This window comes from Solirubrobacter ginsenosidimutans, from assembly GCF_027587205.1.
In genome coordinates this window covers 1-45,859 of record NZ_JAPDOD010000063.1, presented here as the reverse complement: position 1 = coordinate 45,859, position 45,859 = coordinate 1, and the positions used below count along the sequence as shown (strand labels likewise).

Annotated in this window: 49 protein-coding genes and 1 pseudogene; 32 read left to right on the top strand and 18 right to left on the bottom strand. The window is 70.9% G+C overall.

The features are described from left to right. From OM076_RS39040 to OM076_RS39025, 4 genes and pseudogenes are all read left to right on the top strand, one after another. Window positions 1-195 (top strand): annotated as a pseudogene (locus OM076_RS39040) (hypothetical protein); the annotation flags it as partial. After that, window positions 192-938 carry a DUF2334 domain-containing protein gene (locus OM076_RS39035; protein WP_270045608.1) on the top strand — a complete coding sequence of 249 codons (747 nt, stop codon included), beginning with the start codon at window positions 192-194 and terminating at the stop codon, window positions 936-938. The pseudogene OM076_RS39040 and the gene OM076_RS39035, both read left to right, overlap by 4 nt. Then, window positions 932-2,167 carry an amylo-alpha-1,6-glucosidase gene (locus OM076_RS39030; protein ID WP_270045607.1) on the top strand — a complete coding sequence of 412 codons (1,236 nt, stop codon included), beginning with the start codon at window positions 932-934 and terminating at the stop codon, window positions 2,165-2,167. The genes OM076_RS39035 and OM076_RS39030 overlap by 7 nt, the downstream gene beginning before the upstream one ends. 127 nt (window positions 2,168-2,294) lie before the next feature. Beyond that, on the top strand, window positions 2,295-3,047 hold the full coding sequence (locus OM076_RS39025) for a tocopherol cyclase family protein (RefSeq protein ID WP_270045606.1): 753 nt from the start codon (window positions 2,295-2,297) through the stop codon (window positions 3,045-3,047). A 483-nt stretch (window positions 3,048-3,530) separates the two neighbouring features. On the opposite strand, the gene OM076_RS39020 is transcribed toward OM076_RS39025, so the two are convergent. Then, window positions 3,531-5,879 (bottom strand): SpoIIE family protein phosphatase, encoded by a 2,349-nt coding sequence (locus OM076_RS39020; protein WP_270045605.1) that lies wholly within the window; start codon window positions 5,877-5,879, stop codon window positions 3,531-3,533. Between the two features lie 12 nt (window positions 5,880-5,891). Next, window positions 5,892-6,428 (bottom strand): hypothetical protein, encoded by a 537-nt coding sequence (locus OM076_RS39015; protein WP_270045604.1) that lies wholly within the window; start codon window positions 6,426-6,428, stop codon window positions 5,892-5,894. 20 nt (window positions 6,429-6,448) lie between these two features. Between OM076_RS39015 and OM076_RS39010 the strand changes: the two genes are divergently transcribed. The 4 genes from OM076_RS39010 to OM076_RS38995 all read left to right on the top strand — a co-directional run bounded on the left by OM076_RS39010 (window position 6,449) and on the right by OM076_RS38995 (window position 11,581). Then, window positions 6,449-7,249 carry a methyltransferase domain-containing protein gene (locus OM076_RS39010; protein WP_270045603.1) on the top strand — a complete coding sequence of 267 codons (801 nt, stop codon included), beginning with the start codon at window positions 6,449-6,451 and terminating at the stop codon, window positions 7,247-7,249. Between the two features lie 88 nt (window positions 7,250-7,337). After that, a complete protein-coding gene (locus tag OM076_RS39005; protein WP_270045602.1) occupies window positions 7,338-8,240 on the top strand; it encodes a homogentisate phytyltransferase in 903 nt (300 codons plus the stop codon). Between the two features lie 398 nt (window positions 8,241-8,638). After that, complete coding sequence (gene tal, locus OM076_RS39000) at window positions 8,639-9,739, top strand: transaldolase (protein ID WP_270045601.1); 1,101 nt, start codon at window positions 8,639-8,641, stop codon at window positions 9,737-9,739. A gap of 3 nt (window positions 9,740-9,742) precedes the next feature. Continuing rightward, the gene (locus tag OM076_RS38995; protein ID WP_270045600.1) at window positions 9,743-11,581 is read left to right on the top strand and encodes a transketolase; all 1,839 of its coding nucleotides are present in this window, start codon (window positions 9,743-9,745) and stop codon (window positions 11,579-11,581) included. Here OM076_RS38995 and OM076_RS38990 read toward each other — a convergent pair. Both OM076_RS38990 and OM076_RS38985 read right to left on the bottom strand, forming a co-directional pair. Next, a complete protein-coding gene (locus OM076_RS38990; protein WP_270045599.1) occupies window positions 11,561-12,031 on the bottom strand; it encodes a hypothetical protein in 471 nt (156 codons plus the stop codon). The two genes, OM076_RS38995 and OM076_RS38990, sit on opposite strands and share 21 nt — an antisense overlap. Beyond that, the gene (locus tag OM076_RS38985) at window positions 12,031-12,432 is read right to left on the bottom strand and encodes a hypothetical protein (RefSeq protein WP_270045598.1); all 402 of its coding nucleotides are present in this window, start codon (window positions 12,430-12,432) and stop codon (window positions 12,031-12,033) included. Before OM076_RS38985 ends, OM076_RS38990 begins: the two co-directional genes overlap by 1 nt. A 43-nt stretch (window positions 12,433-12,475) precedes the next feature. Here OM076_RS38985 and OM076_RS38980 point away from each other — a divergent pair, with 43 nt between their 5' ends. After that, window positions 12,476-13,399 (top strand): helix-turn-helix transcriptional regulator, encoded by a 924-nt coding sequence (locus tag OM076_RS38980; protein WP_270045597.1) that lies wholly within the window; start codon window positions 12,476-12,478, stop codon window positions 13,397-13,399. A gap of 139 nt (window positions 13,400-13,538) precedes the next feature. On the opposite strand, the gene OM076_RS38975 is transcribed toward OM076_RS38980, so the two are convergent. After that, window positions 13,539-14,975: a DHA2 family efflux MFS transporter permease subunit gene (locus OM076_RS38975; RefSeq protein WP_270045596.1), complete on the bottom strand. Its 1,437-nt coding sequence runs from the start codon at window positions 14,973-14,975 to the stop codon at window positions 13,539-13,541. Window positions 14,976-15,025: 50 nt separating this feature from the next. Between OM076_RS38975 and OM076_RS38970 the strand changes: the two genes are divergently transcribed. Further along, the gene (locus tag OM076_RS38970; protein WP_270045595.1) at window positions 15,026-15,487 is read left to right on the top strand and encodes a winged helix-turn-helix transcriptional regulator; all 462 of its coding nucleotides are present in this window, start codon (window positions 15,026-15,028) and stop codon (window positions 15,485-15,487) included. On the opposite strand, the gene OM076_RS38965 is transcribed toward OM076_RS38970, so the two are convergent. Continuing rightward, entirely contained in the window at window positions 15,444-16,772 is a 1,329-nt protein-coding gene (locus tag OM076_RS38965; RefSeq protein WP_270045594.1) for an NAD(P)/FAD-dependent oxidoreductase, read from the bottom strand. The two genes, OM076_RS38970 and OM076_RS38965, sit on opposite strands and share 44 nt — an antisense overlap. Next, on the bottom strand, window positions 16,772-17,674 hold the full coding sequence (gene ligD, locus OM076_RS38960) for a non-homologous end-joining DNA ligase (protein ID WP_270045593.1): 903 nt from the start codon (window positions 17,672-17,674) through the stop codon (window positions 16,772-16,774). The genes OM076_RS38965 and ligD (OM076_RS38960) overlap by 1 nt, the downstream gene beginning before the upstream one ends. Window positions 17,675-17,732: 58 nt before the next feature. Here ligD (OM076_RS38960) and OM076_RS38955 point away from each other — a divergent pair, with 58 nt between their 5' ends. Together OM076_RS38955 and OM076_RS38950 are read left to right on the top strand one after the other, a co-directional pair. Continuing rightward, window positions 17,733-18,545, top strand: a complete 813-nt coding sequence (locus tag OM076_RS38955; protein WP_270045592.1) for a chemotaxis protein CheB — start codon at window positions 17,733-17,735, stop codon at window positions 18,543-18,545. Beyond that, window positions 18,542-20,416, top strand: coding sequence for a CheR family methyltransferase (locus OM076_RS38950; RefSeq protein WP_270045591.1), 1,875 nt, complete (start codon window positions 18,542-18,544; stop codon window positions 20,414-20,416). Before OM076_RS38955 ends, OM076_RS38950 begins: the two co-directional genes overlap by 4 nt. On the opposite strand, the gene OM076_RS38945 is transcribed toward OM076_RS38950, so the two are convergent. Next, window positions 20,413-21,435 (bottom strand): Crp/Fnr family transcriptional regulator, encoded by a 1,023-nt coding sequence (locus OM076_RS38945; protein WP_270045590.1) that lies wholly within the window; start codon window positions 21,433-21,435, stop codon window positions 20,413-20,415. The two genes, OM076_RS38950 and OM076_RS38945, sit on opposite strands and share 4 nt — an antisense overlap. Window positions 21,436-21,520: 85 nt before the next feature. Here OM076_RS38945 and OM076_RS38940 point away from each other — a divergent pair, with 85 nt between their 5' ends. From OM076_RS38940 to OM076_RS38920, 5 genes are all read left to right on the top strand, one after another. Further along, a complete protein-coding gene (locus OM076_RS38940; protein WP_270045589.1) occupies window positions 21,521-22,330 on the top strand; it encodes a hypothetical protein in 810 nt (269 codons plus the stop codon). A 234-nt stretch (window positions 22,331-22,564) separates the two neighbouring features. Next, the gene (locus OM076_RS38935; protein ID WP_270045588.1) at window positions 22,565-22,900 is read left to right on the top strand and encodes an STAS domain-containing protein; all 336 of its coding nucleotides are present in this window, start codon (window positions 22,565-22,567) and stop codon (window positions 22,898-22,900) included. Window positions 22,901-22,911: 11 nt separating this feature from the next. Then, the gene (locus OM076_RS38930; RefSeq protein ID WP_270045587.1) at window positions 22,912-23,301 is read left to right on the top strand and encodes a Na-translocating system protein MpsC family protein; all 390 of its coding nucleotides are present in this window, start codon (window positions 22,912-22,914) and stop codon (window positions 23,299-23,301) included. 75 nt (window positions 23,302-23,376) lie between these two features. Next, window positions 23,377-24,189 (top strand): SigB/SigF/SigG family RNA polymerase sigma factor, encoded by an 813-nt coding sequence (locus tag OM076_RS38925; protein WP_270045586.1) that lies wholly within the window; start codon window positions 23,377-23,379, stop codon window positions 24,187-24,189. After that, a complete protein-coding gene (locus OM076_RS38920; RefSeq protein WP_270045585.1) occupies window positions 24,186-24,362 on the top strand; it encodes a hypothetical protein in 177 nt (58 codons plus the stop codon). The genes OM076_RS38925 and OM076_RS38920 overlap by 4 nt, the downstream gene beginning before the upstream one ends. Before the next feature lie 122 nt (window positions 24,363-24,484). On the opposite strand, the gene OM076_RS38915 is transcribed toward OM076_RS38920, so the two are convergent. Then, window positions 24,485-25,531: a DNA topoisomerase IB gene (locus OM076_RS38915; protein WP_270045584.1), complete on the bottom strand. Its 1,047-nt coding sequence runs from the start codon at window positions 25,529-25,531 to the stop codon at window positions 24,485-24,487. A 42-nt stretch (window positions 25,532-25,573) separates the two neighbouring features. Here OM076_RS38915 and OM076_RS38910 point away from each other — a divergent pair, with 42 nt between their 5' ends. Then, window positions 25,574-25,900, top strand: a complete 327-nt coding sequence (locus OM076_RS38910; RefSeq protein WP_270045583.1) for an STAS domain-containing protein — start codon at window positions 25,574-25,576, stop codon at window positions 25,898-25,900. Here the strand turns inward: OM076_RS38910 and OM076_RS38905 are convergent. Further along, window positions 25,897-28,278: an ATP-binding cassette domain-containing protein gene (locus OM076_RS38905; protein ID WP_270045582.1), complete on the bottom strand. Its 2,382-nt coding sequence runs from the start codon at window positions 28,276-28,278 to the stop codon at window positions 25,897-25,899. The genes OM076_RS38910 and OM076_RS38905 overlap by 4 nt on opposite strands. A gap of 57 nt (window positions 28,279-28,335) precedes the next feature. Beyond that, window positions 28,336-29,187, bottom strand: coding sequence for a non-homologous end joining protein Ku (ku, locus tag OM076_RS38900; protein WP_270045581.1), 852 nt, complete (start codon window positions 29,185-29,187; stop codon window positions 28,336-28,338). Window positions 29,188-29,223: 36 nt separating this feature from the next. Between ku and OM076_RS38895 the strand changes: the two genes are divergently transcribed. Next, entirely contained in the window at window positions 29,224-29,670 is a 447-nt protein-coding gene (locus OM076_RS38895) for a hypothetical protein (RefSeq protein WP_270045580.1), read from the top strand. Here the strand turns inward: OM076_RS38895 and ligD (OM076_RS38890) are convergent. Then, complete coding sequence (ligD, locus tag OM076_RS38890) at window positions 29,667-31,094, bottom strand: non-homologous end-joining DNA ligase (protein ID WP_270045579.1); 1,428 nt, start codon at window positions 31,092-31,094, stop codon at window positions 29,667-29,669. The two genes, OM076_RS38895 and ligD (OM076_RS38890), sit on opposite strands and share 4 nt — an antisense overlap. Before the next feature lie 64 nt (window positions 31,095-31,158). On the opposite strand from ligD (OM076_RS38890), the gene OM076_RS38885 reads away from it, so the two are divergent. Both OM076_RS38885 and OM076_RS38880 read left to right on the top strand, forming a co-directional pair. Beyond that, entirely contained in the window at window positions 31,159-31,533 is a 375-nt protein-coding gene (locus OM076_RS38885; protein WP_270045578.1) for an STAS domain-containing protein, read from the top strand. Then, entirely contained in the window at window positions 31,530-32,021 is a 492-nt protein-coding gene (locus tag OM076_RS38880) for an ATP-binding protein (RefSeq protein WP_270045577.1), read from the top strand. Before OM076_RS38885 ends, OM076_RS38880 begins: the two co-directional genes overlap by 4 nt. 320 nt (window positions 32,022-32,341) lie before the next feature. On the opposite strand, the gene OM076_RS38875 is transcribed toward OM076_RS38880, so the two are convergent. Further along, entirely contained in the window at window positions 32,342-33,400 is a 1,059-nt protein-coding gene (locus tag OM076_RS38875) for a sigma-70 family RNA polymerase sigma factor (RefSeq protein WP_270045576.1), read from the bottom strand. Window positions 33,401-33,572: 172 nt separating this feature from the next. Here OM076_RS38875 and OM076_RS38870 point away from each other — a divergent pair, with 172 nt between their 5' ends. From OM076_RS38870 to OM076_RS38860, 3 genes are all read left to right on the top strand, one after another. After that, window positions 33,573-34,451, top strand: coding sequence for a Crp/Fnr family transcriptional regulator (locus tag OM076_RS38870; protein ID WP_270045575.1), 879 nt, complete (start codon window positions 33,573-33,575; stop codon window positions 34,449-34,451). 45 nt (window positions 34,452-34,496) lie between these two features. Next, a complete protein-coding gene (locus tag OM076_RS38865; RefSeq protein WP_270045574.1) occupies window positions 34,497-36,389 on the top strand; it encodes a SpoIIE family protein phosphatase in 1,893 nt (630 codons plus the stop codon). Between the two features lie 146 nt (window positions 36,390-36,535). Further along, window positions 36,536-36,919, top strand: coding sequence for an ATP-binding protein (locus OM076_RS38860; RefSeq protein WP_270045573.1), 384 nt, complete (start codon window positions 36,536-36,538; stop codon window positions 36,917-36,919). A gap of 5 nt (window positions 36,920-36,924) precedes the next feature. Here OM076_RS38860 and OM076_RS38855 read toward each other — a convergent pair whose 3' ends face one another. Then, window positions 36,925-37,707 (bottom strand): SigB/SigF/SigG family RNA polymerase sigma factor, encoded by a 783-nt coding sequence (locus tag OM076_RS38855; protein ID WP_270045572.1) that lies wholly within the window; start codon window positions 37,705-37,707, stop codon window positions 36,925-36,927. A 702-nt stretch (window positions 37,708-38,409) separates the two neighbouring features. Between OM076_RS38855 and OM076_RS38850 the strand changes: the two genes are divergently transcribed. From OM076_RS38850 to OM076_RS38830, 5 genes are read left to right on the top strand one after another with little or no spacing between them, the layout of a single operon-like run. Next, a complete protein-coding gene (locus OM076_RS38850; protein WP_270045571.1) occupies window positions 38,410-38,823 on the top strand; it encodes an ATP-binding protein in 414 nt (137 codons plus the stop codon). Then, window positions 38,823-39,227, top strand: a complete 405-nt coding sequence (locus OM076_RS38845; RefSeq protein ID WP_270045570.1) for a hypothetical protein — start codon at window positions 38,823-38,825, stop codon at window positions 39,225-39,227. The genes OM076_RS38850 and OM076_RS38845 overlap by 1 nt, the downstream gene beginning before the upstream one ends. 54 nt (window positions 39,228-39,281) lie before the next feature. Then, a complete protein-coding gene (locus OM076_RS38840) occupies window positions 39,282-39,635 on the top strand; it encodes an STAS domain-containing protein (protein WP_270045569.1) in 354 nt (117 codons plus the stop codon). Window positions 39,636-39,651: 16 nt separating this feature from the next. Then, a complete protein-coding gene (locus tag OM076_RS38835) occupies window positions 39,652-40,536 on the top strand; it encodes a hypothetical protein (protein ID WP_270045568.1) in 885 nt (294 codons plus the stop codon). A 27-nt stretch (window positions 40,537-40,563) separates the two neighbouring features. After that, a complete protein-coding gene (locus OM076_RS38830) occupies window positions 40,564-40,989 on the top strand; it encodes a BON domain-containing protein (RefSeq protein WP_270045567.1) in 426 nt (141 codons plus the stop codon). A gap of 9 nt (window positions 40,990-40,998) precedes the next feature. On the opposite strand, the gene OM076_RS38825 is transcribed toward OM076_RS38830, so the two are convergent. Beyond that, complete coding sequence (locus OM076_RS38825) at window positions 40,999-41,325, bottom strand: pirin family protein (RefSeq protein ID WP_270045566.1); 327 nt, start codon at window positions 41,323-41,325, stop codon at window positions 40,999-41,001. Window positions 41,326-41,336: 11 nt separating this feature from the next. Further along, complete coding sequence (locus tag OM076_RS38820; RefSeq protein ID WP_270045565.1) at window positions 41,337-42,149, bottom strand: SigB/SigF/SigG family RNA polymerase sigma factor; 813 nt, start codon at window positions 42,147-42,149, stop codon at window positions 41,337-41,339. Between the two features lie 111 nt (window positions 42,150-42,260). Between OM076_RS38820 and OM076_RS38815 the strand changes: the two genes are divergently transcribed. Next, on the top strand, window positions 42,261-42,875 hold the full coding sequence (locus OM076_RS38815; protein WP_270045564.1) for an ANTAR domain-containing response regulator: 615 nt from the start codon (window positions 42,261-42,263) through the stop codon (window positions 42,873-42,875). Here OM076_RS38815 and OM076_RS38810 read toward each other — a convergent pair. After that, the gene (locus tag OM076_RS38810; RefSeq protein WP_270045563.1) at window positions 42,864-43,622 is read right to left on the bottom strand and encodes an inositol monophosphatase family protein; all 759 of its coding nucleotides are present in this window, start codon (window positions 43,620-43,622) and stop codon (window positions 42,864-42,866) included. The genes OM076_RS38815 and OM076_RS38810 overlap by 12 nt on opposite strands. Before the next feature lie 46 nt (window positions 43,623-43,668). Here OM076_RS38810 and OM076_RS38805 point away from each other — a divergent pair, with 46 nt between their 5' ends. After that, window positions 43,669-43,842 (top strand): hypothetical protein, encoded by a 174-nt coding sequence (locus tag OM076_RS38805; RefSeq protein ID WP_270045562.1) that lies wholly within the window; start codon window positions 43,669-43,671, stop codon window positions 43,840-43,842. Continuing rightward, the gene (locus OM076_RS38800) at window positions 43,818-44,786 is read left to right on the top strand and encodes a YihY/virulence factor BrkB family protein (RefSeq protein WP_270045561.1); all 969 of its coding nucleotides are present in this window, start codon (window positions 43,818-43,820) and stop codon (window positions 44,784-44,786) included. The genes OM076_RS38805 and OM076_RS38800 overlap by 25 nt, the downstream gene beginning before the upstream one ends. On the opposite strand, the gene OM076_RS38795 is transcribed toward OM076_RS38800, so the two are convergent. After that, a partial coding sequence (locus tag OM076_RS38795; RefSeq protein WP_270045560.1) for a RecB family exonuclease occupies window positions 44,713-45,859 on the bottom strand: 1,147 nt, incomplete at its 5' end. The genes OM076_RS38800 and OM076_RS38795 overlap by 74 nt on opposite strands.

Below are 45,859 nucleotides of genomic sequence, written 5' to 3'. Positions count from 1 at the left end.
GCGACTCGCCCCGGCGCACCGGCGCCGCGTGACGGCGCGGCTCGCCCCGGCGTCCCCGCTCCGCGCCGCCGCTCGGTGCGCCCCCGCGCGCTCGCGCGCACTTCGCGCGCACTCCCGGGCGGCGCCATCCCATCGCGCCTCTCGGCGCTCGAGCGCGCGATGCGCGCCGCCCGCCGGTTGGAGCAATCGCGGTGACGGCCCTTCACCAGCGCCCTCGCACCAACGAAGTCACCCACCAGCACGGCGCACTCGCCGTCTCGATCCACGACGTCGAACCCGCCAGCTTCGAGCGCTGCGCGCTGATCCGCGACTGGCTCGAGGACCTCGGCGTGGAGCGGGTCACGCTGCTGGTGATCCCCGCGCCGCAGCTGCATCCGTTCCCGGCCCGCTCGCCCCAGCTCGCGAACTGGCTGCTCGATCGCGTCGACGCGGGCGACGCGGTCGCCCAGCACGGGCTCCAGCACCGCCGGACCCGCCCGCCTTCGCGTCTCCAGCGCCCGCTGCGTGGCTGGCAGGGCGGCGTCGCGGCGGAGTACCCCGGGCTCGACGCCGAGGCGACGATCGCGTCCGTCGACGCCGGCCACAACGTCATGACCAGCGCCGGGCTGCAGCCACGCGGGTTCGTCGCTCCCGGGTTCGCGTACACGTCCGCGCTGCGCGAGCACCTGGCCACCCGCTTCGACTGGTGGGCGACGCTCCTGGCGCTGCGCGGGAATGCCCGCGCGACCGGGCCCGCGCTGTGCCTCGGCACGACCACGCCGCTCAAGCGGGCCACGTCGCCGGTGATCGTCCGCGCGGGTGCGGCGCTCTCCGGGAAGGTCCTGCGGCTGGATCTCCATCCCGCCGACTTCGACCATCCCCGGCACGTGCTCGCCGTCGAGCGGGTGCTGCGGCGGGCGAAGGACCGGGTCGCGGTCACGTACGACGACCTGTGCTAGACGACGCGGCGGAGGCTGTCCTGCGCGCCAACTGGCGCGAGGGCACCCGCCGCGACGGCACCCCGTTCGCCTTCACCTGCCCCTCGCCGCGCCGCTACAAGCACCAGTGGTTCTGGGACTCGTGCTTCCACGCGATCGCCTGGACCCACATCGATCGCGAGCGGGCGAAGGAGGAGCTGCGGACGCTCGTTCGCGCCGGCCGGCCGGATGGCTTCATGCCGCACACCGCGTTCTGGCAGGCGTCTCCGCGCTGGCGGCGCGCGCCGTTGTACGCCACCGAGAGCTTCCGCGGCGACACCGGGACGGCGTCGATCCAGACGCCGCTGCTGGCGGTCGCGTGGGAGCGGGTCGCGGAGGGCGACGACGCGTTCCGCGAAGAAGGGCTCGAGCCGCTGGCCGCCTACGCGCGCTGGCTGATCCGCGAGCGCGACCCGGACGGCGACGGCCTGCTGACGATCCTCCTGCCGGACGAATCCGGGCTCGACGACTCCCCGAAGTACGACGCCGTCTACGGCTCGATGGCGCATTGGAAGCCGGGCTACGCGCGGCTCGTCCAGCGTTGCCGGCGGGCGCGCTGGAGCGCCGCGACGCTCGCCCGCACCACCGACGAGCACGTCGAGGACGTGTTGATCAACGTCGCGCACGCGTTGTCGCTGCGGGCGCTGCACCGCATGTCCGGCGGCGCGGAGTGGGCCGAGCACGCGGCGCGCACCGAGGCGGCGCTGGTCGAGCGCTGCTGGGACGAGCGGCGCGGGCTGTTCTTCGATCTCGCGGGGCGTGGGGAGACGCGGGTCGAGCTCTCCACCTGGTCCTCGCTCGCACCGCTCGCACTGCCCGGGATCCCGCGCGACATCCGCGAGCGGGTGGCGAACGAGCACCTGCTCAACCCGCGTCGCTACGGCGCGCGGTTCGGTGTGCCGAGCGTGTCGATGGAAGAGCCGTCCTTCCGCCCGGGCTTCAACGCGTATCGCACGTGGCGCGGGGCGGCGTGGGTGAACACCGCGTGGCTGCTGATCGGCGGGCTGCGCTCGCTGGGCGCCGACGACGAGGCGGACCGGATCGCCCGCGGCGTCGCCGACGCCGCCGAGCGCAGCGGGTTCCGCGAGTACTACCACCCGCGCACCGGCGCCGGCCACGGCGAGCATGGCTTCGGCTGGTCGACGCTGCTGCTCGACCTCCCCGCCGGGTTCTCCCCTACCGTGGGCGTGAATCCGTCGCGCACGTCCTGATCTCTCGCTGAGGCGCACCGGCGCCGACCTGCCCTTCGCGGATCCGCGGCGCGCGCACGGCGTCCCCTTCGAGGGCTATTACTGGCGTTTCGCGGGGGCGGACTGGAGCGTCTGCGCGATCGCGGGCGTGTGCCGCGACGCGCACGGGACGTGGGCGATGGTCACGCTCGCGTCCGAGCCTGACGGGTTCGAGCGCACCGAGATCGTCAACGTCGCATCGATCGGCCGCGATCGGCTGCGCGTGGACGCCGGACCGTGGTTTCAGGCCGACGAGACGTCTCTGCGGGTGGATCTGGGGCGGCGACTGGAGGCGCGGTTCTCGGCGCCGCGCGGGTGGTCGGGCGCCTTCGGGCCGCTCGGCCCGGTGCAGATGGTCCCCTGGCTCGGCCAGTACTGGGCGCCGCATCTGCTCGGTGCCCGCGTGTCGGGCTCGTACGGTTCGCGCTCGTTGGACGGCGTGGACGTCTATGCGGAGAAGAACTGGGGCGCCGCCTTCGCCGACCACTGGTGGTGGGGCCAGGGCCCGGGCGTGGCGTTCGCGGGCGGGCGGATCCACGGGGTTGCGCCGACCGCGGTCGTCGCGTGGACGCCGGACGGCCTCATCTCCCTGGCGCCGCCGTTCGCGCGCACCGTGGCGCGGGCGGGTGGGGGCGAGTGGCACATCCGCGCGAAGTCCGCGCGCTGGCGGGTGGAGATCGAGGGCTCGGCGGGTGAGGGGCTGCGGCTCCCGGTGCCGTTGCCGGCGGAACGGCGGCTCGAGGTGCGGTCGAATCATCACCTCGTCGGGCAGCTCAAGGTGCGGGTTTGGCGGGGGCGGCGCTTGTGGCTCGCATCGGAGGGTTTGGCGGGGCTAGAGGACGGGTCGACGCCACCGGGGTAGGGCGGTCATTGCCTTGGGTGTGCGTGGCGTTGCGGGGATGACGAACGGCAACTCCGGTGAGGGAGGGGGCGGTCTCGGGGCGTCTCGCGTTCCTGGCTCACGTGGGCGGTCGGGTGGCCGGCCTCCTCACCTCGTGGCGCCGTGTAGGTCTCCACGGCCGGATACGGGCCACGGAGACAGAAAGTGCGTTCTCACGCACGCCGATCACCCCGCGGGAGCGGGTTGCGAGGGGGTGATGTACAAACGGGTCCTGTGAGGACTCATTTGTACATCACCCCCACCAACGCGCCAGCTCGAACAGTGCGAACCTGATCGAAACCCGCGGCCGGACCGCCAAACGCGCACAGTCGACCAAGGCGACCGGGACGCGGCGAGCGAGGGGCGACCCGAGGCAACAGAGCCGAGCCGCGCGGCGGACTCACGGCAGGCAGCAACGAAGGGCGCGCCACTCCCCCCTCCCCCACCCGGCGCAGTTGACGTTCGTCAACCCAGCCCGTGCCGCATGACGAGCAGCGCGATGTCGTCCTCGCCCCCGTCCGCCCGCCCCATCGCCTCCAGCACGTGGTCACAGGCCTCGTCGGGCGGAAGCCGCACCCCCTCCAGAGCGCCGCGCAACTGCGCGAGGCCGACGTCGATGGACCGCGTCCGGTCCTCGATCAGGCCGTCGGTGTAGAGCACGAGGGTCGCACCCGCGGGCACGGCGATCGCATGCCGTTCGTACGCGGTCACCCCCGCCCCCAGCGGCGGTCCGGGCGACGCGCCGACGAACGCCGGGAGCCCGTCGAGCGGCGCGACCAGCGGCGGCAGGTGGCCGGCCAAAGCAAAGGTGAACCGCCGCTGCACCGGGTCGTAGATGCCGGCGAGCGCGGTCGCCATCGGCAGGTCGAGCAGCGCCGTCGCCCGCACGCTCACGTGGGCGAGCACGCGGTCCGGCGGGTCGCCGTCGTACGCGTAGGCGGCGAGGACCGCGCGCAGCTGCCCCATGCGCGCGGCGGCCTGCGGGCCGTGGCCCATGACGTCGCCGATCACGAGCAGCAGGCGGCCGTCCTCCAGAGGATGGCCGAGGTAGAAGTCTCCGCCGACGTCCTGCCCGCCCACGCCCGGCAGGTAGCGCGCGGCCAGTCCGATCCCCGGCAGCTCCGGGAGCGCGGTCGGCAGCAGTGAGCGCTGCAGCGTCAGCGCCAGCCGCCGCTCGGACCCAAAGAGCACCGCGTTGTCCAGCGCCACGCCCGCCCGCGCGGCCAGCTCGACCAGCACCCGCCGGTCGAGCGCGCTCTCGACCGCGCCGATCACGACCGCCGCGCCCAGCGTCCGCCCGCGCGAGATCAACGGCAGCGCCACGGCCGCATGTGAGGCCGCCGGATCGTCCGTGAGCGCCGGGATCAGCGAGCCCAAGACGGCTGTGCGCACGCCGAAGCGCTCGACGTCCAGCGGCTCGCCGCGCAACGCGCGCAGGCGCTCCTGCAGCGCGGCATCCTCATGGGCGGCGTACCCCACCCGCAGTGTCGAGCCCGCCTCCAGCGCCACCACGAGCCCCTCGCCGAACCCGTTCAGGACGACGTCGCCGAGGATGCGTAGCAGCTCGTCGACCTCGAGCGTTCCCGCGAGCCGTGCGCTCGCGGCGCTGAGGATCTGCAGGCGCCCGGTCGCGGCGCCCGTCTGCTCCAGCGCCGCCTCGCGCTCCTGCTCCGCCCGCACCCGCGAGGTGATGTCGTGGAAGTAGACGCTGATGCCGTCGTCGTTGGGCGTCACGCGCACGTCGAAGTGGGCGTCCAAGGGCGCGTAGAACTGCTCGAAGCTCGTCGGCTCACCGCTCGCCATCGCGGCGCGATAGTTGTAGTCGCTCTCGGTGCCGTCGAGGTCGTCGTAGACGTCCCAGATGACGTCGCCGACGAGGTCGCGGCGGCCGAGGATCCGCTCCGCTGCGGCGTTGACGTAAGTGAAGCGCCACTCCCGGTCGATCGTGAAGAACGCGGTGCTCATCGTCTCCAGCACCCGCCCGAGGCGTTCGGAGGCGCTGTGGACGTCGGTCGTGTCGTAGGCCGCGCCGAGCATTCGCGCGGGCCGCCCGTCCTCGCCGGCGAGCACCCGCCCGCGCGCCGCCACCCAGCGCACCGCGCCGTCGGGGTGGACGACGCGATAGTCGGCCTCGTAGTCGCCGAGCGACTCGATCGCGCGCTCGATCGCCGCCTGGGTCTTCGCGAGATCGTCCGGGTGCAGCCGGACCGTGAACGAGTCGATGTGCGGGACGTAGGGCTCGTTCGCGTAGCCGAAGAGCTCCATCAGGCGGTCGTCCCAGTGCAGGGCGTTGGTGACGAGGTTCCAGTCGAAGCTGCCGATGTTCGCCGCGGCGAAGCCGAGGTCGAGCCGGACGGTGCTGGACGCGAGCTCGGCGGCGAGCGCGCCGCGTTCGAGCTCGGCGGCGACCGTCCCGGCGAGCTCGCGCAGCGTCTCGGTGTCATGGCGCGTCCACTGGCGCGGCTCGCTGTCGTACACGCTGAGCACGCCCACGCGGGCGCCCGCGATGTCGATCGGGACCCCGAGGTACGCCGAGACGCCCGGGCGGCGGACGTCGGCGAGCATCAGCGGCGCGCCGTGCTGGAACGTGTGGGCGGTCAGCTCCACGAGGCTGTCCTGGCCGGGAGCGGCGGAAGTGAGGATCACCGGCACCTCGGTGATCAGCGCGATCTGGGCGTGCGCAGCACCGAGCAACCGCGCGCTCAGCGCGGCCAGGCGGTCGAGCGCCTCCCCCCGTCTTTCGGCGAGCAGGCGCCGCGCCGCCTCGATCCGTTGCGGGTCATCCAGCCCCGCGCGCACCGAGTCCGACTCCATTCCGCGCGCATTCTAGGTTGCCCCCGTAGCCCGGGAGACCGCCAATTCGAGGGGTTCCGCGCCGACCAGGCGCTCGAACGGGCCGAGCAGCGCCCAGATCGCCTTCAGCCGCAGCCGGGCGGTCGTGTCGACGGCATGGACGCGGGCTTCTGAGCACAGTTCCGAGGTGCCGTCCTCCCGCTCACGGGCCCAGTGGGCGAAGGCGACACGCACGGTCCCACGCTCATCCCAGTCCGCGAACGCGTCCGCGTCGGCAAGCCTCGGGTAATCACGGGCGAGCGTCCAGATCTTCCCGCACAGTCCGGAGACCAACAGGTCGTCTGTCTCCTCCAATACCGTGAAGGGATAGGCACGAAACAGCTCGTGGTAGGTCTGCGACGGATGCACATCGGGAATCCGCCAGCTCACCAGCTTTCCGAGCCGGCGGGTGTCGGCGAGGCGGATCGTCGTCGCGGCGCGCCACAGCGCGGCCTGATCGACGGTCGCCTCACGCCGGTGATACGTGCGGACGCTGTAGTCCGGCACCCAGTGGTCCAACGCCTCGCTCACCCCCGTATCGTGCCCGAGCTATGCGTCTGATCCAGCACAAGCGCGAGGCGTACTGGTTCTACCGCTTCCTCTCGCTCGGATATGACCGGTGGGTCAACCCGCTGTTCTGGACGCCCGCGATGCGCGCGCTGGCGCTCGAGCAGGCGCGCTTGGAGCGCGGGATGAACGTGCTCGACGCGGGCGCGGGCACCGGCTTCACGACCGAGGGGATCGTGGCGCGCGTGGAGGCATCGAGCGTGACGATGCTCGACCAGTCGCCGCACCAGCTCGCCCGCTCGCGGACCAAGCCCGCGCTGGCCGACTGCCCGCGGGTCCTGGGCGATGCGGAGAACCTCCCGTTCGCCGACGACACGTTCGACCGCTACGTCTCCGCCGGCTCGATCGAGTACTGGCCGGACCCGCAGCGCGGCATCGCCGAGGCCTACCGCGTGGTGAGGAGCGGTGCCACCGCCCTGGTCATCGGCCCGGTCCGCCCGGCAAACCGCGTCGCGCGGGCGCTCGCCGAGACCTGGATGCTCTTCCCCGCGGTCGAGGAGTACACGCGCTGGATGGAGGCCGCGGGGTTCACCGACGTTCGCGTGGTCGAGCTCGCGCCCGATTGGTACCGCGACCAGCGCGCCCCCTACGCGCTGGCGATCAGCGGCGTCAAGCCCGCGCCGGGCCCGTCGCCCGCCCCGCCGCCGGCACCGCCTGAGCCGCCGCCGAGCCGCGCGCGGTTCGCGTTCCGGTTCGTGGCCGGATCGGCCGCGGGCGCGCTCTTCATCCCGATCGCGGCCGTGTTGACCGTCCGCGACCGCCTCGCGGCGAGGCGCGCGGGGTGAACCCCGCGGCGATCGGCGCGAGGCGACGCGACGACGCCGCGCGTCCGCGCCACGCCGCGCCGCCCGTCCCCGCCGCGCGAGGCCGCGCATGACCATCGCCGCCGCCGGCTCGCGCACCAATCCCGCCGTGCTCCTGTGGCGCTTCGGCCGGCCGCACACGCTCATCGGCACCGCGCTCTCCGTCGTCGGCCTCTACCTGATCGCGGTCGCCGAGAGCGACGCGCCCGGCGCGGCGGACCTGCTCGCCACGCTCGTGGCCGGCCTCACCGTCAACATCGCGATCACCGGCGTCAATCAGCTGACCGACGTCGAGATCGATCGCGTCAACAAGCCGTTCCTACCGATCGCGGCCGGGGACCTGTCGATGGGCGCGGCGCGGGCGATCGTCATCGCCTGCACCGCGATCCCGCTCGCCATGGCCGTGACGCAGGGCGTGGCGGAGACCGTCGCGGTCGCCGCCGGCCTCGCGGTCGGCGCGCTCTACTCGCTGCCGCCGTTTCGCTTCAAGCGGTTCCCGGTCGCCGCCTCGCTGTGCATCACGGGGGTGCGGAGCATCGTCGTCAACCTCGGCGTGTACTGGCACTTCGCGGGAGACATCTCACCGCCGGTGTGGGCGCTGTGCCTGTTCGTGCTCCCGTTCAGCTTCGCGATCGCGGTGCTCAAGGACGTGCCGGACCTCGAGGGGGATCGGCGGTACTCGATCCGCACCTTCACGGTTCGCCTCGGCGGCGGGCGGGTGTTCGCGATCGGTATGGCGGCGCTCGCGATCGCCTACGGCGGGATGATCTTCGTGGCCCCGTTCCTGCTCGCCGATTACGCGCAGCCGGTGGTCCTGATCGTCGGCCATGTTGCCGCCGCGGCACTGCTGTGGTACTGGTCCAGATCGGCGGAGCCACGCGATCGGGAGGCCTTCACACGCTTCTACATGCGCGTGTGGGCGCTGTTCTTCCTGGAGTACCTCTTGGTGCCGATCGCCTGCCTAGCGAACTGACCCGTAGTTGGACGTCAGGTCGAGAACATCGCCTGACGGTTGGCCCTTACGGCGTGGACAACCTTGCACACGCGAGGTAGGTTTGTCAGCAATGTCGATTGCCTCTTCGAGGGATCAGCAAGTCCGCACGCCCGCTCCTTCGGCGGCCTCGACCAAGCGGTTCTCGAGGCCCACGGAGACGAACACCATCACCGCCTCCCAGGCGCGCGCCGCACGGCGACGGGAGGCGCGGCGAGACGAGCAGGCCGTAGCGGCCTGGCTCCGCGAGATCTCGGCCCGGCCACGTTAAGCAACGGGACGTCGCCGCGCCGCGACGTCCCGTTCACCACCCGTTAGCTCGGGTCCGCTCATGGGGAGTGTCAATGTGTGTGTAGGACTCTCCCTGCGAAAGGACCCATATGACCCCCCTCAAGGATCTCGCCGACCACGACCAGAGCGTGTGGATCGACTTCCTGTCCCGGCGCTTCGTCAAGGACGGTGACCTCAAGGGCCTGGTCGAGCAGGGCATCGTGGGAGTGACGTCCAATCCGACGATCTTCCAGGGGGCGATCGCCGAGGGCGACGCCTACGACGACCAGATCCGGGAGCTGAGCGCCGAGCTCGACGATCCCAAGGAGATCTTCTGGCAGCTCGCCAAGGACGACATCCGTGACGCCTGCGACATCCTGCGCCCCGTCTGGGACGAGGGCCAGGGCAAGGACGGCTGGGTCTCGCTCGAGGTCGACCCGAACCTCGCGCACGACACCGAGAAGACCAAGTCCGAGGCCATCCGGCTGCACAAGCTGGTCGACCGCCCGAACCTCTTCATCAAGATCCCGGCGACGCTCGAGGGCCTGCAGGCGATCGAGGACACGATCGCCGCCGGCATCCCGGTCAACGTGACGCTGATCTTCTCGCTCGAGCGCCACCGCAAGGTTGCCGAGGCCTATATCCGCGGCGTCCAGCGCTTCGTCGACGGCGGCGGCGACCCGAGCGGCAAGCTCGCCTCGGTCGCCTCGTTCTTCGTCTCGCGGGTGGACACGGAGGCCGACCGGCGCCTGGAGGAGATCGGCGGCCACGACGAGCTCCTGGGCAAACTGGCCATCGCGAACGCCAAGCTCGCCTACCAGACCTACGAAGAGGTCTTCTCGTCTCCGGAGTGGAAGGCGCTGGAGGCCAAGGGCGCGACCAAGCAGCGCTGCCTGTGGGCGTCCACCGGCGTCAAGAACAAGGCGTACAAGGACACCGTCTACGTCGAGGAGCTCGTCGGGCCCGACACGGTCAACACGATGCCGCGCGAGCTGGTCGAGGCCGTTGCCGACCACGGCGAGATCCGCGGCGACACGCTGCAGGAGGACGCTGCGGAGGCGAGCCGCATCCTCGACGCGTTCGAGGCCGCCGGCGTCAAGTACGACGACGTCGTGCAGGTGCTCGAGAAGGAGGGCGTGGAGAAGTTCGCCAAGTCCTTCGCCGACCTGATCGAAGGGCTGGAGTCCAAGTTGAAGCTCGTGGCGGCGTAGGTCATGGCACACGACGCCGACTTCCGGCGCGAGCTGGGGCAGCAGCTGCGGGTGGACTCCGTCCGCTCGTCGGCCGCCGCCAACTCGGGCCACCCCACCTCCTCGATGTCCGCCGCCGATCTAATGGCCGTGCTCCTCGACGGTCACCTGCGGCTGGACTACTCCGACCCCAAAGCTCCGGGGAACGATCACCTGATCTTCTCCAAGGGCCACGCCTCACCGCTGTATTACGCGGTGCTGAAGGCCGTGGGGGCGATCGACGACGCGGAGCTGCTGACGTTCCGCAAGCTCGGCTCGCGCCTGCAGGGTCACCCGACGCCGCTGATCCCGCCGACCGACGTCGCCACCGGCTCGCTCGGCCAGGGCCTGCCGATCGGCGTGGGTGTGGCGATGGCGGGCCGCTCGCTCGACAAGCTGCCCTACCGCGTGTGGGTGCTGTGCGGGGACTCCGAGATGGCCGAGGGCTCGATGTGGGAGGCCTTCCAGCACGCCGGCTGGGAGAAGCTCGACAACATCACCGCGATCATCGACGTCAACCGGCTCGGCCAGACGCGCGAGACGATGCTCGGGTGGGACCTCGACGGCTACGTCCGCCGGATCGAGGCCTTCGGCTGGAAGGCGATCGCGATCGACGGGCACGACGTCGAGGCGATCGAGGCGGCCTACACGGAGGCCGAGAACACGGTCGGCCAGCCGGTCGCGATCATCGCGAAGACCAAGAAGGGCAAGGGCGTTGCCGCGGTCGAGGACCAGCCCGGCAAGCACGGCAAGCCGCTGGACGATCCCGAGGCGGCGATCGCGGAGCTCGGCGGCTCGCGGGACCTGTCTGTGGACGTCGCGCGGCCGTCGACCGCCGCGCCCAACGTGTTCGAGGTTCCCGGCGGGTCGATGCCCTCGTACGCGCTCGGCGACGAGGTGGCGACCCGCAAGGCCTACGGCGAGTCGATCGCGGCGCTGGCCGACATCCGCGGCGACGTTGTCGCTTTGGACGGCGAGGTCTCGAACTCCACGCACTCCGAGGACTTCCGGAACGCGCACCCGGACCGCTACTTCGAGATGTTCATCGCCGAGCAGCAGCTCGTGGCGGCGGCGACGGGCATGCAGGTGCGCGGCTACACGCCGTTCGTCTCCACCTTCGCCGCGTTCCTGTCACGCGCCTACGACTTCATCCGCATGGGCGCGATCTCGCAGGCGAAGCTGATTTTGAGCGGCTCGCACGCGGGTGTCTCGATCGGCGAGGACGGCCCGTCGCAGATGGCGCTGGAGGACATGGCCTCGCTGCGCGCGATCCACGGCTCCGTCGTGCTGCACCCGAGCGACGCCAACCAGACCGCGCAACTGGTGGCCGCGGTCGCCGACTACGACGGCATCTCGTTCATCCGCACCCTGCGCGGCAAGACCCCGGTCCGCACCGCGCCGGACGAGGACGTGCGCATCGGCGGGTCGCGGATCGCGCATGAGGGCTCCGACGTCGCGATCATCGCCTGCGGCATCACGTTGGACGAGGCGGTCAAGGCCGCTGAGCGGTTGGCCGAGGACGGCGTCCACGCGCGGGTGCTCGACGCGTACTCGATCAAGCCGATCGACGCGGCGGCGGTCGCCGCGGCGGCGCGCGAGTGCGGCAGCATCGTGACCGTCGAGGACCACGCGCCGGAGGGCGGCCTCGGCGACGCCGTGCTCGCCGCACTGGCCGAGAGCGACGAGCACGCCGCGCACGTCGTCAAGCTCGCCGTGCGTGAGATCCCCGGCTCCGGCACGCCCGAGGAGCTCCTGCACGGCGCGAAGATCGACGCCGACGCGATCGCCGACGCCGCGCAGCGCCTAGTCGGCGCTCCGGCTTAGCCACATCGTCCAGTTGGGCTTCCAGGTCTTCCCGTCGTCGAACGAGAAGGCCTGGTCCCAGCGGGCCGACGCTTCGGTGATCTCCGACCAGTCGAAGCGCATCTTCAGCGGCACGCCGTCGAGGACGTCATCGGTCTCGAACCGCGCGGTCGTCCCGTCGGCGCTGAAGCGGCCCTCGACCGGCGGGTCGAGGCGGCCCGGGCGGCGGGTGGAGGACCACCAGATGCGCCACAGGTCCTCCTCGGGCGAGTACAGGCGCAGCGAGAAGCCCTCGTAGTCGCCGGTGACGAAGTGATCGAGGTTGCCGTAGCCGCCGAGCATCTGCTCGGCGTCCGAGGTCGCCGCGAACTCCTCCCACTCGTCGCAGGCCGGGTCGAGCATGTCGACCAGGCGGCGATTGCGGACGTCCCAGCGGCCGGGGAGGAAGTCGAAGTCGTCCTTGCCGGGCATCAGACGGCCACCGGCTCGAGCGCCCGCGCCAGGTAGGCGTCGAGGTCGTCGCCGATCAGCACGTCCTGGAGCCAGGCGCGACGCTCGAAGTCGATGACCTCGAGCTCCCACACGCAACTCATGCCCTCGCCGGTGTACGGCTCCAGGTTGCCGGGATCGTCGAGCGGCGAGGCGTAGAAGCGCGCGTGGATCTCGTTGTCGTTCGCCCACCAGTAGACGAGGCCCAGGCCGGCGGACGCCGCATCGTGGGCGATCGTGAAGCCGGGGACGCCGGGCTCGGCGAGCCCGCGGAGCGCCTCGGCGAGCGCCGGGTCCGGGAGCGGGCCGCGGGTGGCGATGCCGTAGTGCTTGGTCTGCCCCTCGCGGCCGAGGAAGCTGATCTGTCGGGGTTCATGGGCCATGGGGTTGACCTTACGGGCAAAACAGGGCAGTTTCTGTCCTCTAATGGCGAAGACGGACCGCGTCCTGCAGTTGCTCGAGGCCCTCCAGGACCGCCCGTCCGCCACCGGACCGGAGCTGGCGCGCGCGCTCGGCGTCGATGTGCGCACCGTGCGCCGGGACATCGTCGCGCTGCGCGACCTCGGCATCCCGGTCGAGGGGGAGCGCGGCCGCGGCGGGAGCTACCGCATCAAGCCCGGCTACCGCGTCCCACCGTTGATGTTCACCACCAGCGAGGCCGCCGCCGTCGCGCTCGGGCTCCTCGCGGCCCGCCGGCTCGGCCTGCAGACCGACGCGGCGCTGGCGAAGGTGCGGCGCACGCTCCCGGACCGCGTGCGGCTGAGCGTCGAATCGCTCGAGCACACCCTCGGCTTCACGGGCGAGGTGGAGAACGCGCCGCCCGACGGCGAGACGCTGCTCACGATCGCCGAGGCGATCCGCCGCGCCCGCCGTGTCCAGGCGCGCTACACCGACTCGGCGGGCGTCGAGACCGCGCGCGACCTCAGCCCGTACGGCCTCGTCGCCCACAGCGGCCGCTGGTACGTCGCGGCCTTCGACCACCTCCGCGGCGACCTCCGCTCCCTGCGCGCCGATCGCTTCGCGCGCGTCGAGATCGCCGGCAAGGCGCAACCGCCGCCGCCGGGCTTCGACGCGGTCGCGTCCGTCAGCCGCTCCCTCGCCCGCGTCCCCTGGACCCACGAGATCGAGGTCGTCCTGCACACCGATCTCGCCACCGCCTCCCGCCGCTTCCCACCCACCCTCGCCGAACTCGAGCCCCACGGCGACCACACCATCCTGCGCCTCCGCGCCGACTCCCTCGACTGGGCCGCCGGCCTCCTCGCCGCCGCCGGCTGCGACTTCACCGTCACCCACCCAGACGCCCTCAAAGCGGCCCTCCGCCGCCTCGCCAACCGCCTCGTCTTAACCTAAAGGGGACTGTCCCCTTTAGATAAAGGGACTGTCCCTTTAGGTTAAAGGTCGGACGGGTCTTCGGGGACTTCTTCCATCGCGTGGACGGTGCAGAGGAAGGGGCCGCCCTCTTCGCGGGCGTCCTTGATCTCCTGGGTCGTCAGGGACGCGCCGCAGACGGCGCAGGTTCGGGCGATGGTGTCGTCGAGGGTGTGCTCTTCGAGGTCCATGACGGGACGGTAGCGCTGACGCGGCGCAGGGTCAGCCCGATCGTCGCGGCGGTCAAACCCGTGACCGCCATCAGCGCGTAGGCGCGGTGGAAGTCGGCCAAGGACGGAGCGGCGCCGATGATCGCGATCAGGACGGAGATGCCGAGGACGGCGCCGAGCTGGCGGCAGCAGGCGGAGATCGCCGAGCCGGTGGCGAAGCGGGCGGGTGCGAGGCCGGCGACGGCCGCCGAGCTCCAGCCCGCGAACGACAGTCCCACGCCGATCCCGGTCAGGATCGTCGACGGGAGGAACTCCGTCAGGTAGGCCGGTTCGCCGCCGAGGCCGGTGGCGAAGAGGAGGCAGCCGAGGGCGAACAAGAGGCCGCCGGGGACGGCCGAGACCCGCTGGCCGTAGCGGTCGATCATCCGCCCTGCGAGCGCGCTGGAGGCCGCGGCCATCAACGGGCCCGGCGTGACCGCGAAGCCCGCCCGCAAAATGGAGTAGCCCCACACGGAGGTGAGGAAGAGGATGTTCGCCAGCAGCACGGCGTAGAAGCCGAGCGCGAACACCCCCACGCCCGCGCACGCCGCCGCGAACGAGCGCACGCGGAAGAGCGAAAGCTCCAGCACCGGGTGGGCGTGCGTCGCCGAGCGCCAGCCGAACAGGGCCAGGGCCACCGCGGCACCCGCGAACGCACCGATCGTCCGCGCGCTCCCCCAGCCCCAGTCCGGCGCCTCGACGATCGCCAGCGACAGCAGCCCGACGCCGCCGGCCAGCAGAACGATCCCGAGGGCGTCCGGCACGGCCCCGCGATCCGGGTCGCGCGTCTCGCGCAGCAGCCGCCGCGCGGGCACCAGCGCCAACGCCCCCAGCACGAGGTTCACGAAGAACACCAGCCGCCAGTTCGCCCCCTCGATCAGCAGCCCGCCCAGAGACGGCCCGGTCGCCGCCGCGACGCCGCCCACCGCGCCCCACAGGGCCGTCGCCGTCGCCCGCCGCTCGGGCGGGAACTCGGGCAGCAGCAGCCCCAGCGAGGTCGGGACGAGCAGCGCCGCGCCCGCCGCCTGGATCACCCGCGCCCCGATCAGGAACTCGGCCGAGGGCGCCAGACCGCACAACGCCGACGCAAAGAGGAACAGCCCCATCCCCACGAAGAACATCCGCCGGCGCCCGAGGAGGTCCGCCAGACGCCCCGCCGGCACCAGCAGCGCCGCGAAGACGATGTTGTACGCGTTCAGCACCCATGACAACCCGGCCACAGACGTCTCCGGGAACGCCTTCTCGATCGACGGGAACGCGACGTTGACGATGGTCACGTCGAGGAACGCCATGAACACGGCGACCGCGGTGACGAGCAGGACCTTCCAGCGGCGATCGAGTTGCTTCACGCAACGCACTGTACACGCCACCGTTGCATCACGCTACGCTCTCTTACACGATGCTGGGCCGCACCTACGCAGGGCAGAACTGCTCGATCGCGAAGTCGCTCGAGCTGATCGGCGAACGCTGGACGATGCTGATCGTCCGCGAGGTATTCCTCGGCAACCGCCGCTTCGACGAGATCGCGACCCGCCTGAACATCGCCCGCAACGTCCTCACCGCCCGCCTCACCTGGCTCGTGGACGAAGGCGTCCTGACCAAGGTGCGCTACCAGGAACGCCCCGAGCGCTTCGAATACCGCTTCACCGAGAAGGGCATCGACCTCTGGCCGGTGATCGTCTCGCTGCTGCAGTTCGGCGACCAGTACTACGCGCCGGACGGCCCGCCGGTCGTCCTGCGCCACAAGGGCTGCGGCGGAGCGGTCGACGCGCATCGCACCTGCGCGACGTGTGGGCAGCGCCTGACGGCGCGCGACGTCACGGGCGAGCCTGGTCCAGGCGCTCGGCCCGTCGCCGCCTGAGCTCGAGGATCACCGACCGCGCGGTCGTCTCCGGCACCAGCGAGACGATCGAGATCATCCGCTCACGGCGCGACCCGCCGATCCCCGTGAACGCCCAGCGCCAGACGGCCTCGATCCGGTCCTCCCAGCGCGTCAGGTAGGCGAGGTGGATCACGCCCCAGGCGAAGTACGCGGCCCCGCCGGTGAGCTGGCGGCGCCCCATGTCCACGACCGCGCGCCGGCGCCCGATCGTCGCCATCGAGCCCTTGTCCTTGTAGCGGAACGGCCCCGGCCACGGCGCGCCCGTCAGCCGCGCCGCGATGACGCGCGCGACGTGCTCGCCGCCCTGGATCGCCCCCTGGGCCACGCCCGGCACGCCGGGCACGGCCGCCATGTCGCCGAGCGCGAACACCTCGGGATGCCCTGGGACGGTCAGGTCGGGCTCGACTACCACGCGCCCCGCGCCGTCGACCTCGACGCCGAGTGCCGCGCCCAGCGGCGAGGCCTTCACGCCCGCCGCCCAGATCACCGTCTTGGCCGTGATCCGCGCCGGCTCGCCGGCGATCTTGACGTCCAGCCCCTCGGGATCGATCCCCACCGCCCGCACGCCCAGCCGCACGTCGATCCCGAGGAACTCGAGATCCGCCTTGGCCCGCGCGGAGAGCCGCTCGGGGAAGGTCTTCAACACGCGCGCGTTGGAGTCCAGGAGCACGATCCGGGCCTGCGACGTGTCGACGGACCGGTACTCCGAGGCGAGGATCCGCTGCCCCAGCTCGGCCACCTGGCCGGCCAGCTCGACCCCCGTCGGCCCGGCGCCGACGATCGCGAAGGTCATCCACGCCTGGCGCTCGGCCTCGGTCTCGGCCGCCTCGGCGAGCTCGAACGCGCCGAGGATCATCGAGCGCAGCCGGTGCGCGTCGTCGACGGTCTTCATCCCGGGCGCGAGCACGGCCCAGTCGTCGCGCCCGAAGTAGGAGTGCGTCGCGCCCGCGGCCACGACCAGCGTGTCGTAGGGCAGCTCGTACTCGTGCTCGCCGAACGCCTTCACCACGCGACGCTCGAGGTCGAAGCCGTCGACTTCGCTCAGCAGCACGCGCACGTTGCGCTGGCGCCGGAAGATGCTGCGCAGCGCCGGCGAGATCTGCCCGCCTGACAGCACCCCCGTCGCCACCTGGTAGAGCATCGGCTGAAAGAGGAAGTGGTTCGTGCGATCGACCAGCGTGATCTCCGTGCCCGGCACCTCGGCCAGGCGCCGCACGGTCCGCACCCCGGCGAACCCACCACCTACCACGACGATCCGGTGCATCAGCTCGGCAGCTCCTGTTCCAAAGTCTGAACCGGCGCGAACAGGTCGCCCATCGAGGACACGCGCTCAAGCACCTGATCGGAAGTAAACGCCATCGCGTCCCCGTCCGCGATGTCGGACACCTCGTCCCACGTCAGCGGCGTCGACACCGTCGGCGCATCCATCGCCCGCAGCGAGTAGGCGTTGACCGTCGTCTTGTGCCGGTCGTTCTGGCTCCAGTCCACGAAGATCTTCCCCGCCCGCCGGCTCTTGTTCATGTCGATCAGGATGTTCTCCGGGTCGCGCCGCGCCAGCAGATGCGCCAGGCCCTTGGAGAACTCGCGCGTCGCCTCGTACGTCGACGGCGTGTTCAGCGGCAGATACACCTGCATCCCCTTCGAGCCCGAGGTCTTCGGGAACGCCTCGAGGCTCCAGAACTCGAACGCCCGCCGCAGCTCGAGCGCCACCCGCGCGCACTGCACGACGTTGGCCGGCGGCCCCGGGTCGAGGTCGAACGCGATCATCGTCGGGCTGGTCATCTCCGGCGCGCGCGCCATCGGCGTGTGCAACTCGAGGTCGGCGAGGTTGGCCAGCCACACCAGCGTCGGCAGGTCCTGGCAGAGGCAGTAGTCGAGGTTGCCCTCGTTGCGCCCGGACCAGACGGACGCGGTCTGCACCCACGCCGGCGCGTGCGACGGGCAGCGTTTCTCATAGAAGAACTTGTCCTCCACGCCGTTGGGATAGCGCTTCATCGTGAGCGGACGGTCGCGCAGGTGCGCCAGCAGGACCGGCGCGATGCGCGTGTAGTAGTCGATCACCTGGCCCTTGGTGAACCCAACGCGCGGGTAGAGGACCTTCTCCAGGTTCGACAGCGACAACGTGATGTCGCCGATCGCGACTTCGAGGCGCTTGGCGGGCGGCACGCGTCTGACCGTAGCGGTCCCTTTTGCATCCCACCTCAGGGCGCGTAGATTCTGGTGAGTGCTCCAGCGGCCCAACCGCGTCATCGGCGTCGCCGCGTCCGCGGGCGGGGTGGAAACCCTGCAGCAGCTCGTGCGCCAGCTCCCCGCGGACCTGGACGCGGCGCTGTGCGTCGTGCTGCACATCCCGTCGACCGGGCGCAGCCTCCTCGCCCCCATCCTGAACCGGGTCTGCCAGCTCGACGTCGTCGTCGCCGAGCACGACGCGACGATCCGGTCCGGCGTGGTCTATGTCGCCCCCGCCGACCGGCACCTGCTCGTCCACGCGGACCGGGTCGAGCTGAGCTCCGGCCCGAAGGAGAACGGCGTGCGGCCCGCGGCGGACCCGATGTTCCGCTCGCTCGCGCGGGCCTGGGGCGCCTCCGCGGTTGCGGTCGTGCTGTCCGGCGCGCTGGACGACGGCGCCGCCGGAGCGCTCGCCGTCGCGCAGTCCGGCGGCCACGTGATCGTGCAGGACCCCGAGGAGGCGCTGGTGCCCGGGATGCCGGCGAGCGCGCTCGCGGTGTCCTCCGCGCACGACGTGCTTCCCGTCGGCGCGATGGGCGCCGTCCTGAGCCGGCTGGTGGGGCTTCCGGGCACCGGGGTTCAAGGCGACGCTTTGACGATCGATGCGCAGAGCAGCGCGGTCGAGGCGGCGCTGTGGACCGCGCTGGAGGTGCTCGAGGAACGCGGCGAGCGGTTGCGGCGGATCGCGACGCGCTCGGACGGTCAGCCCCGCACGCAGCGCCGGTTCGTCCAGGGCGCCGACCTCGCCGACGAGCGCTCCGCGGTCATCCGGCGCATCCTGCAGCGTGAGTCGGAGGTGACCGGATGACGGAGTCCGACGACGCCGCCTTCGAGGCGCTGCTGGAGTTCCTCAAGCGCAGCCGCGGGATCGACTTCACGGGCTACAAGCGCCCCAGCCTCCAGCGCCGGTTCCATCGCCGGATGGAGACGGTCGGCTGCGAGTCCTTCGGCGACTACCTGGACTTCCTCGAGGTCCACCCCGACGAGTACGAGCAGCTCTTCGAGATGCTGTTGATCAACGTCACGGAGTTCTTCCGCGACGCCACCGCCTGGGATCACCTGCGGGACGCGGTCCTCCCCGAGCTGCTCGCCGCGAAGGAGCCGGAGGAGACCATCCGGGTCTGGAGCGCCGGCTGCGCCGGCGGGCAGGAGGCCTACACGACGGCGATGGTGTTCGCCGAGCTGCTCGGCCTCGACGGGCTCCGCGAGCGGGTGAAGATCTACGCGACCGACATCGACGAGGACGCCCTCAACCAGGCGCGCCTGGGCGTCTACAACGCCAAGGAGACCGAATCGGTCCCGCCCGCGCTGCGCGAGCGCTACTTCGAGCGCGCCGACCAGCGCCTCGCGTTCCGCAAGGACCTCCGCCGGACGGTGATCTTCGGCCGCAACAACCTCGTCTCCGACGCGCCGATCTCGCGGCTGGACCTGCTCATCTGCCGCAACACGCTGATGTACTTCAACGCCGAGACCCAGGCGAGGATCATCCGGCACTTCCACTTCGCGCTGCGCGACGGCGGCGTCCTGATGCTCGGGAAGTCCGAGATGCTGGTCTCGCATCGCGATCTGTTCGGCGCGGACGATCTCAAGACGCGCGTCTTCATCAAGCAGTCCAAGCCCACGGTGGCGAGCCGCGTCGGCGCGTTCGGCAACGGCGAGGGCGGCGAGCGCCACGGCACCGTCGAAGACGACCGCCTCAGCCGCGACGCCGCGCTCGAGCTCGGCCCGCACGCCCACGTCATCGTCTCGCGCACCGGCCGGCTGACGTTCGCCAACCTCGCCGCCCGCGCGCTGTTTCAGATCTCCCGCGACGACCTGTTCCAGCCGCTCGCCGAGCTCCCGCTGGAGCGCGACCCGGTCGATCTGCGGGCGCCGATCGAGCAGGCGATGCGCGAGCGCCGCCGCGTGCCGGTGGGCGAGGTCGCCTACGCGCCCGACCGCGGCGAGCCGCGGCGTCTCGACGTCACCGTCGCGCCGCTGCTGAGCGCGGACAACGTCGCGATCGGCGCGAGCGTCGCGTTCGAGGACGTCTCTCGCTACACCGCGCTGCAGACCGAGCTCGAGAGCAACCGGCGCGACCTGGAGCTCGCCTACGAGGAGCTGCAGTCGACGATCGACGAGCTCGAGACGACCAATGAGGAGCTGCAGTCGGCCAACGAGGAGCTGCAGACCACCAACGAGGAGCTGCAGTCGACCAACGAAGAGCTCGAGACGATGAACGAGGAGCTGCAGTCGACCAACGAAGAGCTCGAGACGATGAACGACGAGTTGCGCGAGCGCACGGGCGAGCTCAACCAGGTCAACGACTTCCTGGAGACGATCCTCACCTCGCTCGGCTTCGGGGTCGCCGTGCTCGACGCGCAGCAGCGCGTGCAGATCTGGAACCGGCGGGCGGAGGACCTGTGGGGGCTGCGTCAGGACGAGGCGGTCGACCACCACTTCCTCAGCCTCGACATCGGCCTGCCCTCCGAGCAGCTCGCACCGGCGCTGCGCTCGGTGCTCAGCGGCGCCAGCGAGCGCGAGACCAGCCAGCTCGAGGCCGTCAACCGGCGCGGGCGCCCGATCCTCTGCGCGGCGACCGTCCTGCCGCTGATCGGCCCGGTGCCGGGTGACGGCACGCGGGTGCGCGGCGCGATCGTGCTGATGGAGGACCGCCAGGACCCAGCGGGGTCGGACTAGGCCTCGCGGCGCTGGTCGGCCGCGGCGCGCAGCTCGCCCACGTAGTGCTGACGGCGCGAACGCAATTCGACGGTCCGCTCACGCAGTGCCGCGGTCTCGGCCTGGAGCACATCGAGATCGCGCCGGTGTTGCTGTGAGGCCGCCCGCGCCGCCTCCAACGAGGAGCGCAGGACCGCCAGGCGCTCGGACGGCTCGCCGCGCGCCGGGGCGCCGACCGCCTCCGGGACGTCCGGCTCGACGGCGTTGGGCACGAGGCGCCGGCGCTGGCGGATCAGCTCGGTGACGTTGGCGTCGGGCATCGCGAGCGGCTGCCCGGTCAGCAGCCATGTCCCGTCGTCGCGGCGCTCGAGCTGGCCGTCGCGGGCGAGCTCGGCGAGCGCGGTCGACACCGTCGGCCGGCGCGCGCCCACGAGCTCGCCGATCAGCCGGTGCGAGAGCACCAGCGGCACGGCGATGCCGTCGCGCGCGACGCGGCCCCAGCGTTCGGCGAGGTGCCAGAAGAGCGCGAGCAGGCGCCGGTCGACGCGGTTGAGCTGGGAGATGGCCTGCGTGACCGCGAGCCGGTGCGCACGGCCGGACAGCCGATCGATCACGACGGCACCGATCTCCGGGTAACGGCCGAGCAGCGCGGCCGTCCGGCGGTCGATCAGGGCGAGCCGGACGCTCGAGAGCGCGTTCCAGCGGATGGCGACGTTCAGCAGCTCAGGCGGCCCTTCGATGTGCCACGGGCGCAGGACGTCCCCGGGCCCGAGCAGCTCGGTGCTGACGGTGTCGCCGAGCACGACCTCGCGCGCCAGGACGCCGTCGACGAGCAGCAGGCCGAGGTGCATCGGATCGGCGTCGGTCAGCCGGCCGCCGTCCCATTCGCCGACCGGGAAGGTCGAGACGCGGACGCGGAGCTCGTGCTCCGCGGCTTCCCGGCGCTCGGCCGTCAGCAGCTGACCCAACTCCGGATCGAGCTCGAGCAACGGCCGTCCGGCGCCGGCCGCACGCGGAGCGCTGGCGCTCGTGGGCGACATCTCACCGTCATCGTACCCCCGCGTCGGTAGTCGGACCCCTGACTCGCTCCAGGCGCGGCTCACCCGCCGGATTTAGGCTCGGGCGGTGACTGCCGTACCCGAGTTGGCCGAGCGTGCCGCGACCCTCATCGAGGCCGATCCTTCCCTGGGGTCGCTCCTGACGATGCGCGAGATCGCGACGATCGGCCATCACGCGATCCTGCCCGTGCTGACCTTACGTGTTGGTGCGTGGACGCCGCCGGCGCGAGCGCAGCTCGGCGAAGGCACCGTCGCCCTGATGGTTCTGGAGGGCGTCCTGACGGACGCGGCGCAGGTCTTCGGTCCGGGCGACGCCGTCGAGCCGTGGGACGCGGGGGAGTGGACGGCGTGCACGCCCATGCGGCTGGCGATCATCGGCGATGCGTACGCCGTCGCGCTGCACCCATGGCCGGCGGCGAGCGCTCGTCTCCGTCTGCGGTCGAACTGCGGGACCGCCGTCCCGGCTGCCGGCGGAACGGTGCCAGAACGGCTGTTCGAGCTGGTGTGGCGCGTCGCGCTGCGCTACGGCGCGATGACCGCGGCCGGCGTCGCGCTCCCGCAGGCGCTGGACATCCGCGCCCTCGGGCTGATCCTCGGCGTGGGCGAGCTGGAGCTCTCGCTGGCGCTGGCAGAGTTGCAGCAGCGCGCCGCGCTCGACCACGAGCAGCCGGTGTGGGTGCTCGGGACCCGTGCGCGAGCGGACGGCGACGGCGACGGCGACGATCGGCGAGAGCACCTGCTGATGCGGGCCGCGGGCGCGCTGGCCGTCGCGCGGGCGGGGCGCATGGACACCTTCGCCGTCGGCGAGCAGCTGCACCTGGAGCTCAGTCATCGCGCCACGCTGCGCTCGCGTAGGCGCGGCGACGGCGCGGAATGAGTCGCGCCGCCGGCCCGGCGGGTCATTCGTCGGACGGTGAGACGAACCGGCCGGGCGCCGTCCCTATTCGGACGCCCAGTGCGCCGTCTTTCAGACCAGTTAGAGTGCGGCGCCGCAAGCTTGCGCTTCCCGCCGGGGGGCTGCAGGCGGGCGGAACCTCAGGAGGACGATCGGGCTCCCACCGGGGGCAGCGCGCGGGCTCTGTTGCCGTTTGCACATCGACGGGGCTCCGCCATGTCTGATCGCATCCCACCCACACCCTTCCGCTGCGACGTCACCGACGTCGACGGCTCGATCCGCATTCGGCCGGTCGGCGAGCTCGACATGAGCACCGTGCCGACGCTCGAGGACGCCCTCAAGGACGCCCGCGCAGCCGGCCACGAGCTGCTGGTGGTCGATCTCCGCGAGCTCGACTTCATGGACTCGACCGGGCTGACGCTGCTCACCCGCTGGTCGCTCGGCGCCGAGCGCGACGGGTACGCGCTCAAGCTCGTCGCGGGCAGCGACCGGATTCAGCGGCTCTTCGAGCTCACGCGGCTGATCACGCATTTCAAATTCGTCGACGGGTAGGACCCGGTCTTATGACCGGACCTGCACGCGAGCTCATCGACGCCGCCGGTGGCACTCCTCCGGGTTCTGTGCGCGCCGCGCTGGCGAACGCGATGGTCGGGCTCAAGAAGCGCTACTACGGCCGCGGCCCTGAAGCGGCCAAGGCCTACCTCGAGGACGACTACATCTTCGTGGTGCTCGAGGGCGGGATGACCCGCAACGAGGAAACGCTCCTGGCCGCCGGCAAGGAGGACCTCGTCCGGCGCTACCGGCTGACCTTTCAGGAAGTCGTCGGCCCGACCGCGACCGGCGCCGTGGAGGAGTTGACGGGCCGCAAGGTCATCGGTTACCACAGCCAGATCGTGTTCGATCCGTTCCGCGCGTTCGAGATCTTCGTACTCGAACCCGAACCCGAACGCTGAGGCGCTCTGTTAGCAAACGGACGGGATCTCTCGCGCGACGGCTGATTTCCGCGCGCGGGGGTACGGAAATTCCTGATGGCTCATCCTGCGACGGCCGAGCGGCCTCGAGCCGCGACGGCGAACCCGATCGACCGCGCCCGCCGGCAGCGTGAGGACCAGCGCCTGATGCGCAAGGTCCAGACCGGAGACGACCACGCACGTGAGGAGCTGATCGAGCGCTACATGCCGCTCGCCCGGTCGCTCGCGCTGCGCTACCGGCGCGCGAGCGAGCCGCTGGACGACCTGATCCAGGTCGCCTCCGTCGGTCTGGTCAAGGCCGTCGACCGCTGGGACCCGGAGCGCGGGCTGGCGTTCTCGTCCTACGCGGTGCCGACGATCCTCGGCGAGCTGCGCCGCTACTTCCGCGACTCGACCTGGGACGTGCGTCCCGCGCGCGATCTGCAGGAGCTGTGCCTGGCGCTGGAGGAGGCGCGCGAGGCGCTGTGGGGCGAGCTCGGGCGCCAGCCGACGGTCGCCGACCTGGCCGCTCGGCTCGAACGGCAGCCGGAGGAGATCGTCGAGGCGCTGCAGGCGACCGAGGGGCGCTCGATCCGCTCGCTCGACGCGCCGGTGCACGACGAGGAGAACGACTCCGCGTCGGCGGGCGATCTGATCGGTGCCGACGACGAGGAGTTCGAGCGCGTCGAGGCGGGTGTGACGCTCGAGCGCCTGACCGGGATCCTCGACGACCGCGCCCGCGAGATCCTGCGCCTGCGCTTCGCCGAAGACCTGCTGCAGTCCGAGATCGCCGAGGTCGTCGGCTGCTCGCAGATGCACATCTCGCGCATCATCCGCTCGTCGCTGGAGAAGCTCTACGCCTACGGATCGGGAAAGGAAGTGGCCGAATGAGCGCTGTTCTCGAGGTTCCCCAACCGACTGAGCCGGCGACGCCCATCGCTCCGCCGGAGCCGGTCACGCCGGCCGTGCCGCAGGAGCCGGTCGTGCCCGCCGACCCGACGCCCGACCGCGAGACGCCCACGGTCCCCGACGACCCGCCCACGCCCGAGCCCGACGAAACCTAAACCCCACCTAAGGGGCCAGACCCCTTAGGTTCCCTTTAGGTCGCTTTCGGCCACGCAGGCCGGTTCTCGCCGCGGGTCGCCGCCTAAAGGCGAGATAAGGGGCCAGACCCTTTAGGTGGGGTTTAGGCGGCGATTGATTCGACTCGGGGCGAGTCCTCGAGGCCCTCGATGAGGTCCAGCACCGCCCGCTCGATGCGTGGGTGGTGGGTGGGGAGCGAACCCGGCTCGGCGTCGAGCGCGTCCGCGAGCACGTTCGCGTCCAGGACCAGGCCGCCCTCGTAGGCGTCGAACACGCGCGGGTCGATGTAGGACGCGCGGCAGACCGCGGGCGTGTTGCCCAGGTAGTACGCGGTCTCCTTGATCGCGCGGGTGATGGCGCGCTTGCGGGAGGTCGGCGTGCTGTGGGCGGGGCCGGAGACCGCGAGTGCCAGCGCCGCGATCACCGTCGCGCTCCAGGTCCGGAAGTCCTTGGCGGAGAAGTCGTCGCCGGTCTTCTCCTTCAGGTAGTCGTTGATGTCGTCCGAGCGCAGGTCCGACCAGCCGCGGCCCGTCTTGTAGGCGAGCAGTTCCGGCCCGCCGCCGCGACGGCGCTTGAGCGAGCCCACGATGTCCAGCGCGAGCGGGTCCACGACGCCCTGGATGCGCCGCTGGCCGCTCTTGGCCGGGTAGTCGAAGACCATCTGGCCGTCCTCGATCTTCACGTGTTCCTTGCGGATCGTGGCCAGCCCGAAGGACAGCGTGTACTCCTCGGTGCCGATGCGGAAGAAGCCGCGATCCAGCAGCCGCACCGCGCAGGCCAGGACGCGGTCGCGGGTGAGGGCGTCCGTCGCGGCGAGATCGGCCTCGACCTGCTCACGCAGACGCGGCAGCGCCTTCGCGAAGCGGGTCATGTCCTCGAACTTCTCTGCGTCGCGCCGGGCGCGCCAGGCCTCGTGGTAGCGGTACTGCTTGCGGCCTGCGGCGTCGATCCCCGTCGCCTGGAGGTGCCCGTTCGGGTACGGGCAGATCCAGACGTCCTTCCAGGCGGGTGGGATGCCCAGCTCGCGGATGCGCTCGACGACGTCGCGCTCCTCGACCCGCTCGCCCTGATCGTCGAAGTACGCGAACGCGCTGCCCGCCCGCCGGCGGGTGATTCCGGGCCCTGAGCAGTCGGCGCGTCGCAGTCGCATGCTCCACCCTCCCCTGGGCCCGCGCGGTTTAGGCTTGCGCGCGTGACGAGGTTCTCATTCGAGACAGTCGTCCGTGGCGCGTCCGCGGTCGTGCAGCTGCGCGGGGAGCTGGACCTGCTCGCGACCTCCGCGCTGGAGCCGGAGCTGACGCGGCTGGCCGAGGAGCCGGGCGTCGACATCGTCGCGCTGGACCTGCGCTCGCTCGACTTCCTGGACTCGAGCGGCCTGCGCTCGGTCATGGCCGCGGAGCGGATGCTCGAGTCCAACGAGCGCCGGCTGGTGCTCGTGCGCGGGCCGTCGCTCGTTCAGCGCGTCTTCGAGCTGACGCGCATGACCGAGCGACTGGAGTTCGTGGACTCCCTGAGTTAGGAGACGTACTCCGCGAGGTGCTCGCCGGTGACGGTGGAACGCGCGGCGACGAGGTCGGCGGGTGCGCCCTCGAAGACGATCCGGCCGCCGTCGGCGCCGGCACCGGGGCCGAGGTCGATGATCCAGTCGGCGTGCGCCATGACCGCCTGGTGGTGCTCGATGACGATCACCGACTTGCCGGAGTCCACCAGCCGGTCGAGCAGGCCGAGCAGCTGCTCGACGTTCGCGAGATGCAGGCCGGACGTCGGCTCGTCGAGGACGTAGACGCCGCCCTTCTCGCCGAGGTGGGTCGCGAGCTTGAGCCGCTGGCGCTCGCCGCCGGACAGCGTCGGGAGCGGCTGGCCGAGGCTGACGTAGCCGAGCCCGACGTCGACGAGCCGGGCGAGGATCTTGTGCGCGGCCGGCACCTTCGCCTCACCGGCGCTGAAGAACGCCTCGGCCTCGGTCACCGACATCGCGAGCACCTCGCTGATGTCCTTGCCGCCGAACGTGTACTCGAGGACCTCGGCGCCGAAGCGCTTGCCCTCGCACTCCTCGCAGGGGGTGGCGACGCCGGCCATGATCCCCAGGTCCGTGTAGATGACGCCGGCGCCGTTGCAGTTCGGGCAGGCGCCTTCGGAGTTGGCGCTGAACAGGGCCGGCTTGACGCCGTTGGCCTTCGCGAACGCCTTGCGGATCGGATCCAGCAGCCCCGTGTAGGTCGCCGGGTTGCTGCGGCGCGAGCCCTTGATCGCGCCCTGGTCGACCGTCACGACGCCGTCGCGCCCGGACACCGAGCCGCGGATCAGCGAGCTCTTGCCCGAGCCGGCCACGCCGGTGAGCACGCTGAGCACGCCGAGCGGGATGTCGACGTCGACGTCCTGCAGGTTGTTGGTGTCCGCGCCGCGGATCTCGAGCTTGCCGGACGGCGTGCGCACCGAGTCCTTGAGCTTCGCCCGGTCGTCGAGATGGCGGCCGGTGATCGTGTCGGTCTCACGCAGCGCTTCGACCGTGCCTTCGAACGTCACCTCGCCACCTTCGGAGCCGGCGCGGGGCCCGAGGTCGACGACGTGGTCGGCGATCGCGATCACCTCCGGCTTGTGCTCCACCACCAGCACGGTGTTGCCCTTGTCGCGCAGCTGCAGCAGCAGTTCGTTCATCCGCTGGATGTCGTGCGGGTGCAGGCCGATCGTCGGCTCGTCGAAGACGTAGGTGACGTCGGTGAGGCTCGAGCCGAGGTGGCGGATCATCCGCGTCCGCTGCGCCTCGCCGCCGGACAGCGTGCCCGACGGGCGGTTGAGCGAGAGGTAGCCGAGCCCGATCTCCACGAACGAGTCGAGCGTCTCGCGCAGCGCCACGAGCAGCGGGGCGACCGACGGTTCGTCCAGGCTCTGGACCCACTGGGCGAGATCGCGGATCTCCATCGCGGAGACGTCGGCGATCGAGACGCCGTCGATCTTCGACGTCCGGGCCGCCTCGCTGAGCCGGGTGCCATCGCACTCCGGGCAGGTGGTGAAGACCACCGCCCGCTCGACGAAGGCGCGGATGTGCGGCTGCATCGCGTCGACGTCCTTGGCGAGCATCGACTTCTGGATCGACGGGATCAGACCCGAGTACGTCAGGTTGATGCCCTCGACCTTGATCTTCGTCGGCTCCTTGTAGAGCAGGTCGTGGAGCTCGCGCTTGTTGTACTTCTTGATCGGCTTGTCCGGGTCGAAGAAACCGCAGCCGCGGAAGATCCGGCCGTACCAGCCTTCCATGCTGTAGCCGGGGATCGTGAGCGCGCCCTCGTTGAGCGACTTGCTGTCGTCGTAGAGCGCGGAGAGGTCGAAGTCCGAGACGGAGCCACGGCCCTCGCAGCGCGGGCACATGCCACCGACGCGGCTGAAGGCGGCGCTCTTGGTGATGGTCTTGTCGCCGCGCTCGACCGTGATCCCGCCGCTGCCGTGCGCGGAGGCGACGTTGAAGGAGTACGCGCCGGGCGAGCCGATGTGCGGTTTGGCGAGCCGGCTGTAGAGGATCCGCAGCATCGCGTCGGCGTCGGTGACGGTGCCGACGGTCGAGCGCGGGTTGGACCCCATCCGCTCCTGGTCGACGCTGATCGCCGTGGTGATCCCGTCGAGCACGTCGACGTCGGGCCGCGCGAGCGTCGGCATGAAGCCCTGCACGAACGTGCTGTAGGTCTCGTTGATCAGCCGCTGGGACTCCGCGGCGATCGTGCCGAACACGAGCGAGCTCTTGCCCGAGCCTGAGACGCCGGTGAAGACCGTCAGCCGGCGCTTGGGGATCTCGACGCTGACGTTCTTGAGGTTGTTCACCCGCGCGCCGTGCACCCTGATCAAGTCGTGCGTGTCGGCGGCGTGCAGCGCTAGAGACTCCGTGTCCGTGCTCGTGGCCATACCTTCAACCTAGCTGCGGCCGCACGACCGCGCTTCTCGATTTCTGCTCGGTCTCGGCTAGGAGACCTTCTCGCGCTCCGAAGACGACTTGGCGCTCTTGCGCTTGGGCTTGTCGTCGTCATCGGTGCGGACCGCGGCGAGGCTCGCCTCGAGCGCGGCCATGAGGTCGGGCACCTTGGCCGGGGCGGGCGCCTCGGGCGCGGCGGTGATCTCCTCGCCCGCGGCCTTGCGCTCGATCAGCTCGAGCACCTGCTCGCGGTACTGGTCCTTGTACTTCTCGGGCTCGAACTCGCCGCTGAGCGACTCGATCAGCTGCTGCGCCATCGCGACCTCGCGGTCGGAGACCTTCAGCTCATCGGCGGCGGGGAGGCCGTCGAGGTCGTCCTTGGGCACGACCTCGTCGGAGAAGATCATCGTCTCCATCATCAGGACGGAGCCGTCACGGTCCGGCCGGATCGCGACGAGCTGCTCCTTGGAGCGCAGGATCACGCGGGCGATCGCGACGCGGCCCGACTCGCGCATGGCGTTCAGCAGCAGCCCGTAGGCCTTCGCGGCGCCCTTGTCGGGGACGAGGTAGTACGGGTGGTCGTAGTAGACCGGATCGATGTCGGCGAGGTCCACGAAGTCCTCGATGTCGATCGTGCGCGACTTCTCCGGCTCGAGCGTCTCCAGCTCGTCCGGGCTGATCAGGACGTAGTGGTCCTTGGTCAGCTCATAGCCCTTGACGAGGTTCTCGTACGGGACTTCCTCGCCGGTGATCGAGTCCACCCGCTTCTGGGCGATCCGGCTCCCGGTCTCCCCGTTGAGCTGGTGGAACCGCACCGTCTTCTTGGACACCGCGGAGTAGAGCTTGATGGGGACGTTGACGAGTCCGAAGGAGATCGCTCCACTCCACATTGATCGCGCCATCGGTCCATTCTGACGGGTCGAGAGGACGGGTGGCGCATGAAGGCTTGCGGTAGCGGGGACTCGAAAGGAAATATGAACCGGATTTCTGCCTTCATCGTCGTCGTCGCCGTAGCCCTCGTCGCAGCGGGCTGCGGCGGTTCCGATACGGACGAGTTCAACGACGGGGTCAAGAAGGCGCAGCAGCCCATGGACCAGGCCGCGAAGAACGCCGACAACGCCGACCCCGGGCAGATGGATCGGTATGCGCAGGCGATGGACGACACCGTTGCTCGGTTGCGCGAGCTCGATGCGCCCGACGAGGCGCAGGACGAGTACGACGCGTTCATCAAGGAGATCGAAGCCGGCGCGGACGCGGCACGCGACACGAGCTCGGCGGCGAGAAGTGGCGACAAGGAGGCGTTCGCGGAGGCCATCGCGCAATTGGAACAGCACTTCAAAGCGATCAGCGAGAAAGCCGAGGCGGTCGGTACCGCCGTGGGCTAGGGCTCTTCGGGTGCGACGACCTCGGCGGGGTCGATGTCGTCGCGCAGGCCCTTGTAGACAGGGTGACGCAGGGTTCCGGCGTCGGTCATGTCGCCGTAGTCGACGCTGGCGACGAGCGTGGGCTCGATGAAGTGGGTGGCCTTCTCGGGCTGGGTGCCGGTGAACGGGCTCGTCTCGCGCGCGAGCGGGTCCACGATGCCCTGCAGCCGCTTGAGCTCGGCCTCGTTGAAGCCCGTGCCGACCTTGCCCGCGTAGCGCAGCTCGCCGTCGTCGGTGGTGAAGCCGATCACGAGCGCGCCGATCTTGCCCAGGCGGCCCCCGTCGCCGCCCACCCACCCGGCGACGACCACGTCGGTGTTGCGGACGTTCTTGACCTTCACCCAGCCCTGGGAGCGGCGGCCGGGGAGGTACGTGGAGTCGCGGCGCTTGGCGACGAGGCCCTCCAGGCCCTGCGCCTTGGAGGCTTCGAGCAGCGCGGCGCCGTTGCCGACGTGATGCGCCGGCGCCTGCCAGGTCGGCCCGGTCAGCTCGAGCTCGGCGAGGTGCTTGCGCCGCTCGTCGTAGGTCAGCTCCATCAGCGAGTGGCCGTCGAGCCAGAGCAGGTCGAAGATCATGTAGACGACGGGCTCGGACTGGCTCAGGCGCCGGACCATCCCCTCCGAGGTGAGGTGCATGCGCCGCTGCAGGCGCTGGAAGCTCGGGCGGCCATCGGCGTCCAGGGCGACCACCTCGCCGTCGAGGATCGCCTCGTGGGTCCCGAGAGCGCGGCCGAGGGGGCGCAGTTCCGGGTAGCGCGCCGTGATGTTGTTGGCGTTGCGGCTCTCGAGCTTGAGCCGGCCGCCCTCCGCATAGCCGATCGCGCGCACGCCGTCCCACTTGATCTCGTACGCCCAGTTCTCGCCCACGGGCAGCTTGCCGATGCGGGCCAGCATCGGCGCGACCCGCTGCGGCATCGGCTCGGAGTCCGGGTCCTCCGGCGGGTCCATCCGGTGGATCATCCAGTTCTTGCCGCCGGTCTTGAACAGCACGTACTTGCCGCGCACGCGTTCGCCGTGGAAGACGACCATGACCTCGGCGTCGCGCCATTTCTCGACCTCGAACGTGCCGCGATCGAAGATCTTCATCGTGCCCGCGCCGTAGTGGCCGGCGGGGATCTCGCCGTGGAAGTCGAGGTACTCGAGCGGGTGATCCTCGGTCCTCACCGCCAGGTTGTTGCGCTTCGGGTCGGTCGGGATGCCCTTCGGAACCGCCCAGCTGGCCAGCGTTCCCTCGTGCTCGAGGCGCAGGTCCCAGTGCATCGCGCGGGCGGAGTGCTCCTGTACGACGAAGCGCAGCTCGCCCTCGCGCGGGGCCCGCTCTCCCGCCGGTTCGGGGGTCTCATCGAAGTCGCGTTTGGCCCTATAGGCGTCGAGGCCGTCGGCCATCCGTTCACCAATACCCGGTGAGTGACGTTAGTCGACTCGGAAGGTGGGTATCGTGCACGGCCGTATGGATGCCAATCCCATCGTGCTGGACGAGAGCGTCGAAGATGTTGTCGTCGTTGTCGTCGAGGGAGAGCACGACATCTACACCGCGCCGACCCTGCGCGAGCGTCTCGATGAGGCCCTTGGCCGGGGCGGCGGCATCGTCGTCGATCTCACGGCCGCCACCTTCGTCGACTCCTCCGTGCTCGGCGCGCTGCTCGATGCGCGGCGACGCGCGATCGAAGCCGGCCAGGGTTACGTGGTCTGCGTCGGCGACAGCGTGGAGCCGGGGGTCCAGCGGATCCTCGACATCACCGGTCTGGTACCGGTCCTGCCGGTGCTGCAGGGTCGCGAGGAGGCCATCCAGGCCGCCCGCTCCACCAACGGCGCCGGCGAATGACCGTCCCCGCGCCGGAGGTCCTGCTGACCATGCCGGCGCGTCCGGAAGGTGTCGGCGTCGTGCGCCAGGCCCTCGCGGGCATGGCCGACGCCCTGGACTTCGACGCCTCCGTCCTGGCCGACATGAAGATGGCCGTCACCGAGGCGTGCACGAACGTTGTGGTGCATGCTTACGACGAGGACGCGGGCATGCTCGAGGTCGAGATGCTGGCCGACGAGACGGGCCTGACGATCGTGGTCCGCGACCACGGCGCGGGCATCCAGCCGCGCCCGGCGCGCGCCGAACCGCCGGCGCTCGGGCTCGGCCTGCCGCTGATCGCCGCGCTGTCTGACGCGTTCGAGCTCAAGGGCTCGGCGGGGCAGGGCACCGAGGTGCGGATGACCTTCTCTTACGCGCGCACCGGTGACCCGGCGCGGGCGAATCCGGTCACGGGGAACGTCGGCGCCGATGGGCGCTGGGACCCGGACGCGGACGCACCCTCGCCCTAGTCCGCGAGGGACGAACAGGAAGCATTGAGAGAGGGGGCGGTTTCGGTGCGCCCTCCGGGTCTGGCTGCCGCCGTCCGCCCAGTGGCCGATCACCCCGCCCATGGCAACGTGGCGCGTGGGATGGTGAGCGAGCGTCGACTTTCGTGAGCAGAGCGCGAGAAACTCGACGCTCGCGTCGCGAGCGCGAACCGGATCGAGCACACGTTCAGGCCGGTAACCGCGCACGGTCGACCGCGGCGACCGGGCGCCGAGCGGCGGACGACGGCAGGGAGCAACGGAGGGTGCGCCACTCCCCCTCCCTCAATGCATGCTGTTCGTCCCTACGCCGCCTGCCGCAACGCGGCCAACTCGCGCATCCGCCCAAGACGACCCAGCGCCTTGGACTCGATCTGCCGCACCCGCTCAGGCGTGATGCCGAGCTGCCGGCCGATCTCGCGCAGTGGGGTCGGCTCGCCGCCGTCGATGCCGTAGCGCAGCGCCACCACGGTCCGCTCGCGGTCAGGCAATTCCTGGAGCGCCCGCTTGAGCGTCTCCTCACGCAGGGACACGTGGACGACGTCCTCGGGCGCCGGCCCGTCGGACGGCAGGAGGTCGCCGAACGCGGCGTCCTCGCCCTCGCCGAGCGGACGGTCGAGTGAGGTGACGGTGCGCGCGGCGTCGCGCAACGCGGTCAGGTCCTCGACGGTGATCTCGGCCTCTTTGGCGATCTCCTCGTCGGTGGGCGCGCGGTCGAGCTTGAGCGACAGCGCGTTCTCCGCGCGCGCGACCTTGCGTTGCGTGCGCACGAGGTTGATCGGCAGCTTGATCGTGCGGGCCTTGGCGTCCATCCCGCGCTCGACGGCCTGGCGAATCCACCAGGTCGCGTAGGTGGAGAAGCGGTAGCCGCGGCGCCAGTCGAACTTCTCGACCGCGCGGATCAGCCCGAGGATGCCTTCCTGGATCAGATCCAGGAGCGTCAGCTCGGAGCCCTGGTACTTCTTCGCGATCGAGACGACCAGGCGCAGGTTCGCGTTGATCATGCGGTCCTTGGCCCGCAGATCACCGCGTTCGATGCGCTTGGCGAGGTCGATCTCCTCCGCAGGGGTCAGCAGCCGGTGGCGGCCGATCTCGTTGAGGAACAGCTGCAGCGTGTCTGTCGTAACGGTGGCGAATGCGGCATCGTCGATCGGCGACTCCACGGCGTTCTCGCGCGTGCAGTCGTCGCGAAGCTCGATATGGCGGGCATGCAACTGCTCATAGAGGGCGCTGAGTTCCTCGTCCTCGAGCTCCAGGGCCTGAACGAGCTCGTCAACCTCCTTCAGGTCGACGCAGCCGCGTTCCTCCCCTCGGTCGATGAGGGCCGCAAACGGCCCGGTGTACGCGTCACGCTCCTGTGCCATGGCTGCCTTCTTGACTCACCGCTCTAGGGCCTGAATAAACCAGCCAGAAATTGGAGTGCCCTCCGCTTCCCGTTGTTTCCGACCACGTCTGGAATCCGACCTTCACGGGTAGCCCAAGGTCGTGAGAGGAGCTGTGATCCCAATGTCCCGGACGCCTGACATGGTTCGCCTGTTGGACGTAGACCCCGATCTGGGGCTTCTGCTCAACGATTCCAGGCGCGACCAAGCCGAGCGCGAGCTCGTCGTAAGAACCCACAAGCTGCCCGTGGGTCCGTGGGACGTATCCCGCCTCGCGGGAGCGACCGCTGACCACGTGGGGCTTTTGATCATCGACGGCATCCTCTCACGTGAGCTCGTCGTTGCGGACCACGTGAGCGCCGAACTGCTCGGCCCGGGCGATCTCGTTCGCCCGTGGCAGCCCGCCAGCCGGACCGGGCTGCTGCCCGTCGACGCGGTCTGGACCGTGCTCTCGCCGCTGACCGTGGCAGTGCTCGATCGCCGCTTCGCGGCCGAGATGACCCGGTATCCCGAGATCACGGCGTCGCTCTTCGATCGGCTGAGCGAACGCTCGCTGCGGCTGGCGACGACGCAGGCGATCTCCCAGCTCACGCGCGTGGACCGGCGCTTGAAGGCGTTGTTCTGGCACCTCGCCGAGCGCTGGGGCAGGGTCTCCGGCGATGGCGTCATCGTCCCGCTCGCGCTCACCCATCGCATTCTGGGCCAGTTGGTCGGCGCGCGTCGCCCGACCGTCTCGACGGCGTTGTCCGAGCTCGCCGAACGAGAAGAGCTGACCCGCCGGCCCGACGGCTCGTGGTTGTTGCGCGGTGACCCGCCTGACGCCGAATCATTGGCGCGCAGGCCAGGTCCAGCGGGGCAGTCCGCGCGCCCGCAGGACCTGATGCGCCCAGCGCGGAGGTTCGAGCGCGAACAGTCCGAGCCTGAGGTCGTGACGGCGATCGAGCGGTTGCGCGAGGCGTTGGAGCCGGGACAGCTGCGCGAGCTGCTCGATCGGCGTCGCACCGAGCCCGACGGCGACCCGAACGCCGCCTGATCCGCCTCCCGGTGCGGTGCGGTGAGGCGTAGGCTCCATTAACCGGTGAGTTCGGAGCCTGCCCTCTCCGCAGCATTCGACGTCGAGCCGATCCTCGACGTCCTCCCGGTGCCGACGATCCTCGTCGAGCCCGGCACGGCCCGGATCCTCTACGCCAACGCCGCGGCCCACCGCCTCGCCGGCGGGACGCTCAGGCTGGGGGTGCCCGCAGAGGGATATTCACGCGCGTACGGGCTCTTCGACGCCTCCGGACGCCCGCTCGCGGCCGACGAGATGCCGGCCGTCCGCGTGGCCCGGGGCGAGCGCGTCGAGCATGTCCCGGTCGACTGGGAGACGCCCGACGGGCTGCGGACCGTGGTCGTCTCGGGCTCGATCATCGCGTCCGCCGACGGACGCCGGATCGGCGTGGTGACGTTCGAGGACGTAACCGCCCTGGAGGGTGCGCGGCGCCGGTCCTCGCTGCTCGCCGACGAGTTGCGGGTGATGCTCGACAACGTCGCCGACGCGATCACCGTGCAGTCGCCCGCCCACAAGCTGATCTACGCCAACGAGGCGGCGACGCGCTACTACGGCATCCCGCGCGGCCACGCGCTGGACACGTTCGACGCCGCCTCCTACCTGCGGCGCTTCGACGCGACGGACGAGCTCGGGCGACCGCTGGACCTCGCCCGCCTCCCCGGCCGGCTCGCGCTGGCGGGGCTCAAGCCCGAACCGGTCACGATCCGCTCGCGCGAGCTCGCCACGGGCGAGGTCCGCTGGGCACGGATCAAGGCGACCGCGGTCCATGACCCCGACGGTGGCGTGCGGCTGGCGATCAGCGTCATCGAGGACATCACCGAGCTCAAGCGCTCCGAGGAGGCGCAGCGCTTCCTCGCCGAGGCGTCGCGGCGTCTGAGCGGCTCCTCGCTGGACTACGAGCGCACGCTCGCGGCGGTGACCGAGCTCGCGGTGCCGTTCCTGGCCGACCGCGTCGTCGTCGACCTGGTCGACGATGACGAGGGCGGCGCGACGCCCGAGTCCGAGGAGGTCATGCGGACCGGCGCGGCGTGGCTGGAACCGGCGCGGATGATCGTGCCGATGACCGCGGGGCGCGTGATCGGGACGGTCACGCTGTCGGTCGCCGACCGGGTCTATGACTCCGCGGACGTGCTCGTCGCCGAGGACTTCGGTCTGCGCGCGGGTGCGGCGGTGGAGAACGCGCGGCTCTATCGCGCGGCCTCGCAGATCGCGCGGGCGTTGCAGACCTCGCTGCTCCCGCCCCACCTGCCGAGCGTGCCGGGCGGGCAGCTGGCGGCGGCGTTCCATCCCGCCGGCCTGGGTCTCGAGGTCGGCGGCGACTTCTACGACGTCTTCACCACCGGCGAAGGCCAGTGGTACCTCGTCATCGGCGACGTCTCGGGCAAGGGCGCCGAGGCGGCGGCGGTGACCGCGCTGGCCCGGTACACGCTGCGCACCGCGGCCGCGCGCCGGCGCTCACCGGCGGAGATCCTGCGCTGGGTGGGCGAGGCGATGCTCGACCAGGCCGCGGCCGGCGGGCGCTACTGCACGATCGCCTGCGCGCTGGTCGAGCTGGGAACGTCGCCGCCGCGGCTGACCGTGGCCTGCGGCGGCCACCCGCGGCCGGTGCTGCGCCGCGCGGACGGCACCGTCGAGGCCGTGGGCAGCTACGGGACGCTGCTCGGCCTCGTCGCCGACCCGGAACTGCACGACCGCGAGACCGAGCTGCGGCCGGGCGACACGCTGGTGCTCTATACCGACGGGCTCACGGAGGCGGGCGCTCCGCGGGCGACGTGGGGCTTCCCCGAGCTCGAAGCCGCGGTGCGCGCCGCGCCCGTCGACGGACCGGAGAGCCTGGTCACGAGCCTCGTGGCGACCGCGCTCGGAGATCGCGCCAGCCCGCGCGACGATCTCGCGATCCTCGCCCTGAAGCTGCTCTAGTCCGTCGTCGTTGTCGTCCTGACCTCCGCCGTCGGCCACGGCGCCTGTCTGCTGCGGCAATCCCTTCGCAGGCGTATCATCGCGGGTGGGCGGCTGCTCCTCGGGATAACCGATAGGTCAACCACGCCCGTCGGGCGTGATCTCCGATGCAGTTCAGCTTCCAGTTCCCACCCGCCGATGACGCGCCCGCGCAGGCCCGCGCGGCGCTTGAGGTGTTCGATCAGATCCTCTCGCCCGAGGTGCTGGAGGACGTGCAGCTGGTCGTCTCCGAGCTGGTGACCAACTCGGTGAAGTTCGGCCCCAAGCGGCCGATCACGCTGGCGCTGTCGGTCAGCACCGAGGGCATCGTCAGCGGCGAGGTGATCGACCAGGGCGACGGCGAGCGCGCGAAGATCGAGATGACGCCCGAGCCGACCGTCGAGGGCGGCTGGGGGCTGCACCTCGTCGACCAGGTCGCGACGAAGTGGGGCGTGCGCGAGGGCTCGACCCACGTGTGGTTCGAGATCGGCCCCCGCCGCCGGGCGAGATAAGCCGGCTAGCCGGAGTGCTCGGCGACCGTTCGCAGCCGCTCGAGCGCCCGCCGGATCAAGCGGGAGACGTGCATCTGCGAGACACCCACCCGCTCGGCGATCTCCGCCTGCGTCATGTCCTCCACGAAGCGGAGGTGCAGGACGATGCGGTCGCGCGGCGGGAGCGCCTGCAGCGTCGGCGCGATCGTGGCCCCGTACTCGACGAGTTCGAAGCGCTCGTCCTCGACGCCGATCGACTCGGCGTAGGTCTCACCGTCACCCTCGTCGCCGAAGCGGTAGGACTCAAGCGACACGGCGTCGTAGGCCGACGCCGCCTCCATCGCCTCGAGCACCTGCTCGGTCGTGAGGCCCGTGTGCGCGCTCACCTCGGCGGCGGACGGCGAGCGCCCGAGCCGGCGGGAGAGGTCCTTCATCGCGTTGTCGACCTGCATCACGCGCTCCTGCATCCCGCGCGGGACGTGCACCGCCCACCCGTTGTCGCGGAAATAGCGCTTGAGCTCGCCGAGCATCGTCGGCACCGCGTATGACGAGAACGCGGTCTCGCGCGCGGGATCGAAGCGGTCGATGGCCTTGATCAGCCCGAGTGTCGCGACCTGCACGAGGTCGTCGAGCGGCTCGTCCGAGCGCCGGTACCGGCGCGCCATGCGACGCGCGAGCGGAAGGAGCCGCTGGACCAGCTGTTCCCGCGCCGCCTGGTCACCGTGGCGGTGATAGCGGATCAGCAGGCGACGGTCCTCTTCTGACCGACTTGGACCGTCCTCGGGGCGTCCCGCAGGGACGGAGGTCATCGCGACAGCCTTCTCCTCTCGAGCCGCGACGCTTCGACCGGACGGGGGTCCGGAGGCTGCGACCGGCGAGGTAGCTTCGAGAGTATCCATAGCAGCGTCCGGTAGTGGTTTGAGCCGGACGCCTCCCGTGCCGGCCTCGGGGGCTCAGTAACCGTCCCGCGCTGCGTTCAAACCCGCAGAACGGTTTCATCGACGTTGCGGTGCTCTCGCCGCGCGAAACGTCTCCGCTCTGACGTTCTGGACGCTTTCAGGGGATATTGAGTTCGTGTTGGTTTGGAACGCAGAGTTGGCGGAGATATACGTGATGTCGCGCCGAACGGATGCCCTCCACTCTCCGGCTAGCGCGTCAAACCCTCCTCCTCAGTGAACGGGGCGCCTGGACCGGGCGCCCCGTTTGCGTTAAGGCCGCCCGCGGGCGGGTAGCCGAACACCTGATGACCCCAGATCCCCGTCCACCGATGCCAGGCCCCGATCCGCGGCCTCCGGTTCCGACCCCGGACCCGATGCCCTTGCCGCCGGATCCGAATCCGCGGCCCATCTGAGTGGCCGCTCGATGGCACGAGGGACCGCGGTGACGTGTCATGCTTCTTACGGCACCAATCGGGCCCCCGTGACGGTTAGGCTGCACTCCGCGAGGGGTACCAACTCGCCTGAAACCGAATGGGCAGCTACGCACAAACCCAGCTCCGAGCCGTTGCCGACGTGCAGCGGCTAGCCACAGACGTCAAGCTCACGCTCCCGGCCCGTCCGGAGAACGTGTCCGTGATCCGTCACGTGCTGGGGGCGTTCGCCGAGGCGCTGCGGCTCGACGACGAGCTCGTCGAGGACCTGCGCCTCGCGGTGACCGAGGCCTGTACAAATGTCGTACGCCATGCCTATCCAGCTGATCAAGCCGGCCCGGTCGAGATCTCGATCCAGCCGTTGGAGGAACACGTGAGCGTGATCGTGTCCGATCACGGGAGGGGCATCGGGACCAGCTCCGACACGACCGGGCCCGGTCTCGGCCTGCCGCTGATCGCGGCCATCGCCGATGCTGTCGACCTCCAGTCCGTCCCGGGCGGGGGCAGTCGTGTCGCCATGACGTTCTCCCGGCAGCGCCGTGGGGACGTCGCGTGATGGCGCACCCTGAGGGCGTCGACGCGCCGACGACCGTCTCGATCGCCGCCGGCCCGCTCGTGGGGCCGATCCTCCGCCGTGTCGTGGGGATGCTCGCCGCGCGCGCCGATCTCCCGCTCGACCGCCTGGACGACGCCGTCCTGGTCGCGGACCTGATCGCCGCCCGCGCGCCCGCGCACGTGCTGCACGGAACCGTCGACGTCGCGTTCGAGCCGGGTCCGCGCACGCTGTCGCTGCGCGTGGGCCCGCTGCGCCCCGGCGGTGGCGACGCGCTCGTGATCGACGCCGCGGTTCCGGGCGTGGGCAACGTGATCGAGCAGCTCGCCGACGAGCTACGCGTCGCACCAGAAGGTGAGCGCGAGTTCCTCCACGTCCGGCTGGAATACGCCGGTGCGCCGAACTAGACGTTTCGGCTGGATTCAAATTGGCCGTTGCGGGGGATGACCCTCGCGATGGCCATGGCTTTTTCAATTGAGGACCGGGTCGTGGACGATGAGACCCACGTCGTCGCAGTCACCGGGGAGATCGATCTCTTCACCGCCCCGGAGTTCAAACAGCGCGTCTCCGCACCGATCGATGCGGGCCGGACCCACGTGATCGTCGACCTGACGGAGACGTCGTTCATCGACTCCTCGTCGCTCGGGGTGCTGATCGGCGCCCACCGGCGGCTGCGGCGCCTGGAGGGGTCGCTCGTGATCGTCTGCTCCAACGACGCGATCGTCAAGACGTTCCGGATCACCGGGCTCGACAGCGTGTTCACGATCGTCTCCACGCTCGACGAGGCATTCGACGGCAATGCGGTGGGTGCTTAGCTAGCCTCCGGGAGCCGTGAGCACCGGCTCCCCCTCGCAAGACGCTCAGCACGACTTCAGCCGCGCCCGGCGCGCGCGGTTGCTGTCCGACGTCGCCCGGCGCCTGCGCGGCGAGCCCGACGACGTGGCGATGATCCTCCCGTTCGAGGAGGTCGTCGACGCGCTGGGGCGGGTCGGACAGGTCGATCGCGGCCTGCAGGTCGTCCAACTCGACGACATCGTCGGGACGGTCGACCGGGCCGCCGACTTCGACCGCGGCTTCCGCCCCACCACGCAGCGGCTGCGGTCGCGCTGGGAGCGGATCGCGGCCGCCCAGCGTCGCGGCGAGGCGATGCCGCCCGTCTCGCTCTTCAAGGTCGGCGACCTCTACTTCGTGCGCGACGGGCACCACCGCGTCTCGGTGGCCAAGTCCCAGGGCCGCGACGACATCGACGCCTACGTGACCGAGGTCACGACCAAGCTCAAGCTCTCGCACGACCTGCGCGTCTCCGAACTTCCGTTGAAGGACCACGAGCGGCTGTTCCGCGAGCGGGTGCCGCTGACGCCGCAGCAACGCGCGCGGATCTCCCTCTCCGATCCCTGGGATTTCGGCTGGCTGGCCGAGATGGTCGAGGCGTGGGGCTTCCGGATGATGCAGGAGCGCGGCCATTTCGCTGACCGCTACGAGGTCGCCAACCTCTGGTTCGAGCAGGAGTACGCGCCCGTCTCGGACATGCTCTCCGAGGGCGGGCTGACCGAGCCCGAGGAGACCGAGGCCGAGGCGTACATGCGCCTCGCGGGCCAGCGCTACCTGCTGTTGCGCACGCACGAGTGGTCCGACGAGATCGTCAATCGCCTGCGACGCGGCAACGACAAGAAGCGCCGGCGCCTGCCGCGGCGACGCCGGCGTGCGCGTTACTGACCCGCCCGCTTGGGTAGCCGAGTCGGTATGCGAACTGTCTTCTCCTTTGCGCTTGGCGCGGCCGCCGGAGCCGCAGCCGCGCGGCTCCTCACCCCCAGCAACGGCCGCAAGGCCGCGTCGGCGGCCTCCACCGTCGCCTCAGCCGCCTCCACGCAGGCGCACCACTCCGCCAACGCGATGAAGGGCGCCGCCCACGCCGTGACGCCCCATCGCCACGAGTGGATGGACGACATGACGCTCGCCGACCGCGTGCGCTCCGAGATCTTCCGCGACCACGAGGCGCCCAAGGGCGGCGTGTCGGTCGACGTCCAGTCCGGCGTCGCCTACCTGCGCGGCGAGGTGCCGGACGAGCAGTGGGTCGAGCGCTTCGGCAAGGCCGCGCGCAAGGTCACCGGCATCGACGGCGTCAAGAACCTCCTGCACACGCCGGGCACCCCGGCCCCGAGCGCCTAGTTCTTCACCTCACTTCACTTCATCGCGCGCGCCCGGGTGGCCGTTCCCGGGCCATGGCGCGAGCACGATGAGCAGCCGCGCGTCCGAGATCGCCTTGGCCGCGTGGCGCTCGTTGGGATCGAAGACGGCGGCGCTGCCGGCGGCGCCGGTCTGCCCGCCGAGCTCGACCTCCCCGTCGATCACCACGACGTAGGCGCGCTCGTGCACCTGGTGGTCCTGGAGCTCCTCCCCGGCCGGGAGGTTGATCAGGATCGACCGCGCTTCACCGCGCGCGGAGTGCAGGATCTTCGGCTGGTGCGGCTCGACTTCGAGGGTGCGCAGGTCCCAGTGCTCCATGGAGCGGCAGACTACGCCTGTTGGGCCTCTTCGCGGAGTCGCCCGATCGCCTGGCGGATGATCCGCGAGACATGCATCTGGCTGACGCCGATCCGCTCACCGATCTCCGCCTGCGTCAGATCCTCCGAGAACCGCAGCCGCAGCACCTCGCGCTCGCGCTCGGTCAGGACCCGCATCAGGTACGCGACGGTGGCCGCGTCCTCCGCCTCGCTGAAGCCCGTGTCCTCGACGCCGAACGACGCGCCGATCCCGTCACCGCTTTCGTCATCGTCGTCGCGAGGGCGATCGAGCGAGACGGCGCGGTAGGCGCCGGCCGCCTCGCGGGCCTCGAGGACCTGCTCGGTCGTCACGTCGAGGCGCTTGGCGAGCTCCGCCAGCGTCGGCATCCGCCCGAGCTCGCGCGACAGGGCTTCGGTCGTCGGCTCCAGCCGCACCGTGAGCTCCTGGAGGTCGCGCGGGACGCGCACCGACCAGCCCTTGTCGCGGAAGTGGCGCTTGAGCTCGCCGAGGATCGTCGGGACGGCGAAGCTCGAGAACGCGGTCGTGCGGGTCGGGTCGAAGCGATCGATCGCCTTCAGCAGGCCCAGCGACGCCACCTGGGTCAGGTCGTCGAGCGCTTCGCCGCCGCGGTGGTAGCGGCGCGCAAGTTGGCGCGCGAGCGGCAGGAAGCGCTGGACCAGCTGCTCGCGGGCCTGCTGATCCCCCGCGTGGGCACGCGTCAGCAGGTGGCGATCCGCTCGTGTCCGCGCGTCGCGGCCATCTGAGTCGGGAGGATATGCTCGCGGCGCGCTCGCGCCTGACGCAGGGTGTTCCAGATGCTCCAAGTTGTCCGGCTCTCGCGTTCGTCAGAAGGATTCGCGCCAGTGGTCTGGGGCGCGGTTCCATCCGGCGGGGGGCTGGGCCGGGACGGTTTCAGTGTAGAGGAGGTTCAGAAGATGACCAACACACCTGGCACGACGAATCTCCGCATCCTCTTGGCCAACGACGACGAGGACGAGCTGCGTGAACTCGCGCAGGTGCTCGAGTCGCTCGGGCACGAGGTGACCCCGTTCGCGGTCACGGTCAGCGAGGCGATCGAGCTGATCGCCCGCGAGGACCCGGACCTCGCCTTCGTGATCTTCGACGGCGACGACGCGCACGGCCTGGCGCTGATCTCCGAGACGGTCGAGTTCGCGTCGGGACCAGTGCTGGTCACGGTGCGCGAAGCCGAGAGCCAGCGAACCGTCGCCCAGGCCGCGGAGATGGGGATCGCGGGCTACGTGGACTCCTGGGCTCCGGACGACGTCCAGGGCGCCATCAACGTCGCGATGGCGCGTCATCGCGAGGAGCGGCGGCTGCTGGAGAAGGTCGATCAGCTCGAGTCCGCCCTGGAGCGGCGGGCGGTGATCGAGCGCGCCAAGGGAATCTTGATGGAGCGTCACTCGGTCGATGACCGGGCGTCGTTCGAGCTGCTGCGCGACCACGCGCGCGGCGGTGGGCGACGCGTGGTCGACGTGGCGCAGAGCGTGCTCGACGGGCACGCCCTGCTCCCATCGCGCTCAAGTCAGTAGCGCGACCAGCTCGTCAACGAGAGCTGTCGAGCCGGCCACGTGCCAGCGCGTCTCGCGCTGGATCGTGACCGCGGTTCCGCCCGCCTCGGTGACCAGCAGTGCGCCCGGGAGCCAGTCCCAGGGGTCGGTGTCGGGCTGGATCCAGCCGTCGAGCCGGCCGGCCGCGACCCAGGCGAGCTCGAGCGACCCGGGGCCGGCGTGGCGGATCAGGCCGGTGCGGTCCAGCAGCCGGTGGCCGACCGCGCGGACACCAGGTTTGACCAGTCGATCCTGGCGCAGGAACAGTGCGACGTGGGCGTGTTGCAGGGTGGGTGCCGCGCGGAGGCTGGAGCGCTCGCCATTGACGAACGCGCCCTCGCCGCGCGAGGCGGTGTGGAGTTCGGTGCCGTCGTAGACCGCGGTCGCCTTCGGACCCTGCTCGTCCTCGATGACGACGGCGCTGCACCAGGTGGCGATCCGCGAGGCGAACGCGACGGTGCCGTCGATGCCGTCGACGTACCAGCGTCGCGCCGTCGCGCCGGTGTGGTCGGAACCCTCTTCGCCGATCACGGCGTCGTCGGGACGGTGGGTCTGCAGGACGGCGACCGCGGCCGCTTCGGCGCGGCCGTCGGCGTCGGTGACGAGGTCGGCGCTGACGCTCTTCGCCCGCGCGCGCAGCGGGCCGTCGCGGGCGGCGCTGGCCGCGGCGAACGCCGCCTTGGCCGCAGCAACCGCGATTGACAGGTCGGATTGATCGCTCGGGGTCATGGGAAGCATGGGAGTACGGTTCGTCGTTCTAGAGAAGGGGCTGGACGTGATCGGAATTCTGATTGCTGTTCTACTTGCGGCACTCGTGTATGCACTCTGCGTTGCCCTTGGCCTTCCGGCGATCGTGGCCATCATCGCCGCGATCCTGGTCCTGCTCGCCGGCATCCCCAGCGGCGGGTACGGCCTCGGTAACCGGTGGGGTGGAAGGCGCGGCGTCTGACACGCTTCTCCGGTAAGGCGGCGGCCGTCACGGACGGCCGCCAAGCCGGGCCGTTTCTCGAGCTCGCTGATTTCAAGCGGGCTTTTTCGCGTTTTCGGGAGGACCAGATCACCGACAACGCGGCTGCACTGACGTACTACTCGCTGTTGTCGTTGTTCCCGGCGCTCCTGTTCTGCGCCGCGCTGCTGGGCACCTTCGGCCAGCAGGGGCTGATCGACCACGCGACGTCGTACCTGCGCGACGCGGGTGCGCCGCAGGACACGGTCGACGCGGTCAAGGGCGCCTTGTCCTCCGCGCAGGACCAGCGTGGCAAGGCCGTCGTCGCCCTGATCATCGGCCTCGTGATCTCTTTGAACGGCGCCTCGGGCGCGTTCGGCGCCGCGGGGCGCGCGCTGAACGTCATCTTCCGCGTCGAAGAGGGTCGCGGCTTCGTCCGGCGCAAGGCGACGGATCTCGCCTGGACCTTGTGCGTGATGGTGCTCGCGCTGATCACCATGGTGCTGATCTTCCTCGGCGGCGGGTTGGCGGCGGACGTGCTCGGCAAGATCGGGCTCGGCGACACCGGGGCGACGATCTGGCTCTACGTGCGCTGGCCCGCGGCGCTGGCCGTGACGATGACGATCTACGCGATCGTCTACTACGCCGCGCCGAACGTCGAAGTGCGGCATTTCCGCTGGATCTCGGCGGGTGCGGTTGTGGGCGTGGTCCTCTGGATCCTGGCGTCGGCGCTCTTCTTCGTCTACGTGTCGAACTTCTCGTCGTACTCGGCGACCTACGGGGCGTTCGCGGGTGCGGTGATCCTGATCGTGTGGCTGTGGGTCACGAACCTCGCGCTGCTCTTCGGGGCGGAGCTGAACGCCGTGATCGACCTCAGGCGGTCCCCGCACCTGTCGGAGACGTATGACGGGCCGGTGCTCCCGGCCAAGGAGCCGGCGGAGGCCTGAGCGTGACGCTCTGCGGGTGGCTGCAGAGCGCGTGGCGGCCGGGGCAGGAGCCGCACAGCTCGCGGTGCGGGGTCTGCGTGACCTCGTAGTGGTGGGTGAGGACGCCGTGGGCGAGGGTTGCGAGCGCGTCCGCCAGGTCAGGCGCGTCCTGGGCGGTGTAGAGCGTGGTGACCGGCTCGTCGGGGGTCTCGAGCAGGCAGTAGGCCACCTCGACCGCGGGGGCGCCGGCTCGTAGCGCGGCGAGCGCGTAGACGAGGCGCTGCGTCTCGTAGTTGCGGGCGATGTAGTCGGCGGCCGTGGTGTCCGGCGGCACGTGGTCGGTCTTGTAGTCGATGACCAGGTGGGTGCCGTCGACCTCTCTGGCGTGCACGTCGATGAATCCGCGCACGAGCGGGCCGGAGCCGTCGGGCTCGAGCGCGAAGGCGAACCAGGCCTCGCGGGTGACGTTGCCGGCGTGGGTGAGGCGCTCGCAGAGCGGGGAGTCGGCGAAGGCCTGGACGAACGCCTTGATGTCGGTCAGCTCGCTTTCGGTCAGCGTGACGCCCTCGTCGTCGGCGAGGGCCCTGATGACGTCGTCGTCCGGGGCCTTGGGCGCGTCGAAGTCGAGGTCCTCAAGGGCCTTGTGGACGATCGAGCCGCGTGTCCTGGGGTCGATGCCGGCGGTGACGACCTCCGGCTCGACCTCGGGCGGCGGCGGCGTGACGTCGGGTAGCCCGAGGACCCGGTTGAGGTAGAAGCGATAGCCGCACCTGCCGTAGTCGGTCAGCTGGGTGTAGCTGAGCCGCTGCGGGGCGGGGCGGGCGCGGGCGGGTCGCGGGGGAACGTAGGCGGGCTTGGCGGGGAGTGCGGTGGTGCCGGCGGCGGCGCGGGCGCGTGGGCTGGGCTCGAGCGCGCGCTCGGGGAGCACGGTGCCGAGCGTGGCGGGCGTGTTCAGGCGCGCCACGACGCGGGCCTGACGGCCGTCCCACTCGCGGGTGACGAGTTCGGCGTCGACGGGCGGAGCATCCGCCCCGGCGGCGCGGGCGCGGCGCGAGCCCGCGGGGCGCGCGCCCGCGACGGCCGCCGCGGCGCTC

Excerpts from the sequence above, each read along its gene's own strand:
- OM076_RS39020 (WP_270045605.1), bottom strand. The coding sequence starts at position 5,879 with ATGGAGTCGGACTCGGTGCGCGCGGGGCTGGATGACCCGCAACGGATC.
- OM076_RS39010 (WP_270045603.1), top strand. The coding sequence starts at position 6,449 with ATGCGTCTGATCCAGCACAAGCGCGAGGCGTACTGGTTCTACCGCTTC.
- OM076_RS39005 (WP_270045602.1), top strand. The coding sequence starts at position 7,338 with ATGACCATCGCCGCCGCCGGCTCGCGCACCAATCCCGCCGTGCTCCTG.
- tal (WP_270045601.1), top strand. The coding sequence starts at position 8,639 with ATGACCCCCCTCAAGGATCTCGCCGACCACGACCAGAGCGTGTGGATC.
- OM076_RS38995 (WP_270045600.1), top strand. The coding sequence starts at position 9,743 with ATGGCACACGACGCCGACTTCCGGCGCGAGCTGGGGCAGCAGCTGCGG.
- OM076_RS38990 (WP_270045599.1), bottom strand. The coding sequence starts at position 12,031 with ATGCCCGGCAAGGACGACTTCGACTTCCTCCCCGGCCGCTGGGACGTC.
- OM076_RS38985 (WP_270045598.1), bottom strand. The coding sequence starts at position 12,432 with ATGGCCCATGAACCCCGACAGATCAGCTTCCTCGGCCGCGAGGGGCAG.
- OM076_RS38980 (WP_270045597.1), top strand. The coding sequence starts at position 12,476 with ATGGCGAAGACGGACCGCGTCCTGCAGTTGCTCGAGGCCCTCCAGGAC.
- OM076_RS38970 (WP_270045595.1), top strand. The coding sequence starts at position 15,026 with ATGCTGGGCCGCACCTACGCAGGGCAGAACTGCTCGATCGCGAAGTCG.
- OM076_RS38965 (WP_270045594.1), bottom strand. The coding sequence starts at position 16,772 with ATGCACCGGATCGTCGTGGTAGGTGGTGGGTTCGCCGGGGTGCGGACC.
- OM076_RS38950 (WP_270045591.1), top strand. The coding sequence starts at position 18,542 with ATGACGGAGTCCGACGACGCCGCCTTCGAGGCGCTGCTGGAGTTCCTC.
- OM076_RS38945 (WP_270045590.1), bottom strand. The coding sequence starts at position 21,435 with ATGTCGCCCACGAGCGCCAGCGCTCCGCGTGCGGCCGGCGCCGGACGG.
- OM076_RS38935 (WP_270045588.1), top strand. The coding sequence starts at position 22,565 with ATGTCTGATCGCATCCCACCCACACCCTTCCGCTGCGACGTCACCGAC.
- OM076_RS38930 (WP_270045587.1), top strand. The coding sequence starts at position 22,912 with ATGACCGGACCTGCACGCGAGCTCATCGACGCCGCCGGTGGCACTCCT.
- OM076_RS38925 (WP_270045586.1), top strand. The coding sequence starts at position 23,377 with ATGGCTCATCCTGCGACGGCCGAGCGGCCTCGAGCCGCGACGGCGAAC.
- OM076_RS38920 (WP_270045585.1), top strand. The coding sequence starts at position 24,186 with ATGAGCGCTGTTCTCGAGGTTCCCCAACCGACTGAGCCGGCGACGCCC.
- OM076_RS38915 (WP_270045584.1), bottom strand. The coding sequence starts at position 25,531 with ATGCGACTGCGACGCGCCGACTGCTCAGGGCCCGGAATCACCCGCCGG.
- OM076_RS38905 (WP_270045582.1), bottom strand. The coding sequence starts at position 28,278 with ATGGCCACGAGCACGGACACGGAGTCTCTAGCGCTGCACGCCGCCGAC.
- ku (WP_270045581.1), bottom strand. The coding sequence starts at position 29,187 with ATGGCGCGATCAATGTGGAGTGGAGCGATCTCCTTCGGACTCGTCAAC.
- OM076_RS38895 (WP_270045580.1), top strand. The coding sequence starts at position 29,224 with ATGAAGGCTTGCGGTAGCGGGGACTCGAAAGGAAATATGAACCGGATT.
- ligD (WP_270045579.1), bottom strand. The coding sequence starts at position 31,094 with ATGGCCGACGGCCTCGACGCCTATAGGGCCAAACGCGACTTCGATGAG.
- OM076_RS38885 (WP_270045578.1), top strand. The coding sequence starts at position 31,159 with ATGGATGCCAATCCCATCGTGCTGGACGAGAGCGTCGAAGATGTTGTC.
- OM076_RS38880 (WP_270045577.1), top strand. The coding sequence starts at position 31,530 with ATGACCGTCCCCGCGCCGGAGGTCCTGCTGACCATGCCGGCGCGTCCG.
- OM076_RS38875 (WP_270045576.1), bottom strand. The coding sequence starts at position 33,400 with ATGGCACAGGAGCGTGACGCGTACACCGGGCCGTTTGCGGCCCTCATC.
- OM076_RS38860 (WP_270045573.1), top strand. The coding sequence starts at position 36,536 with ATGCAGTTCAGCTTCCAGTTCCCACCCGCCGATGACGCGCCCGCGCAG.
- OM076_RS38855 (WP_270045572.1), bottom strand. The coding sequence starts at position 37,707 with ATGACCTCCGTCCCTGCGGGACGCCCCGAGGACGGTCCAAGTCGGTCA.
- OM076_RS38845 (WP_270045570.1), top strand. The coding sequence starts at position 38,823 with ATGGCGCACCCTGAGGGCGTCGACGCGCCGACGACCGTCTCGATCGCC.
- OM076_RS38840 (WP_270045569.1), top strand. The coding sequence starts at position 39,282 with ATGGCTTTTTCAATTGAGGACCGGGTCGTGGACGATGAGACCCACGTC.
- OM076_RS38830 (WP_270045567.1), top strand. The coding sequence starts at position 40,564 with ATGCGAACTGTCTTCTCCTTTGCGCTTGGCGCGGCCGCCGGAGCCGCA.
- OM076_RS38825 (WP_270045566.1), bottom strand. The coding sequence starts at position 41,325 with ATGGAGCACTGGGACCTGCGCACCCTCGAAGTCGAGCCGCACCAGCCG.
- OM076_RS38815 (WP_270045564.1), top strand. The coding sequence starts at position 42,261 with ATGACCAACACACCTGGCACGACGAATCTCCGCATCCTCTTGGCCAAC.
- OM076_RS38810 (WP_270045563.1), bottom strand. The coding sequence starts at position 43,622 with ATGACCCCGAGCGATCAATCCGACCTGTCAATCGCGGTTGCTGCGGCC.